We start from the raw sequence: 49,631 nt of genomic DNA, 5'->3' as shown, positions 1-49,631 counted from the left end.
TTTTGTTTCCCCCCCCCCTGTTGGACAAAACCCCCCCCCCACCCCCCCCCACCCACCGAACCCAACCCCCCCCCCCCCCGGCCCCCCCCCTGGGGTCCCCCGGTGCTGTCACGGCATCGGCGGCCGCGCTTCAGGTCAGGTCGAACTCGCCGTCGCGCGCGCCGAGCACGAACGCCCGCCACTCCGCCTCCGTGTAGCGCAGAACCGTCTCCGGGTCCACGGACGACCTCATCGCGACGGCCCCCTCGGGCAGGTACGCGATCTCGACCCGCTCCTCGTGCTCGCTCGTGCCGGGGGCGCTGTGCCACTCGACGCCAGAGATGTCGAGGGCGTACAGCTCTTCCTTCTCCTGTGCGCTCCCCATCAGTCAAACTCCCTTTCGGCAACGGGCAGGACGTCGTCCGGGCATCTTAGGCCGACCCCGGGTGCCGTGCGCACCATCAGCTTGTAGCAACTCACCCGCACGAGGGACGACCGGCGGGTACTTACTGGGTCCAGCCGGGGCCGGGCTGCTGGGGGTTCTGCGGCGGGGCCGGCTGCTGCTGCCAGCCCTGGCCCTGCGGAGGCTGCTGACCCGGCTGCTGCCAGCCCTGGCCGGGCGGGGGAGCGGCGCCGGGGTGCTGCTGGGGCGCGTACCCCTGCGGCGGCTGCTGCTGGTGCGGGACCTGCTGCGGCGGAGCCTGCTGCTGGGCGAAGCCCTGGCCCTGCTGGGTGCGGGCGATGTCCTCGGCGACGAGGGCCGAGAGGTGGAAGTACGCCTCGCGGGTCTTGGGACGCATCATGTTCAGGTCGACTTCGGCGCCCGCAGCCAGGTGTTCGTCGAAGGGCACGACGACGACGCCGCGGCAACGGGTCTCGAAGTGCGCGACGATGTCGTCCACCTTGATCATCTTGCCGGTCTCGCGGACCCCGGAGATCACGGTGAGCGATCGCTGCACCAGGTCGGCGAAGCCGTTCGCGGAGAGCCAGTCGAGCGTCGTCGACGCGCTGCTCGCTCCGTCCACGGACGGCGTGGAGATGATGATGAGCTGGTCGGCCAGGTCGAGTACGCCGCGCATCGCGCTGTAGAGCAGTCCGGTGCCCGAGTCGGTGAGGATGATCGGGTACTGCCTGCCCAGCACTTCGAGGGCGCTGCGGTAGTCCTGGTCGTTGAACGTCGTGGAGACCGCCGGGTCCACGTCGTTGGCGATGATCTCGAGACCGGACGGCGCCTGCGAGGTGAAGCGGCGGATGTCCATGTAGCTGTTCAGCTGCGGGATCGCCTGGACCAGGTCGCGGATGGTCGCGCCGGTCTCGCGCCGCACGCGTCGGCCGAGCGTGCCGGCGTCCGGGTTGGCGTCGATCGCGAGGATCTTGTCCTGGCGCTCGGAGGCGAGCGTCGCGCCGAGCGACATGGTCGTCGTGGTCTTGCCGACGCCGCCCTTGAGGCTGATCACCGCGATCCGGTAGCACGACATCACCGGCGTGCGGATCAGCGCCAGCTTGCGCTGCCGCTCCTCCTCTTCCTTCTTGGCGCCGAGCTTGAAGCGGGACGGACCCGAGTTGTTCTTACGGGCCTTGGGCTGGTTGCGCAGCAGCCGGTCGGAGGAGAGCTCGACGGCGGCGTTGTAACCCAGCGGCGTACCGGGCGCGGCCTGCTGCTGGGGAGCGCCGGCCTGCGGGCCCGTCGGGGCGGTCCAGCCCTGGGAGCCGTAACCGGTGGGCGCGGCCGGGGGCTGCTGCTGGGGCGCCTGCTGCTGCGGGTGCTGCTGGTACTGGGGCTGCTGGGCCTGCGGTTGCTGCGGGGGCGCGGGCTGCGCCGCCTGCGGATAGCCGTAACCCGCCTGCTGCGGCGGGTAGTTGTATCCGGGCTGCTGCGGCGGCTGCGCCTGGGCGGGCTGCGGCTGGGGCTGCGCGGCCTGCGGGTGCCCTTGCTGCGGCTGCGGCTGCGGCTGCTGCACGGGCTGTTGGGCCTGCGGCTGTGCGGCCTGCGGCGCCTGCTGCTGGGGCTGCTGCGGGTAACCCGGTGCGCCCGGCCCGCCCTGCGCGGGGTAGCCCGGGTGCTGCTGCGGCACCGGCTGTTGCTGCGGCAGCGGCTGGGCCGCGCCGAACGTGCCCTGCGGGGGCGTCTGGTACTGCGGATGGGGCTGCTGCTGGGGGAACGGCTGCGGATAGCCGTAACCGGCCGCCTGCGCGGCTGCCGCGGCCTGCTGGTCCGGCTGCTGACCCTGCTGGGGGGCGCCCTGGACCGGCTGCTGGGGGTACCCGTACCCGTCCGGCACCGCCTGCTGCGGCACGCCCGGCACGGGCTGGGCGGGCGGCTGCGCCGCGGGCTGGTAGCCCTGGGGCAGCGGGGGCAGTTCCTGCGAACCCTGCGGCTGCGCCTGCGCCGCCGGCTGCGGCTGGGACACGGGCGGCTGGGCCACGGGCGGCGCCGGCAGCGCGGCCTCGGGTTCGGCGGCGGTCTCACCGGCGCCGTCGCCCGCGGCCCCGGCCCGGGCGGCGGCCTCCTCGTCGGACGGGGCCTCGGCCTCGCCCGCCGGGGTCTCGCCGCCGGGCTCCTCGGCGGCCTCTTCCTCGTCGTCGGGGCTGCCGAAGAGCGCCGCGGCCTCGGCGTCGGCGGCGGCGTAGTTCGGCTCGGGGACCTCCGGGGCGGACTCCGCCTGCTGCTCCTGCTCGGCGGCGGGCGCCTCGGGTGCCGCACCCTGGGGCGCGCTGTCCTGCGCGTCGTCACCGACCGGGCGCAGTACGGGGAAACCGGGCGCCGGGGCCTGCGCCTGGGGCGCGGCGACCGGGGGCTGCTGCTGCGGGTACCCGTAACCGCCGGACGTGTCCTGGCCGGGAACCGGTGCGCCGGGCACGGGCTGCTGGGCGGCCTGCGGGGGCGCGGGCTGCTGCTGAACAGGCTGCGGGGGCGCGGGCTGCTGGGGCGCGGCGGGCGCGGGCTGCTGGGGGTATCCGTACCCGCCCGGCGCGGCCTGCTGCGGGTACCCGTAACCGCCGGCCTGCTGGGGCGCGCCGGGCCCCTGCTGCTGCGGGAAGCCGTATCCACCCGTGCCGTACTGGTCCGCCTGCGGTGCCCCCTGCGCGAACGGCTGCGCGGGCGCCGGGGCCTGCGGGGCGGGCGGCCCCGGCTGGGCGGGGCCCTGACCCAGCGGCGGCCCGGTCGGCGGCGGCGCGGAAACGGGGCCGGCGTTGTCCTGGCCGCCCGGCGCGGAGCCACCCCGCGTGCTCTGGTCGTACCAGGCAGGAGGCTCGTAGACGATTTCGAACTCGCCGGTGAGATCCAGCTCGCGGTCGTCCCCGTCCGAGGACTGGCCGTCGCCGTGGTACTCGGACCGATCCCTGTTCACTGCTTTGCCTCCTGGTCAGCAACTGCTGCTGGCGTCGTCGCGGTCGGGCGGATGGGGTGGCGCGTTCCTACGCGGCTGCGACGTTCACCGCATCACCAGAAGACTAATCTTTCGCCCCACGGTACGGAAAAGCGCCCTTGCGTGCGGACCGGCTCCGCGGTTCCCCCGCCGGCCCGCACGCCCCACGGCCCTCCACGACGCCCGGCGCGTGCCCTCAGTCCAGGCGGCGGGCCATGCCGAGCAGGCCCGTCTCCGCGTCCGTGGGTTCCGTCATGACGTACTTGCGGTGCTTGCGCGTACACCACAGGGCGACGTTGTCGGACAGCGTCGGCAGCATCTCCAGGTGCTCCGCCGGGATCCCGAGTGTTTCCCGTACGACCTCCGTCTCCTGCGGCGAGATGCGCTGGATGCCGACCAGCTGCGCCTGCGCCAGCCAGCGCGGCGCGTGCTCACCGACGAACGGCAGCACGGTCACCACGGCCTGCCACGGAAGCGAGGTCACGCGCCCGCGCGGGGGACGCACACCGCAGTCGCGGATGAGGACCACGGGGCTGGAGACCGAAGGACCCTGCGCGGGCACCCGGCCCACCGGGTAGACAGTCATGCACTGCTGACCGCCGCCCGCCGCCTGGGCGAGCTGCTGCCACGCCTGCGGACGACCGGTCTCGACGGCCACACGGGCCCCCGTCGCCGCCGAGCGCAGCGCCAGTACCTGGGCCATCCACAGACCGCCCACGACGACGACGTCGAACGGGGTGGGCCGGGCCAGGCCGAGCACCGCCGGCTGCGACTGGGTGTCGGTGCCGATGATGACGCCGTCGTCGCCGATCGGCACACTGATCGCCGCGATCTCCTCGGCGGTCACGACATGACGGGTGCGGCGCGGCCCGCGCAGCCCGAATCCCGGGCTGAAGATGCGCCGTTGCTGCTGGGCCGTCTCCGGCCGGATGACCGGGATGAGACCGGTGTCGGTGGGCGAGGCCACGTGCGCCGGGGTGCGGGCGGGCTCCTGGCTCCTGGTCGGCGTGGGGTAGGACATCAGGAGGTACCTCCGAGCGGAAGGGTGGCGAGTGCTCCGGGCACCTGTTCCCGGTCGAGGCGCACGAGGCCGACCTTGGCCGCACTCGCGGCACGCTCCAAGTCCCGGCGCACCTGGTCCAGTTCGTTCTCGCCCCGGCCGGTGATACGTACGTGCCCGGCGACGGAGATCCCGCGGTTGCCCGCCTTGCTCAGGGTCATGCTGAACGTCGTTGCGAGGACGGGCAGCGAGGTGAACTGCGTGACGAGCCGCGGCAGCGCGACACCGCCGTCGCCCAACTGCGGCCAGCGGGAGATCCAGTACGTGGAGTGCCACCGGTCGTCGACCCGCCAGCTGCGCACCGACTCGACCGTACGCCGTTGGGCCGGCCGCCCGTCCTGGCCGCGCTGGGCGTTGGCCCGCGGATTGAGACAGCTCGACGTGGCGAGGGCCTGCACGAGTTCGTTCTCGTCCAGGATGGTCGCCCGGAATCCCGCGCCGGCCAGCCGGCTCGCCAGCTGGTCCGCGACGCGCAGCAGCGCACGCTGGGCGCCGGGGACGCCGTCGCCGCGCGCCTCCACCGCCTCGGGGCACAGCTCCGGGTCGAGCTTGAGCGCGACCCAGGTGAGCCGCAGGGCGGGGGAACCGGCCTGGGCCTGGAGAGGTCCGTACGACCGTGCCGCGACGGACTGCTGGGGCAGGTGCGGCGCGGGCGCCGGCTGGGTGTGCTGCACGACCTGCGCGGAGGCGAGCCTGATGCCGTCGACCTCCAGGGCGTCCTGGACTAGCTGCAGCGGGAGTTGGCGATTGGCGAACCCCGGGCGCAGCGGCTCGTCGGCCGGCTGCACGAAGAGCACGGCCGTCAGGAACGATCCGTCACCGATCATGCCGATCGAACGGTCGTCACGGGAGACGAAGGTGTACGTCCGCAGCGCGGGGTCGCACTCCACGGTCGGGGCCAGCATCGGGTCCGTACCGGGCGGCACGGGCAGCTTGGCCTCGCGCCGGCGGCGCTTGAGGGCGCGCGTCGTCTCGAACCACTCGGGCAGCGGACGGTGGTGCCGGCGCACGATCGCCAGGAGCAGCAGCAGCGCGGCCACCGCGCCGGCCGGGGCGAGCAGCCAGGGCTTCGAAGTGGCCCAGGCGGCCAGCATGACGGCCGCCGCCAGCTCGACCAGGATCAGCTGCTGGAGCCGCAGCGGGCCCAGGCCGCCGGGGTGCGGCAGCGTGCGCGGCGCCGCGGAGTTGCCGGCCGCCGCGGGAGCCGGGGCGGGGGCGGCTCTGCGGCCACGGCCCGGTTGCTGCTGTGCGCGGCGTCCGCGCCGAGTGCTCGTAGCGCTGGTCATCCCCCGGGACATCCCTTTCGCGAAGTGGTGGCCGTCGTCGGTGCGGTTTCCGTCTGCGCGGATCGCGGCGACGGGGCCTGGGGCCACAATTGCCCACGTCAGTTGTGCGAGTGGTCACGGTACCCGTTGATGAACACGGGGCGACACAGGTGCCGGGCTACGAACATGGCACAGGGCTGTGAAGATGCGGCGGGGACGGCGCACCTGGTGGATCACGGTCGCGCGGCGCAGTGCATAGTAGGTGCCCTGTTCGGCTGAAGCAGCCTTCACGCACGACCAGCAGCCTTCACGCACGACCAAACGGGAGAGCCAGGACCATGGCAACGCGTCGGGATGAGCTCGCCGCCTATACGTTCGCTCGCAAGCGCACTGTCGCAGCGTTCCTGGCGCCTTCGCCCGGAGGCTCGGACGAGGGAGCGCCGCGGCCCGTCCGTACGGTGATGCCCAGCTTGGCGGTGGGTGTCGTTCTGGTGATCGGCTTCATCGCCTGGGGCGTCCTCAAGCCGGCGGCGCCCAAGGGCTGGGACACTCCCTACCAGCACATCATCGTCGACAGCGACTCCACCACGCGCTACGTCGTCATCAAGGACAAGGCGGCGAACGGCAAGCAGGTCCCGACGCTGCACCCCGTCCTCAACTACGCCTCCGCCAAGCTCCTTCTGGACAAGGGCAAGGGCACCGTCATCGAGGTCCCCGGCAAGGAGATCGACAAGAGCGGCATCCCGCACGGCGCTACGCTCGGCATCCCGTACGCGCCAGACCGGCTGCCCACCACGGAGGAAGCCGAGAAGGCGAAGACGTGGGCGGTCTGCGAGCAGCCGGCCCCGGGTTCCAACACCGCCATCGACCGCGCGGTGTTCGTCCTCGACGAGGAGGACGCCAAGTCGGTCGGCGGCACGGGGAAGGTCGACGCGCGCGAGGCGCTGTACGTCGTCGACACGAGGACGAGGGCGGAGTACCTCGTCGACGGCAAGGGCAACGCCTTCGTCCTGGGCGGCTCGGCGGGGCTCGACGACACGGAGATGCAGCAACTGCGCGCCTCCGTCATGAGCTCGACGGCCAAGCCGCAGCCGGTGAGCACGGAGTGGCTGAAGACCCTCAACCCCGGCGGTGAGATCTCGTTCCCCACGGTCGAGGGCATCGGGGAGCAGACCACGCTCCAGCAGCTTCCCGCCGAGGCCGCGACGGTCGGTCGGGTGCTCAAGGCGGAGGAGACGCAGGGGCATCAGTACTACGTCGTACTGAAGGACCGGGTCGCGTTGATCTCGCCGTTCGTCGCCGCCCTCCTGCTGGACTCGCCGTCCGCCTCGAAGGCGTACGGAACCGACGAGGTCGCCGCCGTCAAGGCCGACACCACGACCATCATCGCCGCCAACGGCGGGCGCAGCGAAGCCTTCTACGACGACAAGGGCTGGCCGCACGACGTCCCGCGGCAGGCCAACCCGGCGGCGACGGCGACGGAGGCGGCCCGTACCACCTCGTGCAGCGTCTTCAGCGGAGGCATCGGAGCGGACGCGAAGCCGAAGCTCGCCGCCTGGGCGGGCTCCGCGTACCCCAAGAAGGTCATCGCCGACTCGCTGAACGCGTACGTCTCTTCGGGCTCCGGCCTGCTCTTCAAGGAGGTAACGGGTGCGGCAGAGGGCGGTGGCTCGACGTATCTGCTGACCGACACGGGCCTGCGCTACTCGCTGCCGTCGAACAACGACAGCGCGGCAGACAAGAGCGGCACCGGCGACTCGTCCTCCTCGGAGAGCGGGGCGAGCGAGACGGACAAGGCGCGCACCCGCCTCGGATACGAGAAGGTCAGCCCCACCGCCGTGCCCCAGCCGTTCGCCGAGTTCATCCCGAAGGGGCCGTTGCTCGACACCGGCAGCGCCGCGCAGCCGCAGAGTCAGTGACCCCAACGGGCATAGGCGGCACGGCACTTGGCGTTGTCGATCACAAGGCCGTCGCGCATGTGTGTGAACTCTGTAACTGATAACCGCCACATGTGGATGTGTGACGGACGGGCGATAGAGTGTGTGCAGCGCTCACTGATATGACGCTTATCCGGGGAGTGGCACAGGCTTCCCGGACCATCAACGACATGGGGGAAGGTTCACCATGGCCGGGCAGTTTCGGGTAACAGAAGATGAGCTGACCAGGCTCTCGGGCCAGATCGCCACCGTGAATGGTCAGATCCAGGGCGAGATCCGCCGTCTCGACGGCGTGATCAGCCAGATCGCGGGGGGCTGGCAGGGCCAGGCGGCCAAGTCGTACCACGAGCTCCAGAACCGGTGGAACGAGGACGCCAAGAAGATGAGCGACATCCTCAACGACATCAAGGAAGCCGTGGACTCCACGCGGAGCAACTACACCGCGTCGGAAGAGCAGCAGAACGCTGAAGTCAGCAAGATCATGTCCGACTTCGGCTGAGCCGACTCTTCCCGCCTTCTCACGACTTCTTCCTGAAAGGGAGCGACGATGTCGATTCTCGTCAATTACGCCACCATCACCAACGCGTCCACGGACGTGAAGAACACCGCCGGCCGTATCAAGCAGCAGCTGGACGACGTCGAGGCCGCTGTCCGCCGTGTCGCCGCCACCTGGGAGGGTGAGGCGCAGGAGGGTTACCAGCGCAAGCAGCGCGAGTGGGACAAGACCGCGGCCAACCTGCACGCGACGCTGATGAAGATCTCTGCTGCGCTGCAGAGCTCGGCGGAGAACTACCAGGCCACTGAGAAGAGCAACGCCAACACCTGGGGCTGATCCGACCCGAGGCAAGACGAGTTGGGCCGGCCCGGCGACGCCACGGCGTCCGCTGGGCCGACCCACTTCTGCGACAACCAGATCTTCGGCCGATTCCCGGACCGGAGCGAGAAAGCCTGGGGAGCCTGAACATGGGGGTCCTGACACCCCGTCCGCGTACGCGCACGAGTGGAACCCGCGCACTGCAGCGGGCATGTGGCGTTCTCGCGGTCGCGGGGGTGTGCTTCACGGCCGCCCCGCCGGCAGCGGCCACCGCCACTCCGGTCCCCACCCGTCTCGCGGACGCCGACAAGCCGTCCTTCGGGCTGTCCTCCAGCTCCGAGTGCACGTTCGGCGGCAAGACCATAAAGTCCACGCCCTGGTCGCTCCAGCGCGTACTCCTGGACCAACTGCGGGCGCAGGCCACGGGCAAGGGCGTCACGGTCGCCGTGATCGACACCGGCGTCGACGACTCCAACCCGCAGCTGCGCGGCGCGATGGCCCCGGGCGGCAAGGACTACGTCGGCAAGTCGAAGGACGGCACCGACGACATCGAGGGCCACGGCACCAGGGTCGCGGGCATCATCGCGGCCCGGCCGTACCCGGGCACCGGCTTCGCCGGCATCGCACCGGAGGCCAAGATCCTCTCGCTCCGCTACACCGGCGGCGAGGAGAAGCAGGGCGACTCGGGGACGATGTCCGCCGCGATCCGCGACGCGGTGGCCAAGGGCGCGGACATCATCAACATCTCGTCGGACACGGCGAACAAGAAGGACAACGGACCGCTGCGCAACACGGTGGCGGCCGCCGTGGACGCCGGCGCCCTGATCGTCGCGGCATCCGGCAACGACGGCGCCGACGGCAAGTCCGCCGACACCTACCCGGCGTCGTACCCCGGGGTCCTGGCGGTGGCGGCGTCCGACCGCAACGACGAGCGTGCCTCCTTCTCGCAGGCTGGCGACTTCGTCGACATCGGGGCGCCCGGCGTCGGCATGGTCTCGACCGTCCCGAAGGGCGGCCAGTGCACGGCCGACGGCACGAGCTTCGCCGCCCCGTACGTGGCGGGCGTGGCGGCGCTGCTGAAGGAGAAGCACCCGAAGTGGACGGCCGCCCAGATCACCACCCGCATCCAGGAATCCGCCCAGCGCCCCGGCCGCGGCCCGAACCGCTACCTGGGCTGGGGCGTGGTCGACCCGGTCGCCGCCCTCTCGGATGACTCCACCCCGGGCACCCGCCCGAAGCCGGACCCACCGGTGACCGCGGGCGCCGGCGAGGTCATCCCGATGGCGGTGACGATGGGCGAAACAGAAGCGGAACAGGAGCGCCGGGTCGCCATGTACGTGGTGGGCGCGGGCCTACTGCTGGTGCTGCTGGCAAGCGGAAGCGGAATCGCGGTGCGCGACTGGCAGAAGAAGCGCACCGGGCAGTCAGGTTAAGAAACACAGGGGAGAGGACAACGGGGTATGAGCAACGGAGTGCGGGTCGATCTGAGCGCGCTGGATGAGGTCATCCGGAAGCTGCTCGGTCTCCTTGGCGACATGGAGTCGGCCAAGACCAAGGCCAAGTACGAGACGAACATCCCTAGCAGTGCCTTCGGCAGTGACAAGTTCCTGGAGTCGAACGCGCTGCACGCGGCTCACGAGGAAGAGAAGGTCCGGATCGAGAACATCATCCGAGGGCTTCACGACCTCATCGAAAAGTTCGGCACGAGCGCTTCAAAGGTCAAGGACAAGTACGCCGACCAGGAACTCGCGGTCGAGACGAACATGGGTGGCGGATCTCGTGGGTCCAAGGGCTCGGCTTTCTAGAAGGCTTACAGGCATCGGCCACTGACGGAGGGGATGTTCGAAGATGGTGTACGGCGGTTACCACCCCACACCCGAGCAGATCAAGGCACAGCAGGAGGCGCGAGAGCAGCGCATCCAGGACAAGCACGACGAGATTCTTGAGGAGCAGCCCAACGGGGGTAAGGGGGGGCCAGATCGCAGTGAGATCGACACGCCCCTGATGAACCTGGGTATTCCTGCCCTGAAAGACATGATCATGAACGCGGATCCGGACCGGATCTACGAGGTCAGTCAGCACTGGAAGCAGGTCCACAACATCCTCTCCGGAGGAGACGGTGACGGCAAGAGCGGCGGTGTCGACTCGGTTTCGGCCAAGGACAGTGTCGCCGGCATGCTGCAAGCGGCTGTCGACAACGTTTTGGAACACTGGGAAGGCGAGGCGGCCCAGGCGTTCCAGCGTGAAGCGGCGAAGATCTCCCAGAAAGTCAGGAACGGCGCAGCTTGGGCGAACCGCAACGCGCAGATGATGGACGCTGCCCAGAAGGACCTGCGCGCATCCAGGGAGAAGATGCGGGACATCAAGGAACCGTCCGGCTGGGACAGGGCCTGGGACAAAGCTTTCGATGACGAGCGGAATGACGCTCGGCTGCTGGAAGACATCAAGAACGGTGCCAGCACGGAGGCGGCGGCGAAGGCGAACGCGGATTCGCTGTCGCTGGGTAAGCAGAAGCAGCTGGAAGCTGTCGCGGTGATGGAGCAGTTGGCGTACAACTACAAGACTTACGCAAAACCGCCGAAGGTTGGTGGTGACCCCAACGACCCCTACGCCCCCCCGTCTGGCGACGTGCCCATGCCCCCTCCCATCACTGTGCCGAGCCCTTCTGGCAATGCGCGGCCGGGTGCGGTTGGTGCAGCTCCGAAGCCTTGGAGTGCTGGCGGAACTAGCCAGATCGGCACCGCCCCACAGATTCCGCGCGCGAAGGGCATTACCGGTGGTGCCCCGCTGCCACCCACTACCGGAACAAACGTGGACAGCATCAAGCCCGGGCTGACTGGCCCCGGTCTTAGCCCTGGCCCCATCCCCGGTGGTGGCGGAGGTGGTGGTGGCGGCGCCGTGCCGCCCGGCGGTGTTGCTCCGATCGGAGGACCTGGTCTCGGCGCTGGCGGCGGACGCGGCGGCATTGGCGGTCCGCGTGGGATCTCCCCAGTCGGGCGCAGCGGCCTCAGTGCTCCGGGAGGCCGTGCTGGCCTGAGCGGCGGTCCGGGAGGCGCCGGAGCCGCCCGTGGTACAGGAGGTCGAGCCGGCATGGGCGGTATGGGCGGCGGTGCCGGGGCCGGTGCGGCCGGTCGAGGCGGCGCTGCAGCGGGCGGTCGTGGAGCCCTCGCGAAGGCTCGCGGCGGCGTAGTCGGAGCGGCCAAGGCGCCTACCGGTAAGGGCACAGGCACCGGTGCCGGCTTGCACGGAAGCCGCGGCGGATCTCAGCGCGGTGGCATGGCGGGCGGCATGGCCGGAGGCATGGGCCGAGGCAATGGCAGGCGCCCCGAGGACGAGAACAGCAGGGGCGAGCGCCCCGACTACTTGGTCGAGGACGAAGAGACCTGGATCTCGGAGGAGGACCGCAAGCGCAACGTGCCGCGCAACATCGAGTAGGCACACACGCGGCCCGACTGGCAAGCTGCCACCGGGCCGCGTTTGCAGGCTGGCGTAACCAGTCGTAGTTGAGTGAGGAGCAAGGAATGGGTGTCAAGCGAGTCTGGTCCACGACAGGAGTCGTGGCGCTGACAGGAGCCTTGCTCCTCACTTCAGCCCCCATGGCAGCCGGTGATTCGATGCGGGACAAGCAATGGCCGCTGCGGGTGTACGACGCAGAGAGGGTCTGGGAGACATCTCAGGGGGCCGGCGTTATCGTTGCCGTCGTTGACTCAGGAGTTGACGCTAGTCATCCCGATCTGGCAGGGCAGGTCCTGCCCGGAAAAGACTTCAGCGGTGATGATCCCCATCAGGATGACGATGGCCACGGTACGGAAATGGCGAGCCTAATCGCTGGCCGTGGGCATGGGCCCAACAATTCTGCGGGTGTGATGGGTCTTGCACCTAAGTCCAAAATCTTGCCGGTTCGTGCTGACGCTGGCAAGTACATGGACTCCGCGGCCTGGCCAGCCGGAGTTCGATACGCTGTGGATCAGGGTGCCAAGGTCATCAACCTTTCGTTCAACGATGACAATGCCTACCCCGGTTCCAAGGGAGCCAAAGCGATCAAATATGCTCAGGATCGCGATGTCGTGGTGGTTTCCGGTGCAGGTAATGATGGCGGGACGGTGAATTACCCGGCCGCTCTGCCGGGTGTGGTTGCCGTCACTGCGGTTGATGAATCATTCGCTCTCTGGCATCAGTCGAACTCTGGCAAGGGAGTCACTCTTGCTGCTCCGGGCGTCCGAATTTTGGCCGCCGAGCCTAACCTCGCCAGCGGCTATGGAGTGGCGGACGGTACCTCTCATGCCACCGCTTACGTTTCAGCCATCACAGCTCTCGTACGCTCCAAGTACCCAGACCTCACAGCCGGCCAAGTCATCAACCGCCTGATCAAATCGGCGTCATTTCTCAAGAACAAGGTCAGTGAGGTCCCCGACCGTCAGTACGGCTACGGCATCGCCCGCCCCGGTTCCGCGCTGACCATGGACATCCCCAAGGGCCCCAAGGAGGGCCCCCTTGCACAGGCCCCCGCGTCTACGTCCTCGAAGGCCGGTAGCGCGTCCGACGGCGTCGACAGCAGCTCGAACCAAGCAAAGAAGAGCACGAAGTCGTCCCCCGGCACAATCCTCGTCATCGCCGGTATCGCAGGTGTGCTGGTCATCGGCGGCATCGTTTTCGCAGTGATCCGCAGCCGTGGCAACCGAGGCAACGGCGGCCCCGGCGGCGGAGGTCCTCAGGGTGGCGGGTACCCGAACCAACCCGCGTACCCCACCGCACAACAGCCGTACCCCAACCAGTCTTCGGGGCACGCGCCCCAGCAACAGAACCCCTACGGCCAACACCCGCCGTACCAGGGACAGTAGGCCGTACCGCCAGGACTGAGCCCGTCGTGCCCGCCCCCTCCGGGGTGAGCGCGACGGGCTCCGTCGTTCTGTCGAGCCCTGCTCGACTGCGACCCCCGCACGCGGCCGGCCGGCCGTCGGCGAGGTTGCGGCGACACGTCCCGCAGCCCCCGCGCCTCAGCCGATAGGACGAGACCATGTCCAGAACGGTGGCTTGATCGTTGGGCCGGACGAGGGAGCGCGGGCCGGGCGGCACAGGGGTTTCGACAGTCGGTAACACGAGTCACCCACCGGCTGCCAGCCGACATGCGCACTCTCCGGGGCCGGTCTCCCGCCTGCCCCCCTTCACAGCCAACCGAATGAGAGTCGCACGTGGCTGACGACGCGCCGTTCTACGCACAGGACGCAGGCAGGAAACTCGCCCGCGAATTCGAGTCTCGGGCTTACGACTTACGTGCGCATCTGAAGAAGTTCATCGACGAGACGGGAGAGGAAGCCATCTCGGACGGATTCGGCTTCCTGACCGAGTCCGATGAATTGAGAACCGAATACGTCGAGTACTCATCGGACGCCGCCGACGCCTTGAATCTGGTGCACAAGTATTTGGACGCCGTAGCGGATTCCCTGCGAAAGGTGCACCGCAACACAGAGGTCACCGACGAAGGTGTCGCGGTCCTCTTCGGTGCGAAGGGCGACGGTGCCAAGAAGTGAGCGGCAACGAGTCGGTAGGTGAGGAGCTCGTAGAGCTCGGTATCGAGCTCGTCAACCCTGGCGGCAGGCCGGAGGAGCTCAGGCAGGCCGCCAAGGCGTGGCGTCGCCTGCAGAAGGAGGTAGCGGGCGCCGACGGGCTGCTGAAAGCCCTCGACAAGAACGTCGAGAACGTCGTGGGGGACACCTGGCGCGGACCTGCGGCCGAAGCGTTCAGGGACCACTGGCGCGAGATGAAGGCGCAGGTCGAGAAGGCGACGGAGCAGTACGACGAGATCGCCAGGCAGCTCGACGAGGCCGCCGATTCGATCGAGCAGGTGAATTCGGAGATCCACGACATCTACATCGAGATCGGCGTCTCCATCGGTGTCGGCGTTGCCCTGTCCTTCGTCACGCTCGGCCTCGGAAGTGCGGCCGCAGCGGCCAACGTCGCACGGCTCGCCGGGCAGGCCATCAGCCTCTCCGAACGCCTCGGCCGGCTGTTGCGAGGCATCGCCGCAGCGATGCGCGCCTACCAACGGTCGACGAAGCTGGCCAAGCTGCTGGTGGACTTCGGCATCAACTGGGCCGGGAACACCTTCACGGCGGTCGCAAGCGACATGGCGACAGGTGAAGGAGTCGATGCCGAAAGCCTCGGCGAAGCGACTTGGCAGGGCGGTGTCGCGTCGCTCGCGGGTACACCGATGGGGTTGGCCGGGGCGGGAGGGACCAATGCCCTGCTGCGCAACCGTGGCATGAGTCAGTTGGGAATGCGCGCCTCGGAGAACATCGTGGGCGGGGCGGCGGGCAACGTCGCGGGCGGAGTCGCCGTTGACGGAGTGTCCAGGATCACGGGCAGCGGGAAGCCGGAGTGGCTCAAGAACGCCGTGGTCAACGCCGCTGGGGGCGGTGTCGGCGGCGCCGGCGGAGTGGGCATCGGCGCTGTTTCACACCGCCGCTTCCAAGCGGCAGGCAGCCCGCCCGTCCCTCCGGTGGCCCCCGACGCGACGAGCCCGTCCACGAGCGCTCGCCAGGAAGGCGGCCCGCGCCCCGCAGCCAGTGCTCGGCCGGATGGAGCGGGCGGATCGGACGGCGCCGGCGAACCCCCTGCAGCAGGGACGACGTCGCGCCGACGAAGCATCAGGGACGACTTCGGGTGAGCGGCCCGCGCGCACTGCCCCATTGTGCGGGTGCAGCAGCGGGTGCAGCAGTCGTACGTCTCCGTACCTTCGCTGACTGCCGGGTGCACCGTTACGGCGAAGTCCATCACCCAGCCCGCCGGCAGAGTGGCGCCCAGCCTGGGCACAGAACCCGGCCAGCCGGATCCGTTTGCCGCGCCACCTTCCTTCGTCACCGGTAGTGGACGCAGGCACTCAAGACACCAAGCTCCCGGTGGACGCGCAGCGCAGGTCGACGACTCCGCCGGCCCCCCGCCACCGGGGGCTTTCCGTTCCCCGCGTCCACCCGCCACCCGACTCACCGCATCTCGCGTCACACGTCGTACAGCGCCAGCCGCAGTCACAAGTTCTCCACGGAACCCGTCGCGGGCGGCTGCGACCCGGCGATCGCGCAGGTCGTAGGGTGTTGTGTGACTTATGGGGAGGGTGTTACCAGAGGGGCTGAAGTCTGCTTCCTGGTCGCTGAGGGTGAGTGCGGCCCGTCCCGCACCCCTGCGGGACCTGCCCGGGAAGCGTCGGGGAGTCTGCGCCGCCCGGTCCGCTGATCCGGCCGCCGGGTGCGCTTCGGCTGCCATCCTCCGGGGCTGCTCCGAGAGTCGCCTGTCAGTGATGAGTCGGTAGTAGATGAGGGAGAACACCGATCCATGGGGGATCATTTCAAGGCAGACACGGATCAATTGGGGGAGTTTCTCCGGACCCTCGAGGGGTGCGTCCGTGATCTCAATGAGGCGCGCGCCGCTCTCGATCACGTCCGTGCCGACCAGATCGGTACGAAGCGTCTCGACGAGGCGTGCGACGGATTCCAGGAACGCTGGAAGTACGGGTCCGAGCAGACCAAGAAGATGATCGACGCCATCAGTGAGGGCGTGAAGTCGAACAAGAAGGGCTACGAAGAGGTCGAAAAGGCCCTGGAGAAAGCCTTCAACGACATGGCCCAGGAGTCCACCTCAGGTGGAAAGGGCGCGAAGTAATGGCCGTGAACCCTTATCCCAACCTCGGGTGGAACCCGGTTCCCGGCATACCGGCCGAAGTCAACGCGTTGAAGCAGAAGGTCACCACCGCCGCCACCGCACTGCGTACATGCCACACCCAGCTCCAGAAGCTCATCGGTGAGAGCAGCTACTGGGAGGGCGACGCGGCCAAGGCGTTCCGCGAGGCGATAGACGGCGAACTGCCGACGTACATCAAGAACGCCGCGCGGTCGCTGGAGAAGGCGTCCGCCCAGCTGGGGACCTGGGACGGCTATCTGACGGCCAACCGCGACCTGGCGCAGAAGTACGACGCGGCCGCCGCCGAGAAGAAGTCCGCCGCCAACACGGCCAAGGAGCGGCACGACAAGGCCGGACAGCATCCCGACCTCAAACTCGCCGGCCGGCAGTTCGACACCCAGGAGCAGGCCGACGCGGCCACAGCACGCCTGCGGGCGGCCGAGCGCAGCCTCAATGAGGCGACAACCGCGCTGAACCAGGCCAACGGCGCGTACGACGACGTCATCACCAAGGCCAAGACGCTGGAGACCACGCACTCGGACAACGCCGAGACGGTCGCCAAGTCGCTCGACGACGCCACCGACAAGCTGGCGCCCAGGGAACCGGGCTGGCTGAGCAAGGCCGTCGACGCCATCTGGGACGGCATCAAGGCCGTCGGGGCGTTCCTGTACGAACACGCCGGAACGATCGGCGCCATCGCCGGCATGCTGGCGCTCTTCCCGACGCCGCTGGCGCCGCTGTTCGCCGGCATCGCGGTCGTGGCGAGCGCCGCGTCCATGTCCAAGAACCTCTCCGATCCGAAGTTCAGAAGCGACCTGTTCGGCGGCGGCAGCGGCATGGACATGTTCTCCGCATGGGCCTCCATCGCCGGTGACACGGTGGGCATGATTCCGGGCGGCAAGGCCCTCGGCATGGCGGCGAAGGAGGTGGCCGACGGCGTGGGCATGGCCGGCAGGATGGGCGTGGCCGTGTCGAATACCGAGAAGGCCGGCGCGTTCGTCAAGGAGATCGTCCCCGCCTTCTCGAAGTCCGCCTCGGACGAGGTCGCCGATGCATGGCGTGCGGCAGGAGAGACCGCCTCGGGGTCGGCGAAGCTGATGGGCGAGGTCACCGCCAACGGCGTCAACGTGGCAGCGAATGTCGTCTCGTCCCTGGAAAGCCTGGGCGTGGTCGACAAGGAAGGCGGCGAGCACAACGCCGCGGAGAGCACCAAGGCCGCTGCCACCGCGCACAGCATCGCGGGGCTACTGGGATGGCTGTGAGCGAGCGTGTCACGGCGAGTGAGAAGCGGGTTGAAGAGTGACTGAGACGTACACGGATGTGGCGAGCGAGCCGCGACCTGCCTTCTGGTACGTACTGCCGCACGGCTACCTGCAGTTGGACCTGAATCCGCCGTTCGAGCAGGTCGTGGCGCTGATTCAGCAGGTACTCAGCCTGCCCGACGAACTGCGCGACCGTGCGGAGGAGGTCGTGCGGTTCTACACCGGCGTCGTGGGCCTGCTCAACGCCCAGCAGGTGCAGGGCTGCGCAATCGGGCTCCACCCGGACGAGGCGGGCGGAGCCGTGTCCTCCGTACTCACCGTCTCGACCGTCCCGGCCTCCGGGGTCAACGCCAAGCTCGTCCTCGCCAGCATGGCCGGCACCGCCGCCGACAACCCGGACGAAGGCATGCGCCCTCTGGAGCTGCCGTGCGGAACGGGCTTCATCGCCGAGAGGAAGCGGCGTACGGTCGCACCCGGCAGGCCGCCCGAGGGCGCCGGTGTCCCTGCTGAGGACGTCGTCTGGCAGGGTACGGTCGCGGTGACGGGCAGCGGCATGCCCGACATCGTGGTGGTGCAGCTGGTGACGGCCGCTGTCGATCTCGCGGACGACTACCGCAACGTGTTGCTCGGCGTCGCGCACACCCTGTCGTTCACCGACCCGTCACCCCGGCAAGAGACGGGCGCTGACGGCGGCACGGACCACGGCTCGGCCACCACGAACGCCATGAGAAACGATTTCGGATAGCCACGGCAGTGCCCGAGTCGGACAGCAGTGACCGTAACCAGAGGAGAGCCATGCCGGAAGCACCGCACGTCGCACACGCGTCCCCGGCCGCGGACGCGGAGGAGCTGCGCAAACGCTTGACCTCCCATGTGGTCAAGAGGTACCTGGCGTACGGTGTGACCTTCGCGGCCATGGCGGTCGTACCGCCGTTGCTTGTGCAGTCAGGAGCCTTCGACGGCACATGGCACTGGCTCGTGTCCGTCACAGCGCCCTTCACCGGCATCGGCATCATGGGGCTCCTGGTCCTCCTCTTCTACAGGCTCCCGTCCGCCGTCGTCATCACACGTGCGTGCCGGAAAGCGTTGCGCCAGTACTCCTTCGAGGAGTTCTGGCCGCACGTCGTGAAGAAGGACGGGAAACATGCCACCAGGGGGCGTCCCGAGCTCACGCTCAGACTGAAGGACTCCGACGGCACGAGGTCTCCGCTGCTGCGTGTGCTCGAGGTGCCGCGCCGCAGCAGGCGTCGTGATCCATGGCCGGAGGGCATCGATGACGGCGTGTGGGTGGCGGGTGACCTGCCGTTCGGAGGTATCGCGTTCGTGCCGAGCAGCGGCGCGCTGCTGCTCATGCACCCCGAGAAGTGGGACAGGCTGGCCTCGGACCGCGAGTCCGCCGGCCCGGACCGTATCGCCAGGGCTGAGCGGGCCGGGCTTGCACGCAGGGTCTTCTGAGCACCCGTCCGTTCACCCGTCACTCGTCACGCGTGTCAGCCGTCCACTCGCTCCGTAGCTCGCCTGCTTGACCGCCCGTCGGTCCGTCCGTCTGTCCGGCGGCACGTGCGCCGACTTCAGATGGCGGGAGATACTGCGGGGACGAGAGGTGAGGAGAAGCGAGATGGCCCAGCAGCCCCAGAACCCCAAGGGTCCCGATGCCGACCGAGGCGTGTGGGACGAAGCGCTCGACCCGGAGCAGGTTCGCTCATTGAACTCCGCGCTGCGCAAGCTCGCCGACGGTGGCGGCGCCGGCAAGGAGCTCCAGGACACGGCGAAGAACCTGCTGTCGGGCCGCCTCCAACTGCGTGACGCCCTGGACGACCCCACGGCGGTGCGGGCTTTGAGCAGCGGCCCCATGGCGTCGCTGCGCAACCAGTGGGAGTCGCTCTCCGACGAGGAGCAGGAGCAGATCAGGCTGGGCGAAACGCCGGCGAACGACGGGGCGTCTTCGGACCCGAACGCGCCGACGCGCGCCGACGAGCAGCAGCCCCGCAAGCAGAGCCCGGGCCGTCACAGCGGCGGCTTCTCGCTGTACTGAGCTCGCGCACAGCGCCTGCGAAGCCCACGAGAAGCGCGGACCGGGGGACCGTGCCACCTGGCGGCTGCGGTTTCCTTCCTGCTCCGCCCGTACGGTTCAGGCCGTACGCCGGCGCGGCCCTGGCGGCGGCCCGGTCTCGTCGTCGTGCCATTCCAGGCCGAGGGCCTGCCCGGCATCGAGCAGCGCTTCCTGCGTCCGTGCCGCGATCTCGAGCTGGGGGGAGTCCCAGTCGAACTCGCGGTGAGGGCTGCGGCTGTAGTCCACGTACACGATGGCGTCACGGGCGCCGTACAGCGTCGTGTGCTGAGCCATCTCGCGCCAGGGGAGGAAACCCATGGTGGGGAAGACAGCCGCAGCCCGCGCGACGGTGTCGGGGCCGATCGTCGGTTTGCCCGCGACCCGACCCAGCCTGCGCGGCAGGTGCACCGCGCTGAGCTGGAGGGCGAACTCCGCCAGCGAGCAGCTCTGTTGGTACCATCCCGGCCCGTCGCCGTCCGGGTCGTCGTCGACCAGGACCACTGGATCGGGCCGGACGCGTGTGAGGCCCGATAGGCCCAGTAGTTGCAGCCCTGACCTTCCGCCAGGAAGACGTGGAGGAGCGCATCGACCGTTACGCCGTCGGCGTGGACCGGCACCTGCGGTGTCAGCTCTCGCGGCGGCAACAGCCATTGGACGTCGAAGAGTTCCGGATCTCGCGTGACGGCGTTGCACGGCGACTCGAGCCATTCGTGCAACGCGGCGGGCGTGCTCACGATTGCCTCCCTGGATCCGGTCTCCCGCAGCGTTCCCACCGTCTCGGAGTGGCCCCACTCCCGCTGGAACTCCTCCAGGAGACTCCATCGGGTGCGGCACGGACTGTTCAGGCGCCCCGCGAAGGAGCGGTAGTCGACGATCACGGGTGCCTTCTGTCGATACATCTGGCATGGTGCAGGCGCGCAGCACGCAGCTCGCGCCGGGAGGCGTAGGACTCCCGGGAACGACAGCCCCGTCAGAACAGCCCGTGCCACATCTGCTCGACGATCAGCGACCACCAGCCGTCGGGGTTCACCAGCGCCGTGGCGTCGATGGCGACCAGCTGTTCCTGCAGTTCCGCCACCGCCGCGCCCGCTGCTACCGGGTCGAGTCCCTGCATCCGCTCGCGGACCGTGGCGAGCAGGGCGAGGGAGCGGACGTACGCGCCGGCCGAGATGTTCACGTAGCGGGGCGAGGCGGTGACGGGGTCGATCGCCCAGACCGCGCCCAGGCCGTTGGGCTCGCTCGAGCCGGGCAGGCACTGCACGGCGAGCACCGCGACGCCGTCCCAGCCGATACGGGTCAGGTGCTCGAGCGCGCCGATCTTCTCCTCGCCGGCCGGGCTGCGGCGCGCGCGCAGATTCGAGGCCACGTCGGTGAACAGGCCGCCTGCCGGGGGAGCGTCGGGCCGGTCGGCGGTGAAGAAGAGGGGCAGGTCGACGGGGAGGCCGGCCCACGTGAGCAACGACTGGGTGTCCTGCGGCAGTTGTGTGGCCGCGAGGTCGTCGGCGTCGTAGCGGCGTACGCCGTCGGAGCCGAACACGTCGGTGAGGTGGCGGCCGAGGGCCACGTCTCGCAGCGGCTCGGCGGGGGGCACGTTCGTGGGTACGGGGACGCGGTGGGGGCGGGGCGGGGGCTGCTGGCCCGCGACCTGGTGCATCATCTCGACGTGCTGGACCAGCCCGGCGACGCCCTCGGCACGGTCCTCGGGGCGGGCGCCGTACGTCTGGGAGCAGGAGAGGCTGGCGTTCCTATACGTGTTGAGCAGCTCGGCGGTGTAGCCGCCGGGGAGCAGGCTGGGGCGCAGGTCGGTGTGGATCGCGAGGACGTTCTCGTTCGGCACGCCCATATGCCGCAGCTCGGTCGCCACCTGGTGCTCGGACGGCGGGAGACCTGGGCCGGAGTTGCGGAAGAGGGTCGTCTCCTCGCCGGTGGCCGGGTCGGTGTAGGTGAAGACGGAGGTGTTCCCGGGGCCGGTCACCGGACGGGCGTCGGCTCCTGATCCGTCCCCGCCGTGCTTCTGCCGGTACATCCGTACGACCTCGTCGACCGGCACCGAGGGCCAGACCGTCAGCTCGCCGGTACGCCGGTCCACGACCCCGCACGCGTCCCCGATCTCGGCAGGCGGCCGTCGCTCCCCGGTCTCCGGGTCGCGCTCCATCGGCGCGGGCGCGGCCCACACGACCCAGCCCAGGTCGAACTCCCGCATCCTGACCTCGCGGCGGTCCGCCTCGCTGCCGTCAGGGTTGAGCCAACGGTCGGCGATGGCGAGTGCCTGCTCCTGGGTGGTCACGCGGGAGGCTCCTTCAAGATCACTGGGGACGGTTCTGGCTGGCTGAGGCTGGTCCTAGGAGGTTATCGGTGTGGTGGGCGTCAGGATCCGCAGGGCCTTCGCACCGCGCTCGGTGGCGACGAGGAGGATGCCGTCGGGGGAGAGTTCCGCAGCGGTGAAGGGGGTGTCCGTGATCAGCGCCGCCACGACCTCCTCACTCGCCCGGTCCCAGACTCGCAGATAGTCGGCACCGCGACTGAGGCGCAGCGGGGCGGCCGTCCGCTCGTCGTCGGAGGGCCGCACGATCTGGCGGGGGTCGGCTTTGCCGAAATGCGTCGGTTGCGCGAGGCCATGAACGAGCACCGCGGATTGATCCGCTCGGGCGGGTTCACCGAGGCGAAGAGCGCCAGGCGTGTCCGCAGGTACGACGAGCACGGCGACGGGGGTGGCCGGCTCTCCGGGGCGGGGAAGGCTGCCGACAGACACGGCGCTGATGCCGGGGATCGGCAGGCTCCAAAGGGTACGCCAGGGCAGGCCGAACCCGAGCCGGTGCACGGCCTCGGCGTACTCGGGCAGACCGTCCTCGACGAACGCGGTCTCGAGGAGAGCCGCGCGCAGCGCGTCAGGTGCCTCGGTGCGGGTTAGCAGCGGGGCAGTACGCAGGTATGTGTGGGCAGGCGCCCCCAGCGTGTCCAGTGGTACGGCCTCAACGGCTACCCGCAGCGGCATCGGATCGGCATACACGAACAGACCCGGATCCGTGAGTAGTTGCTGGAGCAGCCCGGCCTCGAGCGCATGCCCAGCGATGTGATCACGTACGTACGGGTCGGCCTTGCCCCAGTCCTGCTCCGGCACCGCTTCGAGCAGCGCCATGGCTATCCGCGACTGGGCGGCGCGGACGCTCTGGAGGCCGGCGCGGATCTCGTCGCCGATGGCGGGGTGCAGAAGGGCGAGCAACGTGCGCCCGTCGTCGCCGTCAGCCTCTCTCAGCCGGATGAACGGTGCCGCGAGCGTCATCGCGCCGGCGACCGCCTCGTTCATGTCCCGCCCGGCTACCGCGCCGGTGAGCTGCGGCAGCATCTCCACCGGCAACCCGTCCCCCTCGGCAAGGGCGAGGGGCGCCAGTATCAGCCGCAGCGTCTTCGGGTCGGCGCCGAGCCGACGGGCATGCAGGTCGAGGGCCTCGCCGACGGAGGCGGGCAAATACCGCTCGTCAGTTGGGTCGAAGCCCTCGGGCGCCATGAGGATGCTGCGTACGGCCAGTTGTACGACCAGAGGGCTGGTCCCGGCTCGCCGCCCGATTACCGCAGCCAGTGCGCGGCGGGCCACGGGGTCGACGGTAAACGGCAGCTCAGGCGCCTCGGACCGCGGACTCAGCGCGGCCTCGGCGTGCAGTACGAGCGCCTCGGGGTCGGCCCACTCCGGTTCGTCGAGATCGATGATCTGCACCGCGTCGTACGGCAGACCATCGGCCAACTCGGCCACGAAAGGACGCGGTATGTCGACGAGCAGACGGACGGTCTCGGTGGCGGCGAGCGGCTTGAGTACCTCGTGCACCACTCGGACAGGTTCGCCCGCCGTACGCACTGGTCCAGCCCGGTCGACATCGGGGACGACTACGCTCACCGGTTCTTCGAGCTCCGCCAACTCGGTGTACACAGCCTTAGTACTGGTCGCACTCAGCTTGTAGTAGTCGGCCAGCGACCACAGAATCTGCGAGGCGGTCAGCCCCTCGGCGCTTGGCACGGCAGGAGCGGGCAGCTCGGGCGGTACGGTCGACGGATCCAGCTGATCGACAGGCACCCGCTTGCGGTGTTCCGGCTCGCACAGCATCAGGAAACCGGTGATCAGCCGTGAACGTCCACTGCCGGCGCCCCCGGTGACGACCACGACACGCGGTGCACCGGGCAAACCCATCCGCCACGCGGCCAGGGCGCGCAGGGCAGCGGTGCGGCCGCCTATGTGGGGGTGCGGCGCGTAACCGTAGGTAGAGCTGGTCATGGGTTCCGTCTTCCGCCCTTCGGGCACGTGTTTGTACGTTGCTGGTCGAGCAAGCCCGGAGAGGGCTGGAGGGAACGGGACTGCGTCAGACTGAATTGTGGTCGTCATGCGTCCCTGTCCATTGCCCTCACGGACATATGCGCCTACTCGGTGATCCTATGGTCCGCGCGACGGTGTCGGGCAGACGCGGTGACCGGCGGGGCCGGAGCCTACGGATGTCTACAAGTAGACGAATTCGTCGGAGTCCGTGACCTGCCCCCAGTTCCTGGTGGCCGCCGCCGCAGAATCGATGCCCGCCAACCATGCCTTGAGTTCCGCGACGAGGTCTTCGCTGTCCAGTCCGCCGCTCGTGACGTAGGCCAGCATGTATTTCCACTGCAGGCACATCATCGCCGTGAACTGGGCCAGGGACGAACCCGCCAGGGGGTCGCCGGGCCGATCGTCGTCGACCGCGCCCTCCCTCGACTGGCGCAGTACCCGGCCGGTGGGCCCATCGAGGAGCAGGGCGCCGCCCAGCCAAGTGCCCAGATCGTAGAACGGTCCGTCACCGACAGGCGTTGCAAACTCCTTGGTGCCTTCCCAACTGTGCTCGACGAAGCCGGTTCCGGCCAGATTGCGCGTGGTGAGGCTGTAGAAGTGGGTGACGGTGGGGAAGCCCACCTCAGTAAGAAAGCGGCGGGTTGCCTCATGGGTCAGGCCGGCCGGCAACTGCTCCTCGGTCAGGAGGGGAGCGGTGTCTGCGTCGAATAGGTCGAGCACGAGGGCGCGGGTGGGGCGACAGGCAGCTTCGTCGAAGGGGCGTGGCTTGACCCGAGTCAGGGGGCCGACGGCGGGCAGTGCGGGCAGCGGAGCGGTCTCGCTGTAGTCGGGGTCGGGTTCGATGGCGTAGATGCCGCGGTTCCCGCCGAGAATTACCAGATCGCCTATGCAGACCGCGTCGTTGACCGTGGGCGCCTGGACCACACGGGATACAGATGGATCGTCGACGGACGACAGGCGGACCATGTTCCAGGAGTGCTCGGCCTGCCAGCGCGGCGGCTTTCTTACCGAAGGCAAGGGGGCTTCTGCAATAAAGGGCGCCCTGGCTCCCTGGAATCGGCCCGTTGTCGAAAGCAGCTGACCCGTTAGTACATGCCAGGTCTGCTGGAAGCGGTCCCGGGTGAGACTGGTCAACGTGGCGTGGTCGGGGTGGGCGTGCAGTTCCTCGACGACATCGATCTGGGGCGGACAGGGACGGATCCGGCCGGGTGCCCGCCAGTGCGTCCAGACGGTCCGCCACGGCAGCGGACCGGCCGCATCGGCCAAGGCCCGGGCCCGCCCCTCGTCGCCTTGACTTATCGCCAGGAGATGCAGCAGCGACACCCACTCCGCTTGCGAGGACGGTGCAATGCCGAGAGCGTCGAGGTAGTGCAGATCCGCAGCCAAGGTTCCGGCAGGTACACCATCGGGAAACGCGACGGGCAAGGCCTCAAGCAGCGCAGTGTGGGTGCACTTGACGAGGTTGCGGGGGTCCTCGGCAAGTTCCTGGAAACGACTGGCGACGGCGGCGTGGGCGGGTAGGGCGCGGGACCGATAGTCATGGAGGGGGTCGCCGTCGCCGCAGGCAAAGAGGCGGTCCACGACAGCGTGTTGAAAAGCGCCGAAGGCGTCGGCGGCAAGTGTCTCGCGCAGAGTTCGGGCATCACGTTCGTGGGTGAACCCGACGGGCAGATCGCTGGTCGGGTCGACCGCTACGAGGGGCGACTCGGCGCTGATCGTGCGAAGTTCAGCGACGTCAAAGTCGGTACCTAGAGCAGAGCACAGCGCCTGCCACTCCTCGAAGCGCACTCTGTGGGGCTCAGCCAGGGCCAACGCCGTCACCGCCGTGTGCTGACGTGGCAGCAGTGAATCGAGCGACGGCCGGACGCTTTGAGGGCCGGGGGAAAGCAGGATGGGGTCCCGGTTGCGGGGGCTGAGGTCGTACACCTCGCTGTCGACCTCGACGACGAGTTTGATGCCGATCTTTTTGGATTTGATGCCGAACTCGACCGCGACTCCGGCAGCGACCTTGGCGGGCTCAGCGCTCGACCGCGTCTTGCCGGCCCATTGCGTATTGGCAACGAGGACGGTGTGGCTGAGCTTTTGTTCCTTTATGAGGTCGGTGAGAGCGAAGATGCTCCGGTGATTACCGTACGGAATACCGAGGGCGCGCATTACGCGATCCGTCAGCTCTTGCGCGGAGCAGCCTGTGGCATCGACGAGCGCAGTGCTCGGGGAGCTGTCAGCGAAATCCCTGAGGACCTGACTCTTCCCGGCCCCCGAAGGGCCGTCAAGGTACAGGAAGCCCTTCGTAGGCGAAAGTTGCTCCAGGCGCGAGCGCATCTCGTCTGCGGCTTCCTGCGGGCTGATCTGAAAACTCATAGTGGCTTATTTCCTTTCCTGTCGAGTCCTACTCAGGAGCGGAGCCACCCTTCAAGCCCCCATCCTTCATGGCACGGGTCCAAACCTTACCAAGCTCGTTGAGATTGGTGATCAGGTCACCCTCGAGCTGTGCCTTGAGGGTCTTGTTCTTCGGTAGTTCCTCGGGATCCACGATTTCCGCGTTCTTGCGGTATCCGGTTCCGTAGAACACGTCAACTCCCATCATTCTCTGCGAAAGCAACCTGGCGCAGTTCGCATACCCCGAACCTTTGCCGCACGGCTCCCGGTCCGTGTACATGCTGAGTGGCTCGTAATGTGGCCTTTCCCCGCGGGCCTCGTTGACCGCATCCAGATAGTCGAGGATGTTCTTCTCGGAATGCTTGTTGTCGGTTCCTGGGTAAGAGCTGTCGACCACGTAGCTTATTTTCCTGCTCTCAGGGTCGTAGACCTCGACTGCCGCGTAGTTGCGCCCGGTGAAGTCGGGGCGATGGGGCCCCGCGTTCTTGAGGCTTTCAGCGATTCCGCCCAGCTCTTTACTGAGTGCTTCCGTGATTTCTTCGTCCCTCCGCCCCGGAACCCAGTTTGCGGTGGCGTGTTTTTCGGCTCCTCGCCTTGGATAGCCGTCCAGCGGCTCCGGACTGGCGCCGACGCCGTGGGACTCGTGGAAGTTGTGGCTCAACCGGGCCAGGGACGCGACCACCGCGCCTCGCTCGCCGGGGTGCATGTCATCGAAACCCGGCAAGATGAGACGAAGATCGTCGTGCCGCAGAACAGTCGGCTTGTGGTTGGGATCGTCGGGCCGGGGCGGACTGCACGCCCGCAGGGCGTCGACGAGCGGCACGCGCGAAGTGCCACTGCCGTCCTCGTTCGGAATGGGGGTCAGCCAGTCGTTGAGCTGCTGGTTGACCGGGTCCAGATCGAGCTGTCGGACGTCGTTGGTCTGCCGCAGATTCTGCTGGTCCGGCATGGGGTTCATGCCGTAGTGCGTCGAGTTGATGGTCTCGGGCTCGGTGAGCCGAGAGTGCTCCCGGCGCTGCGGATCGTCCCTGGGGTGCGGGTTCTCGTCGGTGCCTTGTGGGTCCTGCGACGCCCCTGTCGGATCCTCCGGCGGTCGACGATCGGCGCTGCCCGACGTTTCCGGTGTCTGTCGGTCGGAGACTGGTGTGGACTGGCCATTGTCGGCTGTCCCGTCGGGCGGGACCGGCTGCCGATTCGAGTCCAGGGGAATCGCGAAGACGCCGTTGTTCCCGTTGTGCAGCGGGCTGGGGCTCGTTCGTCCCGTCTGCGCGTCGATGTAGGTGATCTTGCCGTTGTGGTTGACAGCGTTCCACGCGTGGGCGCGGCCGTTCGCGTCCTGCGTGATGATCACCGCCTGAGAGCCGTGGCCGCTCTGGCGGAGGGTGTTCTCCAGGCGGTTGAAGGCGTCGCGGCCGTTGCCCATGTCGTTGAAGCGGGCGCCGAGGGCGTTCTCTATTCGGTCGCGGCCGCCCTTCTCGCCGCGGTCCGACGGGTTGCCGTTCGCGTCCAGGTCAGGAGTGCGGGCGCCCGCGGCCGTCGGGTTGCCGGAGTAGGTGTCGACGGTGGACAGGGCGGTGTCGACACAGTTGTTGTTACGGCCGGGGGTGTTGGGACCGTCGCCGTTGATGTTCTGGACCCAGGGGCCGTTCGCCGGGTCCGGCGGGCGGATGGGGTCGCCGTTCTCGTCCCGGGGGACGGAGTTCTCCAGGGCGTCCTGCTCCGCGCGCGTCGGGTCGGTGACGCCGCCCGGGGGTGTGTTGTCGCGGGTGGCCGAGGCCGGCGTGGAGGTGGCTTCGGACTGGTGGGGAGCGCTAGGGGTGCCCGGGGGGCTGCTGTTCGGCGGTGCACTTTCGGGCGTTTGGCTGGGGGTGGTGGCGTCCGGGGCGGCCGGGCTCGGTGCCGCCGTCGGCGTGTGGGCCGGCGACGGGGTTTCCCTGGGGGGTGCGGGCTGCCTCGGGTCCTGGGACGGCGTGGTTGTTTCGGGGCGATTCGAGTTGGACGCCGTCGGCGTCGTCCCCGGGCTGGGCGTACCGCTGTTCGGCGAGTTCGGCGAGTTCGGCGTGCTGGTGTTGGGTGTGTTCGCCTGTGGAGTCGGTGTCCGGCCGGGCGAGGTTTCGGGTGTGGTCGAACTGGCCGGTGTCGTGTTGGGGGCCGACTGGTTGGGATCCGGGGTACGGGTGTCTGGCCCCGGGGCGCGGCCGTCCGGCGAGGCTGTCGGCGTGGTTGACGCCGACGGGCTCGGGGTGGACGAGAGGCCCGTGCTGGTGGGGTTCGGGGTAGAGCTCTGCTCCGAGCGGTTGCTGCCGGTGTCTCCGGCCGAGGGCGTGGCCTGGCCGGCCCGGCTGTCCGGGATGCTGGAGTTGCCGGTCGCGTCACCGGCCTTGGGCTGGCCCTGGGGGCCCGAAGAGTCGTTCTCCGGGGCGCTCTGCCCGTTCTCCGGTGACGGGGATTCGTTGGTTCCTTCGTGCGAGTCGTCCGTCCCCGTTTCGGAGTCGTCGGTCGTCTCGTCCGAGCCGTCCGTCTCGGTCTCCGGCGGGAGGATCGGGTTCCGGTCGGCGTCCAAGGGGATGTGCCAGACGTTTTCTGCGTCGGCGATGTGGAGCGGCTCGTGGCTTACCTCACCGCTCTGGGTGTCGACCCAGACGACGGTGCCATTGTGGTTGACGACATTGAAGGCGTGGCCGCCGCTGCCGTCGGCCCAGTCCACATGCACGATGGCCGCCGCGCCGTGACCGGCCTGCTCCAGGTCCCACGCGATGCCCGCTGCGGTGTTGGGATCGTCGCCGGGTCCCGAGTAGGTGTACGGCGTGCCCGCCCAGCGCATCTGATTCTCGTTCGCGTTGTTCTCCGGCGAGAACGGGTCGGGGTTTCCGTCCTCGTCGGCGTCCGGGGTGCGAGGGGCCGAGACCTGCGGGTTCCCGTACCAGGTCTCCAGGAAGGAGCGTGAGCAGTCGGCGCAGTTGTTGCTGCGCCCGGGCACCTGGTTGCCGCCGTCGTTCTGGAGCTGGCTCCAAGGACCGAACGGGTCGGGGAACCGCTGAGGGGTGCCGTCAGGGTTCTTCGGCACGGCGTTCGCCAGGATCTGCTGGTCCTGCGGGTCGGGCTCCCTCAGCCCTCCTGGGGAGTGGTCCAAGTCGTCGCGGATGTCGTTGAAGCTGTCCGGCTCCGGCTCCGGCTTGTCGGGCGTGCCGGGGTCGGCCTGCGGCGAACCGGGCTCCTTCGGGCCGGACGGAGGGGGGCTCGACGCCTGTCCCGCCGGACTCGGGGTGGGCACCGCGGTGTGAATCGGTACCGCGGTCACCTGAGGTTGCTGTTGCTGCTGGTTAGGGGTGTTCGACGGCGTAACGGGGTTGCCGCTGGCGGGTTGCTGCGGCGTGTTGGGTGTGTCCGGCCTACTCGGCGTGTGGGGAGCGTTGCCCGCCGGCTGCTGCGGCCGTGGCGGGGCGGTGCTCGTACCCGACTGCGACGCGGTCGGCCTGTTGCCGGCCGTCGGAGGCGGTGCGGCGTCGGGTGTACGAGCCGGAGTTCCGTTGCCGGGTGTGTTGGCCGCACCCGGCGTCGCCGCTGGAGTCGCCGTCGGGGTCCTGGGCGGCGTCGTGTTCGTGGGCGGGGCAGGCTGCCGCGGGTCCTGGTTCGGCGTGGTGGAGCCCGGATTCGGGCTCGTGTGGGGGCTGCGGCCCTCTGTCGAGCTCGGCGTGGTGGGCGTAGGGGCGGAAGGCCGTCCGCCGGCCGGGGCCGGTGCGCTCTGGGGCGGCGTGCGGCTGCCGTCCGGGCCTGGGGTGTGCGTGTTCGGGGTGCGGCTGCCGTCAGGGCCTGGGGTGTGCGTGTTCGGCGTACGGCCGCCGGTCGGGGCGGGAGTGTTCGGGTTCGGGGTGCGGCCGTCACTCGTGCCCGGTGTGGTCGGGGGCGTCCCCGGAGTACGGGTGTTCGCCCCGCCAGGGGTGTTTCCGGTGGGGCTCGTCACGGCGCCGGGCGTCGCGCCCGGGGTGCGTACGTCGGCCGAGGGTGTCGGCGTGCGGGGCGGTGTCGACGGTGTCGGGCTCGGGGTGGAGGCGGGGCCCGTTCCGGTGGGGCTGGGGGTGCCCGGGGTGGTGGAGGGGGTCCTGGGCGGACCCTGTGAGGCGTTGGGGCTCGTCGGGCCGGTGGCGGACGGGGAACCGCCCGGGGTGGTGTTCGAGCCTGTACGTGCCCCTGCCGCGCCGTCCCCCGCTGTGGAGGGCGGTGTGGGTGAGGTCGGCATGGGGGAGTTGCCGTCCGGACGCGGACCCGCTGCGGTCGAAGGGTCGGCCGTGGTCGGTGCTGGGGCGGCGTTCGACTGGGTCGGGATGCTGGCGGCCAGGCTGTCGATGGACGTACTGATCGAGCCGCCGCTGCTCGTGGAGGAGGGTGTGCTCCCGCCCGTCGGCGTGGGCGCCGATTGGGGGGTGGGTGAGGTGAGGCCGCCGGCTGAGGGCGAGCCGCCGCGGTTGTCACCCGCGCTGGGGGTGTTGCTGCTGGTGTCCGCAGTCGGAGACGGGGAGGGCGCCGTGTTGCTCGGTGAAGGGTCGTCGAAGTCCGACAGGGTCGGCCGGGCGGGCGAGTTCGAGGAGGAAGGATTCTGCCCGGTGTCCGAGGTGCTGGGTGACGAGTCCGGGGTGCTGCTCCCGGTGTCGGTGTTCGGCAAGCTCCCGAGGTCGGGGGCGTTGTAGGCCGCCGGACCGTCGCCGTCGGCGGATATGCCGCCACCGATGTTCGTGTTGCCCGTGTTGGTGCTCGACCGTGAGGTCGTCGACGAATCCGAGCTGGAGGAGTCCGGGGAACTGGACGGGCCGGACGAGTTGGAGGAGCCGGACGGGCCCGACGAGTTGGATGCGCCCGACGAGTTGGAAGTGCCCGATGAACTGGACGAGGAGGAGTTCGAGCCCGACGCACCCGAAGCCGACGAGTTCGAGCCGTCGGAGGAGGAGCCGCCACTCCGCGAACCGCCACTCCCCGAGCCGTCGGCGTTGCCCCCGTCACCGCTGCCCGCACTGGGATTGTTGCGGTTGGCATAGGCGTCCATGCTGCTGTTGTAGCCACTGTCGATGCCGTCGCGGATGCTGCTGCCGGCCTTCTTGCCGAGGCCGTCGCGCACACCTTCGGCAAACGTCTGCGGGCTCTGCTTGATGGCTTCCCAGCCGCCCTGGGCACCGGCTTTGACGGTCTTGCCGAGGTCGAAGCCTTCCTGCGTGCCGAAGCCGACGTTGACGGACTGCCTCACGAGGTCGGTGACCATGGCCTGGACGGCGGAGACCGCTGGTTCCTTCATCATTTCGATGACGGCCTGTATCAGCGCGTCCTTGAGTGCGTCGAGGATGCGTCGTACGGCGAGGCGTGTGATCTGGGTGGCGGCCATTCCGGCGGCTGCGGAGAGGCCGAACGTGACGATCGATGCGGCGGCTGCGGCGGCGATCTGGATGGCCAGTGCGATCAGCTGGACGATGATGGCGTACTTGGCGAACTCGACGATGTAGGCGGCGGCTTCGAAGGCGTTCGCGATGATGTAGGCGGCTTCGGAGGCATTGGCGAGGTAGCCGTCCGAGCCGTCGGAGAACTTCTTGTAGTGGGTCGTGAACTTGTCGATGGACTCGCCCGCGTTGTGCGCGACCACCGTCCGTGCACTCGTGTCCGCCCGTATTCGAAGCTTCTGGGCGTCGTCACCGAACTTCCGCCACAGCGCGGCGGAGTCTCTGAGCAGGTCTTCGTTCGCTGTCGGCCAGTTGTAGCCGAGCATCTTCAGGACCCACTCGAGCTCATCCGGCAACATCATCGCCACAGCGCGCCACACCCCCGATAGGCAACCGCCGCACAACGTCCCCCAACGACAGGAGAATCACACGAAGTACGGCTGTGGCTAGAGCTTACTAACCATCACCGCCGTTGCTGGAGCCCGCTCCTGTCACAACCGTGCTGCGAACAGGGCGGATCCGGTGAACAAGGTGTGCGTGCCGCGGCGGCTGTCGTGGCGGCGGTCCCTACGCGCCCGCCTCGCGCTGCCGGCGGTACAGCGCGACGGCCTTCTCCGTCGGGTAGTTGGGTACGGTCACGGATTCGCCGGTGTCCTTGGCCACCACGATCTTGCTGCCGCCGGGCTGTGCCGGCCGAGGCCGGCCGGCCGCGTCGGTGGTCGGCGGGAAGGTCGCGTACACCAGGTAGCCGATGTCGAACTCGTGGACGTGCATCGGGGCCGGTGTACCGTCCGCCAGCTTGGGCTGGGCGTAACGACTGCGGACGATCTCCAGAGCCTGCTCCGGAGTGGTGGGCGGGACCTGGGGCTCGGGGGCGGGTGTCTCCGGGGTCATGGGTGGTGTCCTTGCCTGACTCGCGTTGCCTTGGGTGGGAACTCGCCGACACAATCGTCGGCAAGAGGTCCTGGGGCCGTGTGTGCTGACTCGACGTCGATCGTAGACGTGCTCGGGCGGTCCGGCAGGAGGCCCATGCGCTGTACGGACGCCCGTACGCCGGCCGCCGTTCGCTGACCGCCGACCTCATCCGCCGGTAGGACTCAGCACATCAGCAGCACCGCAGACGCACCGGCGCCTCACACCGACCTGAAGTTGTTCACCTTCGCGCCGCCGTCGGCCTCGTGCTGCGACGTCAGCGCCGCGTACTTCGCGTCCTCTTCCGCCTCGTGCTTCTCGTGGTTCACACCCATCGTCGTGAACTTCAGACCCATGCCCGCGATCCGCTTCGCCAGGCTGGGCATCGAGTCCTTCATGCCGTCGCGCAGGCCCTCGTAGACGACGCCGAAGTGCTCGCCCATCTCCTCGTCGCCCCACGGCGGCGTCTTGCCCGAGTCCTCCTCAATGGCGTTCAGCCCCTCGAAGAGCGCCTTCGCGGCCAGGGCGAAGTCCTGCCCCACCTCGAACATGTGGAAGCCCTCACCCTTGAGAACCGACGCATCGACCCTCACCCCGTCCCCCGCCACAACTGCCCCCCATGTCCGCCACACCGCACGTCTGTCGCAGCGTCAGCCTAACGCCCGAGCCGCGCCCCCTCCAAGGGATACGGGGGAGGGGCGGCGCCCACCGGCCGCCGCCCCTCTCGTCACACTCCGCCCCTCCCGTCACACGCGCACAGCCGCAGCCGTTCAGAACCGCGAAGGCAGCCACCCCACCTGCACCATCTGTCCGCTCCTGCGCCGCGTGTGGAAGTACCCGCGCCCCGGGGGCAGCTGCGACGGCGTGATGCTGCCGAGCAGCGCGCCCTCCGACCGGTCGCCGGACATCACCAGACCCTGCGCCCCGAGCTCCCGCAGCCGCTGCATCACCGGCTCGTACAGCGACCGGCTGGCGCCGCCCGCCGAGCGCGCGATGATGACGTGCAGGCCCACGTCACGGGCGTACGGCAGGTACTCCACCAGCGGCGACAGCGGGTTCATCCCGGTCGCCACCAGGTCGTAGTCGTCGATGATGACGTACGCGTCCGGGCTGTTGTACCAGCTCCGGTTGCGCAGCTGCTCCGGCGTCACGTCCGGCCCCGGCATGCGGCGGCTGAGCGAGCCCGCCAGGCCCTCCAGCGTCTCCGTGAGCGCCGGGGCGGACGCGCAGTAGCGCGACAGGTGCGAGTCCGGTACGGCCTCCAGGTGCGCACGCCGGTAGTCACCCATGACGATCTTCGCCTGCTCGGGCGTGTAGCGCTCGGTGATCTGCTTGATGAGCAGCCGCAGCACGGAGGACTTACCGGACTCGCTCTCACCGAACACGATGAAGTGCGGGTCCGTCTCGAAGTCGATGAACACCGGCGCGAGCGCCGACTCGTCGATGCCGAACGCGACACCGCGGTCCGGGTGCTCGAACCCCTTCGGCAGCCGCTCCGCCTCCAGGATCCTCGGCAGCAGCCGCACCGCCGGAGCCGGGTTGCCCTGCCAGTTCTCGTTGATGCCCCGGATGAGCACGGCCGTGGCCTCCGCCAGGTCCTCCGTCTCCGAGGAGCCGTCGACCCGCGGCAGCGCCGTCATGAAGTGCAGCTTGTCCGGGCTCAGACCGCGGCCCGGTACGGACGCGGGCACGTTCTGCGCCACCTTGCGGTCGATCTCCGACTCCGTCGGGTCGCCGAGCCGCAGCTCGATGCGGTTCTGCAGCATGTCCTTGAGAGCCGGCCGCACCTCGGTGTAGCGGCTCGCGGTCAGGATCACGTGGACACCGAAGCCGAGACCGCGCATCGCCATGTCCGTGATGCTCGCTTCGAGCATCTCGTAGTCCGTCTTGAACGTCGCCCAGCCGTCGATGACGAGGAAGACGTCACCCCACGGCTGGTCGGGCAGCTGACCCGCCGCCCGGCGCTGCCGGTACGTCTGGATCGAGTCCACGTTGTTCGCGCGGAAGTACTCCTCACGCGCGTTGAGGATGCCCTCGACCTCGCTGACCGTGCGCCGGACCTTCTCGCCGTCGAGCCGGTTCGCGACCCCGCCGACGTGCGCCAGATCCTCCATCGCGATCAGACCGCCACCACCGAAGTCCAGGCAGTAGAACTGCACTTCGCTCGGCGTGTGCGTGAAGGCGAACGACGAGATGAGCGTACGCAGCAGAGTCGACTTGCCGGACTGCGGACCGCCCACGAACAGACCGTGGCCAGCACCGCCGGAGAAGTCCCGGTACAGCACGTCGCGCCGCTGCTCGAACGGCTTGTCCACCAGACCGACCGGCACGTTGAGCCGCCCGAGCGCCGTGTACTCCGGCGCGGTCAGACCGCGCTCCGCAGTGACGGCCAGCGCGGGCAGCAGCTGCTCCAGCGACGGCGCCTCCTCCAGCGGCGGCAGCCACACCTGGTGCGCCGGCGGCCCCTGGTTCTCCATCTTGGCGACGATCACGTCGAGCACGGTGTCCGCGAGCGCGTCGTCGACCCGGTTCCCGGCCTCCGGCTCCTCGACCACCGGCTGCGGCGGCAGCGCCACGTGCTGCGCCGTGAACAGCGCGGGCCGCAGCTGGGTGGAGCGGTGCACACGCGACGGACCCTCGCCGTGGTACGGACCCGACACGTACGCCGCCTTGAAGCGGACCATGGTGTCGGTGTCGTACCGCAGATAACCGGAGCCCGGAATCGACGGCAGGTGGTACGCGTCCGGGACGCCGATCGCCGTGCGCGACTCGGCGGCGGAGAAGGTGCGCAGACCGATCCGGTACGACAGGTACGTGTCCAGACCCCGCAGCTTGCCCTCCTCCAGACGCTGCGAGGCGAGCAGCAGGTGCACACCCAGCGAACGGCCGATGCGGCCGATCTGGATGAACATGTCGATGAAGTCGGGCTTGGCGGTGAGGAGTTCGGAGAACTCGTCGAGCACGATGACCAGAGAGGCCAGCGGCTCGAGCGCGGCGCCGGCCGCCCGCGCCTTCTCGTAGTCGTGGATGTTCGCGTAGTTGCCGGCCGTACGCAGCAGCTCCTGGCGGCGCTGCATCTCACCCATGATCGAGTCGCGCATGCGGTCGACGAGCGTCAGGTCGTCCGCCAGGTTGGTGATGACGGCCGCGGTGTGCGGCATGTCGACCATGCCCGCGAAGGTCGCGCCGCCCTTGAAGTCCGCGAGGATGAAGTTCAGCGTCTCCGAGGAGTGCGTCACCGCGAGACCGAGCACCAGCGTGCGCAGCACCTCGGACTTGCCGGAGCCGGTAGCGCCGACGCACAGGCCGTGCGGGCCCATGCCCTCCTGCGACGCCTCCTTGAGGTCGAGCATGACCGGCTCGCCGTTCTCGCCGACACCGATCGGCACCCGCAGCCGCTCGTGCAGCGTGCGCGGACGCCAGGTGCGCGAGACGTCGACCGAACCCGCGTCGCCGATCCCCATCAGATCGGTGAAGTCCAGGTTGGACAGGAGGGGTTCGCCCTCCTCGGCGGTGCCGACACGGAAGGCCGCGAGCTGGCGGGCCAGCGACTCGGCCTGCTCCTGGCTCAGCACGTCGGGCTTGCCGCTGTACGCCGACTCGTGGCCCACGTACAGCTTCATGCGGTCCGGCTTCACGTGCGCCGTAAGACCGCCGCGCAGCTCGTCCTCCAGCTCACCGGGCGCTATCTCCAGGAACGTGACGCCCTGCAGTCCCTCGGCGCCGGCCAGCCCCGAGTCGGGCGGAACGGTGCCGCCGTCGAGCACCACGATCAGGTGCGGCTGGTCGTACACGGGGTTCGCGTCCCGGTTCCAGCGCGGCCGGTCGGCGAGCTGGTCCTCCAGCGCCTCCTCCAGCTCACCGAGGTCGTCGAACAGCAGCCGGGCCGAGCCCGCGCCGTCCTTGGCCTTCGGGTGCTGGCTGTGCGGCAGCCACTTGATCCAGTCCCAGTCCGCGGCGGCCGAGGGGTGCGCCACCACGGCGATCATCAGGTCTTCGGGGGAGTGCAGCGTCGCCAGCTGCGCGATCGCCGCACGGGCGTTGCCGTAGACGGTCTCGGTGTCCCCGGCCACCGCCACGTGGTAGAAGGCGCGCAGCGAGACGGACACCGGCAGATCGGCCAGGCTGCCGTGCGCGTCGAGGAAGGCCTTCATGGCCGCCGCCGTCAGCGGCTCCAGCTCCTCCTTCGGGGCGGTCTCCGGCGCGGCCAGGGGAGTTGCCAGCTGCTGGCTGCCGAGCCCCATGCGTACGGACGCGAAGTCGGCGTCGGTCGGGCGGCGTTCCCACAGGCGCTTGCCGTCCGCCGCCACCGCCCACAGCTGGTCCGGGTCCGGGTGCTGGAAGAGCTGCGTACGGCGCTGGAGTTCGGCCGTCTTGTGCACGTCCTTGCGGACCTGCTCCAGGTATCGGAAGTAGTCGCGCCGGTCCTGCGCCATCCCCGCGCCGCCGCCCTGCCGGGACTTGACGAACTGGGCGATGCCCATGGCGAGGGTCGAGGCCAGCATGAGCCCGCCGACCACCCGCATGTAAGAGGGAAGGTTGGGCATGAAGAAGAAGCCGACAGAACCCAGCATGCCCATCATCGGCAGCAGGTTCATCAGCACACTGTCGTCGCCCTCCCGCGGAATCTCTGGCGGCGACTCCAGCTTGACCTCGCCGTCCGGGACAGCAGGCGGCTGGATCCGCGGCTGCCGTTTGATGATGACGACGCTCACCGATGCACTCATCCTTCGCGATTGCTGTGTTTTCTTCCCGGGTGCAACCCCCGGACCCCCGGCCCGAAAAGCAGGCACGCGTAGCCGCTGATCCTACTGTCACGCCCGCGACCGCAGAGAGGCAGGAGCGTGGAGATGCGGGGGAGTGCGAGGAGGAATGAGGGAGGCGGGCCCTGTACCCCCGTGAGTGGACGATAAGGTGGCGCTCCGCGTCGTACGAGCGGCGCAGAGAAGCTTGTCTAGCAGGGGGAACTACCAGGTGAGCACGGGCACATCGACGGGTTTCTGCCGAGTCACCGTCGCAGCGCCGGACAGCCGAATCGATGTGGCGCTGCCGGAGGACCTGCCGATCCAGGACATCTACCCGGAGATCGTCAGGCTCTCGGGAATGGCCCAGCCGGACGGCAGCCTCGCCGGCTACCACCTCGTTCGCCGCGACGGTCATGTCCTCGACGCGAGCCGTTCGTTGCTGGAACACCGCGTCAGGGACGGTGAGGTGCTGCTGCTGCGCACGTTCGCCGACTCGCTGCCGCCGGCCGTCCACGACGACGTCGTCGACGCGGTCGCCACCGCCGTCAAGCAGGACCTGCGCGGCTGGAACGACAACCTGATGCGGGTCGCCGGCCTCGTCTCCGGCGTGCTGCTGCTGGCGATGCTCGGCTTCGTCTTCTGGTTCGCCGACCCGATCCGGCACGACATGCACGGCCTCCAGGGCATCGTCGCCGGCGTCGTCGCCCTGACTCTGACCGCCCTCGCCGGCGTGCGCGGCCGGGTGTACGACGACAGGGCCTCCGCCGTCGCCCTGGGCATCGCCGCTCTGCCGCACGCGCTCATCGCGGGCTCCGGCGTCATCCCGCAGGACGCGGGCGAGGGCCCCGGCCGGCTGCAGTTCCTCGTCGGCTGCGTCGCCGTGCTCATCTTCTCCGTCGTGCTGATCATGCTGCTGCCGCAGGGCGACGCCCCGTTCGTCGCCGCGGCACTGGCCGCCGCGATCGGCACCCTCGCCGCTTTCGGCGGAGTGCTCACCGAGGCGCAGCCCCGCGAGATCGCCGCCGCCACCTCGGTCGTCGCCCTGGCCGTCGTCGGCTTCCTGCCGGGCTGGTCGGCCCGCTTCGCCAAGCTGCCGATCGGCTTCCGCAACCCCGAGGACCTGGCCAGGGCCCGCCGCGAGGGCCAGGAGGGCAGCCTGGAGGCCGTCGACGTACAGCGCATCGTCGCCCAGACCAGCCGCGGCCACGAGCTGCTGCTCGGCCTCGTCGGCGGCTGCGCCGTCGTCATCCTCGGCGCCGGCGGAGCGGTGCTCGGCTTCAGCGACAGCGGCTGGGCCCAGCTCATGGCCCTGGTCACCGCGCTGGCCGCGATGCTGCGTGCGCGCCTGTTCCGCTACACCGCACAGGTCACCTGCCTGCTCGTGGCCGGCGTCCTCACCATGGGCCTGCTGATCCTCGGCCTCGCGATCTCACCCCCCATGGAGATCCTCGTCGAGCTCGCCCGGGGCGACTCCTCGGCCGTCGACGTACGGACCCTGTGGCTGGGCGCCTCGGTCGCCGCCGGTGCGATGCTCCTGATCGCGATCGCGCTGATCGTTCCCCAGAAGGGGCTGTCGCCCTTCTGGGGCCGCATGCTCGACCTGGCCGACTCGCTGGTCCTGCTCTCCCTGATCCCGATCTGCCTGGCGGTGCTCGACGTGTACGCCGAGGTCCGCGGCGGTTTCTGACCCGCACGGACCGCCGTCGCCCGCTGTCAAGGGGCGCTCGCACTTGCTGGTAAGCTGCATGACGGCCGCTTGTGTATGCGCCCCCGGACCTCCGGAGGCTGCGCCCAGCGGATCCCCGCCTCCCGAGTAACGGAAGCTCCCCAGAGAATTCGACCTGGGGCACTCGATGGCAATACGAAGACCAAGAGGAGTACGCGTGCCGCTCGACGCCGCTACGAAGAAGCAGATCATGACCGAGTTCGCTCAGAAGGAAGGCGACACCGGCTCCCCCGAGGTCCAGGTCGCCATGCTTTCGCGCCGGATCTCGGACCTCACCGAGCACCTGAAGACGCACAAGCACGACCACCACTCGCGTCGCGGTCTGCTGATCCTGGTCGGCCAGCGCCGCCGCCTGCTGCAGTACCTGGCCAAGAAGGACATCCAGCGCTTCCGTGCCCTGGTCGACCGCCTCGGTATCCGCCGTGGCGCGGCCGGCGGCGCCAAGTAAGACGGACGTCGTGAAGGGAGCGGTACCCCACTTCCAGGGGACCGCTCCCTTTGCTGTACGTGCATGACGTACCGGACGCTCAGTAGTCTGGTCGTACAACGGAACACAGAACGAGCGAGAAGCGGCTTCCACGCCGCCGGTCCTCGGTAGTGGCCCCCGGAGCACATCGACACCGGGGTCTTCGATCGAAGACCGGCCCGCAGCTGAAGCGCTTCTCCGCCACTGTCCCCCCGCCACACGGGCGACGGGGACGAAAGACGAAAAGTATCGGAGATAACGCTAGTGGAGAACGAGACCCACTACGCCGAGGCCGTCATTGACAACGGTTCCTTCGGCACCCGCACCATCCGCTTCGAGACGGGCCGCCTCGCCAAGCAGGCCGCCGGCTCCGCCGTGGCGTACCTGGACGACGACACCATGGTGCTGTCGGCCACCACCGCTTCCAAGAAGCCCAAGGACCAGCTCGACTTCTTCCCCCTCACGGTGGACGTCGAGGAGCGGATGTACGCAGCCGGAAAGATCCCCGGCTCCTTCTTCCGTCGTGAGGGCCGGCCCTCCGAGGACGCCGTCCTCACCTGCCGCCTGATCGACCGCCCGCTGCGCCCCTCCTTCAAGAAGGGCCTGCGCAACGAGATCCAGATCGTCGAGACGATCATGGCGCTCAACCCCGACCACCTGTACGACGTGGTCGCGATCAACGCCGCCTCCTGCTCCACGCAGTTGGCCGGCCTGCCCTTCTCCGGCCCGATCGGCGGCACCCGTGTCGCGCTGATCAAGGGCCAGTGGGTCGCCTTCCCGACGCACACCGAGCTCGAGGACGCCGTCTTCGACATGGTCGTCGCCGGTCGCGTCCTGGAGGACGGCGACGTCGCGATCATGATGGTCGAGGCCGAGGCCACCGAGAAGACGATCCAGCTCGTCAAGGACGGCGCCGACGCCCCGACCGAGGAGATCGTCGCCGCCGGTCTCGAGGCCGCGAAGCCGTTCATCAAGGTCCTCTGCAAGGCCCAGTCGGACCTCGCCGCCAAGGCCGCCAAGCCCACCGGCGACTTCCCGGTCTTCCTCGAGTACCAGGACGACGTGCTGGAGGCGCTCACCGCCGCCGTCAAGTCCGAGCTCGCCCAGGCGCTCACCATCGCCGGCAAGCAGGACCGCGAGGCCGAGCTGGACCGCATCAAGGAGATCGCCGCCGAGAAGCTGCTCCCGCAGTTCGAGGGTCGCGAGAAGGAGATCTCCGGTGCGTACCGCGCGCTGACCAAGCACCTGGTCCGCGAGCGCGTCATCAAGGACAAGGTCCGCATCGACGGCCGCGGCGTCACGGACATCCGTACGCTGGCCGCCGAGGTCGAGGCCATCCCGCGCGTGCACGGCTCGGCGCTGTTCGAGCGTGGCGAGACCCAGATCCTGGGCGTCACCACCCTCAACATGCTCCGTATGGAGCAGCAGCTGGACACCCTTTCCCCGGTGACCCGCAAGCGCTACATGCACAACTACAACTTCCCGCCGTACTCCGTCGGTGAGACCGGCCGCGTGGGCTCGCCCAAGCGCCGCGAGATCGGCCACGGCGCGCTCGCCGAGCGCGCCATCGTGCCGGTGCTGCCGACGCGCGAGGAGTTCCCCTACGCGATCCGCCAGGTGTCCGAGGCTCTCGGCTCCAACGGCTCGACGTCCATGGGCTCGGTCTGCGCCTCCACCATGTCGCTGCTGAACGCCGGTGTGCCCCTCAAGGCCCCCGTCGCCGGTATCGCCATGGGCCTGATCTCGCAGGAGATCGACGGCAAGACGCACTACGTCGCCCTCACGGACATCCTCGGCGCCGAGGACGCGTTCGGCGACATGGACTTCAAGGTCGCCGGTACGAAGGAATTCGTCACCGCCCTCCAGCTCGACACCAAGCTGGACGGCATCCCGGCCTCCGTCCTGGCCGCGGCCCTCAAGCAGGCCCGCGACGCCCGCCTCCACATCCTCGACGTGATGATGGAAGCGATCGACACGCCGGACGAGATGTCCCCCAACGCCCCGCGGATCATCACCGTCAAGATCCCCGTGGACAAGATCGGCGAGGTCATCGGCCCCAAGGGCAAGATGATCAACCAGATCCAGGAGGACACCGGCGCGGACATCACGATCGAGGACGACGGCACCATCTACATCGGTGCCCAGGTCGGCTCGCAGGCCGAGGCGGCCCGCGCGACGATCAACGCGATCGCGAACCCGACCATGCCGGAGGTCGGCGAGCGCTACCTGGGTACGGTCGTCAAGACCACCACCTTCGGTGCCTTCGTCTCCCTGATGCCCGGCAAGGACGGTCTGCTGCACATCTCGCAGATCCGCAAGCTCGCCGGCGGCAAGCGTGTGGAGAACGTCGAGGACGTGCTCGGTGTGGGCCAGAAGGTCCAGGTCGAGATCGCCGAGATCGACTCCCGCGGCAAGCTCTCCCTCGTCCCCGTGATCGAGGGCGAAGAGGGCACGGACGCCGACCAGAAGGCCGACGCCGACCAGTGACATCCCGTAGTTCCGTGACGACGGCCCGCACCTCCTCGGAGGGGCGGGCCGTCGCCCGTACCCAAACGCTGCTCAAGGGCCGCAACGGCATCGGCACCGTCCGCAGGACCACCCTCCCCGGTGGTCTGCGCGTCGTCACCGAGACCCTGCCCTCCGTACGATCCGCCACCTTCGGCATCTGGGCGCACGTCGGCTCCCGCGACGAGACGCCCTCGCTGAACGGCGCCACGCACTACCTCGAGCACCTGCTCTTCAAGGGGACCGAGAAGCGCAGCGCCCTCGACATCTCCTCCGCGATCGACGCGGTCGGCGGCGAGATGAACGCCTTCACGGCGAAGGAGTACACGTGCTACTACGCCCGTGTACTGGACACCGATCTCCCCCTCGCCATCGACATCGTCTGCGACATGCTGACGGGGTCCCTGATCAGGGCCGAGGACGTGGACGCCGAGCGCGGCGTCATCCTCGAAGAGATCGCGATGACCGAGGACGACCCGGGCGACGTGGTCCACGACCTGTTCGCGAAGACCATGTTCGGCGACACCCCGCTGGGCCGTCCGGTCCTCGGCACCGTCGACACCGTCGAGGGGCTGTCCGCGGACCGCATCCGCCGCTTCTACAAGAAGCACTACGACCCGACGCACCTCGTCGTCGCGGCCGCGGGCAACGTCGACCACGCCACTGTCGTACGCCAGGTCCGCAGGGCCTTCGAACGGGCCGGCGCCCTGTCCCGCACGGACGCGGTCCCGCTCGACCCGCGCGACGGCTCCCGCGTGATCCGCACCGCCGGCCGCGTCGAGCACCTGAACCGCAGGACCGAGCAGGCGCACGTCGTCCTCGGCATGCCGGGCCTGTCCCGCACCGACGACCGCCGCTGGGCGCTCGGCGTACTGAACACGGCCCTCGGCGGCGGCATGTCGTCCCGCCTCTTCCAGGAGGTGCGGGAGAAGCGCGGCCTGGCCTACAGCGTGTACTCGTACACGTCGAGCTTCGCCGACTGCGGACTCTTCGGCGTGTACGCGGGCTGCCGGCCCGCCCAGGTCCACGATGTCCTGAAGATCTGCCGCGACGAGCTCGAGAAGGTCGCCGCGGACGGTCTGCCCGACGAGGAGATCGACCGCGCCGTCGGCCAGCTCTCCGGCTCCACGGTCCTCGGCCTGGAGGACACCGGCGCCCTCATGAACCGCATCGGCAAGAGCGAGCTGGCCTGGGGCGACCACATCTCCGTCGACGACATGCTCGCCCGGATGGCGGCAGTGACGCCCGACGAGGTACGGGAGGTGGCCGCCGACGTCCTGGGCCACCGGCCGTCGCTGTCGGTCATCGGTCCGCTCAAGGACAAACAGGCGGACCGCCTGCACGAATCAGTCGCCTAGAGCCCTCCAGAAAGAAGCAAGCAATGAGCAAGCTGCGCGTGGCCGTTCTCGGTGCCAGGGGCCGTATCGGCTCCGAGGCCGTACGGGCCGTCGAGGCCGCGGAAGACATGGAACTGGTGGCGGCGCTGAGCCGGGGCGACAAGCTGGAAGCCCTCGTCGAGGCCGACGCCCAGGTCGTCGTCGAGCTCACCACCCCCGCGTCGGTGATGGGCAACCTCGACTTCTGCGTACGCCACGGCATCCACGCCGTCGTCGGCACCACCGGCTGGACCGACGAACGTCTCGCGCAGCTCCGCTCCTGGCTGGCGACCTTCCCGGAGACCGGCGTGCTCATCGCGCCGAACTTCTCCATCGGCGCGGTCCTGACTATGAAGTTCGCCCAGCAGGCGGCCCCGTACTTCGAATCCGTCGAGGTCGTCGAGCTGCACCACCCGAACAAGGCCGACGCCCCCTCGGGCACCGCCACCCGCACCGCCCAGCTCATCGCGGCGGCGCGCGCCGAGGCCGGCAGCGCCCCCCAGCCGGACGCCACGACCACGGCGCTCGACGGCGCCCGCGGCGCGGACGTGGACGGCGTGCCCGTGCACGCGATCCGCCTGCGCGGTCTCCTCGCCCACCAGGAAGTGCTCCTCGGCGGCGAGGGCGAGACCCTGACGATCCGGCACGACTCCCTGCACCACAGCAGCTTCATGCCGGGCATCCTGCTCGGCGCGCGCCGCGTGGTGACCACTCCCGGCCTCACCTTCGGCCTGGAAAACTTCCTCGACCTGAGCTGACGGCAGCGAGAACCATGCGCGCAAAGATCACGTACTTCGTCCTCGCCGCCGTCCTGGTCGTCTACTTCGTCCTGGCCGGCAGCCGCGGGTACTTCCTCATCCGGGAAGGCACCGTCCTCACCGTCACCTTCGGCGTCGCGGTGCTGATCCTCCCCGCGATCGGCATGTGGTTCCTCTGGCACACCACGCGGTTCGCCCGCAAGGCGGACGCGCTGGCCGCCGAGCTGGACGCCGAGGGCGGCCTGCCCGTCGACGAGCTCGTACGTACGCCCAGTGGCCGCATCGACCGCGACTCGGCCGACGAGGTCTTCGCCCGCCGCCGCGCGGAGACCGAGGACGCCCCCGACGACTGGCGGTCCTGGTTCCGTCTGGCCATCGCCTACCACGACGCCCGGGACACCCCGCGCGCCCGCAAGGCGATGCAGCGGGCGATCGCCCTCCACGAGGGCAGGTAGGCGCACGCGAAAGGGGGCGTCCGGCCGGACGCCCCCTTTTCACATGCCTGCCGTGGTTCAGACCGGCCGGTACTCGGCCCCCCAGGCCTCGACCGTGTCGGCCGCCCGGTCGAAGGCCTCCACGCGCGACAGGAAGTCCGCGTTGTGGTCGGTGAGCAGCTGAAGCCGCTCACCGTCCCGCCCGACCAGTACGAGGGCCTGCCCCTGCACCGTGCGCGGCAGGCCGAGCCACCGCACCGGCTGCTGGACCGTACGCACGTCCGTCGCCCGGCTCCACGGCACCGTGGTCGTCGAGAGGAACCGCACGCGCCGCAGTCCGTGCCGGCTGACCCAGGCGCCCACGCGCAGCAACCGCAGCGCGCAGGCGATCACGACGACCGCCAGACCCATGCAGACCGCTGCGCCCGGTACCGCCCCGGTGAAGGCGATGACCATCGCGGCCAGCAGGACGAAGGACGCGAGGAGCAGCAGCAGGGCTGCCGCCGCCACCCGCCAGGGGCCGGGGCGGTACGGCCGGCGCCATTGATCGTGATCGTCGAAGGGCAGCGCGACGTCGTCGGACGCCTCACCGGGCGCTTCGAAAGCACGGTCGGCCGTCAGAAAGGGCAGGGGCACGACTGATCCTCACTCACCAGCACGCTCGATTGGGCTGTGCCCGGTGAGGCTATACAGCGGGTCTTCGCCCGGCCACCCCAGGGGGCCCGGACGAGTCACCGTCCGTCGGCCGCCTCGGATTTCTGTGTCACGCCCGGACCCTGCGCGGGGTCGAGGGCGGGAAGCCCGAAGAGCAGCGATCCCACCAGTCCGGCGACGACGGTGAGACCGATGAGCGTACGTCCGACGACCTCGGAGACGCTCGGACGTTCGGGGGGCGGAGGGGTGACATTACTGCGGAATCGGTCGGCCTCCGCAACGAATGCGAAGGGGACGGACTCTCGCCGGCGCAACATGGGGCGCACTCCTTTGCTCTTTTTGATCTGGTACTGGGGCTTCTACAGGGACAGACGTACAAAGCTGTCGCTTGGTGCCCGATTTCCCTGAATCGGCCGAACAATGTCCCCCGGCCGCCGACGGGCCCGGACCGGCCGTCGCTGTCGGTGGCGGCCCGTAGAGTGTGGGTCGCCCGAGCGATGTACATGGAAGGACCCGCCGGTGACTGTTACCCCTGATGGCACCCCCACCGAGACCGCCAAGCCCGACTTCCGAAGCGACGTCACGGTGGATCTGGTCAAGCACACCGCCAGCGACTCCGACGTGCTGTGGGCCGCCCGGGTCTCGACCGCCGGCGAGCAGTCCCTGGAGGAGCTGAGCAAGGACCCGGAGCGCTCCAAGGGCCTCATCAACTACCTCATGCGCGACCGTCACGGCAGCCCCTTCGAGCACAACTCGATGACGTTCTTCATCAGCGCCCCGATCTTCGTCTTCCGCGAGTTCATGCGGCACCGCGTCGGATGGTCGTACAACGAGGAATCCGGCCGCTACAGGGAGCTGGAGCCGGTTTTCTACGTCCCCGGAGAGTCCCGCAAGCTCGTCCAGCAGGGCCGTCCCGGCAAGTACGAGTTCGTCGCGGGCACCCCGGAGCAGCAGAAGCTCACGACCCGCGCGATGGAGGACTCCTACCGCCAGGCGTACGAGGCGTACCAGCAGATGCTGGCTGCCGGAGTCGCCCGCGAGGTCGCCCGCGCGGTGCTCCCCGTCGGCCTGTACTCCTCCATGTACGCCACCTGCAACGCGCGCTCGCTCATGCACTTCCTCGGCCTGCGCACCCAGCACGAGCTGGCTAAGGTGCCCTCCTTCCCGCAGCGCGAGATCGAGATGGTGGGAGAGCAGATGGAGGCCCAGTGGGCCAAGCTCATGCCCCTCACCTACGCGGCCTTCAACGCCAACGGCCGCGTCGCCCCGTAGGGCCTGCGGACGGGCCCGAGGACAGATGTACGGATCCACCGTCCGAAGTGTCCGTATTGCCGCAGTTCGAGAATTTCATCTAGGCTGATCAAACGGACCCGGTACTGCTTGAACCCCCGAGCAGGCAGTGCCGGGTCCCACTCTTCCCGTACGTCCGACCTCCCCCGAGGGGACACCACGCGTTGAGCAGCGAGTAGCGTGTTACCCATGGCTCCGATCTCCACTTCGCAGACCCCCTTCGGGCGGGTCCTCACCGCCATGGTCACGCCCTTCACGGCGGACGGCGCACTCGACCTCGACGGCGCCCAGCGCCTTGCCGCCCACCTCGTGGACGCCGGCAACGACGGGCTGATCGTCAACGGCACCACCGGCGAGTCGCCGACCACCAGCGACGCGGAGAAAAACGACCTCGTACGGGCCGTGCTGGAAGCAGTCGGACACCGGGCCCACGTCGTCGCCGGAGTCGGCACCAACGACACCCGGCACAGCCTCGAGCTGGCCCGCGCCGCCGAGCGCACCGGCGCGCACGGCCTGCTCGCCGTGACGCCGTACTACAACAAGCCCCCGCAAGAGGGACTGCTCCGCCACTTCACGGCCATCGCCGACGCCACCGAGCTCCCCGTGATGCTCTACGACATCCCGGGCCGCAGCGGCGTGCCGATCAACACCGAGACGCTCGTCCGGCTGGCCGAGCACCCGCGCATCGTCGCCAACAAGGACGCCAAGGGCGACCTCGGCCGCGCCAGCTGGGCCATCGCCCAGAGCGGCCTCGCCTGGTACTCCGGCGACGACATGCTGAACCTCCCCCTCCTGTCCGTCGGCGCCGTCGGCTTCGTCTCGGTCGTCGGCCACGTGGTCACCCCCGAGCTGCGCGCCCTCCTCGAGGCCCACCTCGCCGGCGACGTACGCAAGGCGACGGAGATCCACCAGCGGCTGCTCCCGGTCTACACCGGCATGTTCCGCACCCAGGGCGTCATGACCACCAAGGCCGCCCTCGCCCTCCAGGGCCTGCCCGCAGGCCCGCTGCGCCTTCCCATGGTGGAGCTGACGCCCGACGAAGAGGCACAGCTCAAGCGGGATCTCGCGGCCGGCGGAGTGGCCCTCTGACCAGACTTCACAACTGAATACGCAGGAATCCCACACACAACAGCAAGTGCACGAATGTCATGCGCGCCACGTGCCCTCAGCGGTACGTGGCGTGTGTGGTGAGGAGAGTCTTTTGAGTCATCCGCATCCCGAACTCGGTACCCCGCCGAAGCTCCCCAAGGGCGGTCTGCGCGTCACCCCGCTCGGCGGTCTCGGCGAGATCGGCCGGAACATGACCGTCTTCGAGTACGGCGGCCGCCTGCTCGTCGTCGACTGCGGCGTGCTCTTCCCCGAGGAGGAGCAGCCGGGCATCGACCTGATCCTGCCGGACTTCACGTCCATCAAGGACCGCCTCGACGACATCGAAGGCATCGTGCTCACGCACGGCCACGAGGACCACATCGGCGGCGTCCCCTTCCTGCTCCGCCTGAAGCCGGACATCCCGCTGATCGGCTCCAAGCTGACCCTCGCGCTGATCGAGGCGAAGCTCCAGGAGCACCGCATCCGCCCGTACACCCTCGAGGTCACCGAGGGCCACCGCGAGCGCGTCGGCCCCTTCGACTGCGAGTTCGTGGCGGTCAACCACTCCATCCCGGACGCGCTGGCCGTCGCCATCCGCACCCCGGCGGGCATGGTCGTCCACACCGGCGACTTCAAGATGGACCAGCTCCCGCTGGACCGCCGCCTCACCGACCTCCCGACGTTCGCCAAGCTCGGCGAGGAGGGCATCGACCTCCTCCTCTCCGACTCGACGAACGCCGAGGTCCCCGGCTTCGTCCCGCCCGAGCGGGACATCTCGAACGTCCTGCGCACGGTCTTCGCGAACGCCCAGAAGCGCATCATCGTGGCCAGCTTCGCCAGCCACGTGCACCGCATCCAGCAGATCCTCGACGCCGCCCACGAATACGGCCGCCGCGTGGCCTTCGTCGGGCGCTCGATGGTCAGGAACATGGGCATCGCCCGGGACCTGGGCTACCTGAAGGTCCCGGCCGGCCTGGTGGTCGACGTCAAGACCCTCGACGACCTCCCCGACCACGAGGTCGTACTGGTCTGCACGGGCTCGCAGGGCGAACCGATGGCCGCCCTGTCCCGCATGGCCAATCGCGACCACCAGATCCGCATCGTCCAGGGCGACACCGTCATCCTGGCCTCGTCGCTCATCCCGGGCAACGAGAACGCGGTCTACCGGGTGATCAACGGCCTGACCCGCTGGGGCGCCAACGTCATCCACAAGGGCAACGCCAAGGTGCACGTCTCGGGCCACGCGTCGGCCGGCGAGCTGCTGTACTTCTACAACATCTGCAAGCCGAAGAACCTGATGCCGGTCCACGGCGAATGGCGGCACCTGCGCGCCAACGCCGAGCTGGGAGCCCTGACGGGCGTCCCCAAGGACCACATCGTGATCGCCGAGGACGGCGTGGTGGTCGACCTGGTCGACGGCCGCGCGAGAATCGTCGGCAAGGTCCAGGCCGGTTACGTGTACGTCGACGGCCTCTCGGTCGGCGACGTCACCGAGACGCACCTGAAGGACCGCCGGATCCTGGGCGAGGAGGGCTTCATCTCGGTCTTCGTCGTCGTCGACACCGCCACCGGCAAGGTGGTGGGCGGTCCGAACATCCACGCCCGCGGCTCCGGCATCGACGACTCGGCCTTCGCCGCGGTCGTCCCGCGGATGGAAGAGGTCATCGCCAAGTCGGCCCAGGACGGCGTCCTGGAGACGCACCAGATCCAGCAGCTCATCCGCCGCACGGTGGGCAAGTGGGTCTCCGACACCTACCGCCGGCGTCCGATGATCGTGCCGGTCGTCGTCGAGGTCTGATGGCCCAACTGGGAGCGGAGCTCCTCGATTTGCATCGAGGCGCTCCGCTCCAGTACGTTTGCGACTCCTCCTGAACGGGAAGCCCGGCGCACTGGTGCGTCCGGGGGCCACCCGGTCGGGGCGGGAATTCCGACTCAGAACCTCTGATAAAGTCGGAACCGCCGGAAAGGGAAACGCGAAAGCGAAGAACTGGAAAGCGCCGAGGAAGTCGGACACGAAAGCGTCTGATAGAGTCGGAAACACGAAATACCGAACGAAAGCCCGGAGGAAAGCCCGAGAGGGTGAGTACAAAGGAAGCGTCCGTTCCTTGAGAACTCAACAGCGTGCCAAAAGTCAACGCCAGATATGTTGA

General features: G+C 69.2%; 37 protein-coding genes. 23 read left to right on the top strand and 14 right to left on the bottom strand.

The window, feature by feature from the left end; translation table 11 throughout:
• Positions 1–130: 130 nt before the first annotated feature.
• The 4 genes from AC07FK_RS00185 to eccE form a co-directional block, all read right to left on the bottom strand.
• Positions 131–364 (bottom strand): DUF397 domain-containing protein, encoded by a 234-nt coding sequence (locus AC07FK_RS00185; RefSeq protein WP_138899087.1) that lies wholly within the window; start codon positions 362–364, stop codon positions 131–133.
• 121 nt (positions 365–485) lie between these two features.
• Positions 486–3,332 (bottom strand): SCO5717 family growth-regulating ATPase, encoded by a 2,847-nt coding sequence (locus AC07FK_RS00180; protein ID WP_479101175.1) that lies wholly within the window; start codon positions 3,330–3,332, stop codon positions 486–488.
• Positions 3,333–3,546: 214 nt separating this feature from the next.
• A complete protein-coding gene (locus AC07FK_RS00175; RefSeq protein WP_479101173.1) occupies positions 3,547–4,371 on the bottom strand; it encodes a hypothetical protein in 825 nt (274 codons plus the stop codon).
• Positions 4,371–5,696, bottom strand: coding sequence for a type VII secretion protein EccE (gene eccE / locus AC07FK_RS00170; RefSeq protein WP_479101172.1), 1,326 nt, complete (start codon positions 5,694–5,696; stop codon positions 4,371–4,373). The genes AC07FK_RS00175 and eccE overlap by 1 nt, the downstream gene beginning before the upstream one ends.
• Before the next feature lie 317 nt (positions 5,697–6,013).
• On the opposite strand from eccE, the gene eccB reads away from it, so the two are divergent.
• The 14 genes from eccB to AC07FK_RS00100 all read left to right on the top strand — a co-directional run bounded on the left by eccB (position 6,014) and on the right by AC07FK_RS00100 (position 19,397).
• Positions 6,014–7,594 (top strand): type VII secretion protein EccB, encoded by a 1,581-nt coding sequence (gene eccB / locus AC07FK_RS00165; protein WP_479101170.1) that lies wholly within the window; start codon positions 6,014–6,016, stop codon positions 7,592–7,594.
• Between the two features lie 205 nt (positions 7,595–7,799).
• Positions 7,800–8,111, top strand: a complete 312-nt coding sequence (locus tag AC07FK_RS00160) for a WXG100 family type VII secretion target (protein WP_069926597.1) — start codon at positions 7,800–7,802, stop codon at positions 8,109–8,111.
• 48 nt (positions 8,112–8,159) lie between these two features.
• Entirely contained in the window at positions 8,160–8,444 is a 285-nt protein-coding gene (locus AC07FK_RS00155) for a WXG100 family type VII secretion target (RefSeq protein WP_479101168.1), read from the top strand.
• Positions 8,445–8,575: 131 nt separating this feature from the next.
• The gene (gene mycP, locus AC07FK_RS00150) at positions 8,576–9,859 is read left to right on the top strand and encodes a type VII secretion-associated serine protease mycosin (RefSeq protein WP_479101166.1); all 1,284 of its coding nucleotides are present in this window, start codon (positions 8,576–8,578) and stop codon (positions 9,857–9,859) included.
• A 27-nt stretch (positions 9,860–9,886) separates the two neighbouring features.
• The gene (locus tag AC07FK_RS00145) at positions 9,887–10,231 is read left to right on the top strand and encodes a hypothetical protein (RefSeq protein ID WP_479101164.1); all 345 of its coding nucleotides are present in this window, start codon (positions 9,887–9,889) and stop codon (positions 10,229–10,231) included.
• Between the two features lie 43 nt (positions 10,232–10,274).
• Positions 10,275–11,861: a WXG100 family type VII secretion target gene (locus AC07FK_RS00140; RefSeq protein ID WP_479101162.1), complete on the top strand. Its 1,587-nt coding sequence runs from the start codon at positions 10,275–10,277 to the stop codon at positions 11,859–11,861.
• 122 nt (positions 11,862–11,983) lie between these two features.
• Positions 11,984–13,267: a S8 family serine peptidase gene (locus tag AC07FK_RS00135; protein WP_479101160.1), complete on the top strand. Its 1,284-nt coding sequence runs from the start codon at positions 11,984–11,986 to the stop codon at positions 13,265–13,267.
• A 351-nt stretch (positions 13,268–13,618) separates the two neighbouring features.
• Positions 13,619–13,957, top strand: a complete 339-nt coding sequence (locus AC07FK_RS00130) for a hypothetical protein (RefSeq protein ID WP_479101158.1) — start codon at positions 13,619–13,621, stop codon at positions 13,955–13,957.
• On the top strand, positions 13,954–15,093 hold the full coding sequence (locus AC07FK_RS00125) for a WXG100 family type VII secretion target (protein ID WP_479101156.1): 1,140 nt from the start codon (positions 13,954–13,956) through the stop codon (positions 15,091–15,093). The genes AC07FK_RS00130 and AC07FK_RS00125 overlap by 4 nt, the downstream gene beginning before the upstream one ends.
• Positions 15,094–15,788: 695 nt before the next feature.
• Positions 15,789–16,082, top strand: coding sequence for a hypothetical protein (locus tag AC07FK_RS00120; RefSeq protein WP_479101154.1), 294 nt, complete (start codon positions 15,789–15,791; stop codon positions 16,080–16,082).
• Positions 16,082–17,362 carry a putative T7SS-secreted protein gene (locus AC07FK_RS00115; protein WP_479101152.1) on the top strand — a complete coding sequence of 427 codons (1,281 nt, stop codon included), beginning with the start codon at positions 16,082–16,084 and terminating at the stop codon, positions 17,360–17,362. The genes AC07FK_RS00120 and AC07FK_RS00115 overlap by 1 nt, the downstream gene beginning before the upstream one ends.
• A gap of 37 nt (positions 17,363–17,399) precedes the next feature.
• Positions 17,400–18,107 carry a hypothetical protein gene (locus tag AC07FK_RS00110; RefSeq protein ID WP_479101150.1) on the top strand — a complete coding sequence of 236 codons (708 nt, stop codon included), beginning with the start codon at positions 17,400–17,402 and terminating at the stop codon, positions 18,105–18,107.
• Between the two features lie 50 nt (positions 18,108–18,157).
• Entirely contained in the window at positions 18,158–18,817 is a 660-nt protein-coding gene (locus tag AC07FK_RS00105; protein ID WP_479101148.1) for a hypothetical protein, read from the top strand.
• Between the two features lie 163 nt (positions 18,818–18,980).
• Positions 18,981–19,397, top strand: a complete 417-nt coding sequence (locus tag AC07FK_RS00100; RefSeq protein ID WP_479101147.1) for a hypothetical protein — start codon at positions 18,981–18,983, stop codon at positions 19,395–19,397.
• A gap of 96 nt (positions 19,398–19,493) precedes the next feature.
• Here the strand turns inward: AC07FK_RS00100 and AC07FK_RS00095 are convergent, their stop codons facing one another.
• The 8 genes from AC07FK_RS00095 to eccCa form a co-directional block, all read right to left on the bottom strand.
• Entirely contained in the window at positions 19,494–19,916 is a 423-nt protein-coding gene (locus AC07FK_RS00095) for a hypothetical protein (protein ID WP_479101145.1), read from the bottom strand.
• Positions 19,917–20,385: 469 nt separating this feature from the next.
• Entirely contained in the window at positions 20,386–21,702 is a 1,317-nt protein-coding gene (locus tag AC07FK_RS00090; RefSeq protein ID WP_479101143.1) for an SUKH-4 family immunity protein, read from the bottom strand.
• 54 nt (positions 21,703–21,756) lie between these two features.
• A complete protein-coding gene (locus tag AC07FK_RS00085) occupies positions 21,757–23,571 on the bottom strand; it encodes an ATP-binding protein (RefSeq protein WP_479101142.1) in 1,815 nt (604 codons plus the stop codon).
• Between the two features lie 330 nt (positions 23,572–23,901).
• Complete coding sequence (locus tag AC07FK_RS00080) at positions 23,902–26,082, bottom strand: SUKH-4 family immunity protein (RefSeq protein WP_479101140.1); 2,181 nt, start codon at positions 26,080–26,082, stop codon at positions 23,902–23,904.
• A gap of 28 nt (positions 26,083–26,110) precedes the next feature.
• A complete protein-coding gene (locus AC07FK_RS00075; protein WP_479101138.1) occupies positions 26,111–31,888 on the bottom strand; it encodes a toxin glutamine deamidase domain-containing protein in 5,778 nt (1,925 codons plus the stop codon).
• Positions 31,889–32,093: 205 nt separating this feature from the next.
• Complete coding sequence (locus AC07FK_RS00070; protein ID WP_479101137.1) at positions 32,094–32,420, bottom strand: hypothetical protein; 327 nt, start codon at positions 32,418–32,420, stop codon at positions 32,094–32,096.
• Between the two features lie 239 nt (positions 32,421–32,659).
• The gene (locus AC07FK_RS00065) at positions 32,660–33,031 is read right to left on the bottom strand and encodes a hypothetical protein (RefSeq protein ID WP_138909827.1); all 372 of its coding nucleotides are present in this window, start codon (positions 33,029–33,031) and stop codon (positions 32,660–32,662) included.
• 177 nt (positions 33,032–33,208) lie between these two features.
• Positions 33,209–37,153: a type VII secretion protein EccCa gene (gene eccCa / locus AC07FK_RS00060; RefSeq protein WP_479101135.1), complete on the bottom strand. Its 3,945-nt coding sequence runs from the start codon at positions 37,151–37,153 to the stop codon at positions 33,209–33,211.
• A 259-nt stretch (positions 37,154–37,412) separates the two neighbouring features.
• Between eccCa and eccD the strand changes: the two genes are divergently transcribed.
• From eccD to AC07FK_RS00030, 6 genes are all read left to right on the top strand, one after another.
• Positions 37,413–38,870: a type VII secretion integral membrane protein EccD gene (eccD, locus tag AC07FK_RS00055; RefSeq protein ID WP_479101133.1), complete on the top strand. Its 1,458-nt coding sequence runs from the start codon at positions 37,413–37,415 to the stop codon at positions 38,868–38,870.
• Between the two features lie 196 nt (positions 38,871–39,066).
• Positions 39,067–39,357, top strand: a complete 291-nt coding sequence (gene rpsO / locus AC07FK_RS00050; RefSeq protein ID WP_018551846.1) for a 30S ribosomal protein S15 — start codon at positions 39,067–39,069, stop codon at positions 39,355–39,357.
• 282 nt (positions 39,358–39,639) lie between these two features.
• Positions 39,640–41,862: a polyribonucleotide nucleotidyltransferase gene (locus AC07FK_RS00045; RefSeq protein WP_479101131.1), complete on the top strand. Its 2,223-nt coding sequence runs from the start codon at positions 39,640–39,642 to the stop codon at positions 41,860–41,862.
• Entirely contained in the window at positions 41,859–43,238 is a 1,380-nt protein-coding gene (locus AC07FK_RS00040) for a M16 family metallopeptidase (RefSeq protein ID WP_479101129.1), read from the top strand. Before AC07FK_RS00045 ends, AC07FK_RS00040 begins: the two co-directional genes overlap by 4 nt.
• Before the next feature lie 23 nt (positions 43,239–43,261).
• Complete coding sequence (gene dapB / locus AC07FK_RS00035) at positions 43,262–44,014, top strand: 4-hydroxy-tetrahydrodipicolinate reductase (protein WP_479101128.1); 753 nt, start codon at positions 43,262–43,264, stop codon at positions 44,012–44,014.
• Between the two features lie 14 nt (positions 44,015–44,028).
• Complete coding sequence (locus tag AC07FK_RS00030) at positions 44,029–44,469, top strand: hypothetical protein (RefSeq protein WP_479101126.1); 441 nt, start codon at positions 44,029–44,031, stop codon at positions 44,467–44,469.
• Positions 44,470–44,526: 57 nt separating this feature from the next.
• Here AC07FK_RS00030 and AC07FK_RS00025 read toward each other — a convergent pair whose 3' ends face one another.
• Positions 44,527–45,084: a hypothetical protein gene (locus tag AC07FK_RS00025; RefSeq protein WP_479101123.1), complete on the bottom strand. Its 558-nt coding sequence runs from the start codon at positions 45,082–45,084 to the stop codon at positions 44,527–44,529.
• A gap of 95 nt (positions 45,085–45,179) precedes the next feature.
• Positions 45,180–45,419 (bottom strand): hypothetical protein, encoded by a 240-nt coding sequence (locus AC07FK_RS00020; RefSeq protein ID WP_138895371.1) that lies wholly within the window; start codon positions 45,417–45,419, stop codon positions 45,180–45,182.
• Between the two features lie 202 nt (positions 45,420–45,621).
• Here AC07FK_RS00020 and thyX point away from each other — a divergent pair, with 202 nt between their 5' ends.
• The 3 genes from thyX to AC07FK_RS00005 all read left to right on the top strand — a co-directional run bounded on the left by thyX (position 45,622) and on the right by AC07FK_RS00005 (position 49,279).
• Positions 45,622–46,374, top strand: coding sequence for an FAD-dependent thymidylate synthase (gene thyX, locus AC07FK_RS00015; RefSeq protein ID WP_479101121.1), 753 nt, complete (start codon positions 45,622–45,624; stop codon positions 46,372–46,374).
• A 207-nt stretch (positions 46,375–46,581) separates the two neighbouring features.
• Positions 46,582–47,481: a 4-hydroxy-tetrahydrodipicolinate synthase gene (dapA, locus tag AC07FK_RS00010; RefSeq protein ID WP_453406270.1), complete on the top strand. Its 900-nt coding sequence runs from the start codon at positions 46,582–46,584 to the stop codon at positions 47,479–47,481.
• Positions 47,482–47,593: 112 nt separating this feature from the next.
• Positions 47,594–49,279 (top strand): ribonuclease J, encoded by a 1,686-nt coding sequence (locus tag AC07FK_RS00005; protein WP_479101119.1) that lies wholly within the window; start codon positions 47,594–47,596, stop codon positions 49,277–49,279.
• Positions 49,280–49,631 lie beyond the last annotated feature (352 nt).

The organism is Streptomyces sp. NPDC046122 (assembly GCF_056429965.1).
Note: the sequence above shows the minus strand (reverse complement) of the source record. Positions and strands in the feature narration are given on the sequence as shown.

Bases quoted from the DNA above. Each gene is read 5' to 3' on its own strand.
- AC07FK_RS00185 (WP_138899087.1), bottom strand. From the start codon at position 364: ATGGGGAGCGCACAGGAGAAGGAAGAGCTGTACGCCCTCGACATCTCT.
- AC07FK_RS00175 (WP_479101173.1), bottom strand. From the start codon at position 4,371: ATGTCCTACCCCACGCCGACCAGGAGCCAGGAGCCCGCCCGCACCCCG.
- eccE (WP_479101172.1), bottom strand. From the start codon at position 5,696: ATGACCAGCGCTACGAGCACTCGGCGCGGACGCCGCGCACAGCAGCAA.
- eccB (WP_479101170.1), top strand. From the start codon at position 6,014: ATGGCAACGCGTCGGGATGAGCTCGCCGCCTATACGTTCGCTCGCAAG.
- AC07FK_RS00160 (WP_069926597.1), top strand. From the start codon at position 7,800: ATGGCCGGGCAGTTTCGGGTAACAGAAGATGAGCTGACCAGGCTCTCG.
- AC07FK_RS00155 (WP_479101168.1), top strand. From the start codon at position 8,160: ATGTCGATTCTCGTCAATTACGCCACCATCACCAACGCGTCCACGGAC.
- mycP (WP_479101166.1), top strand. From the start codon at position 8,576: ATGGGGGTCCTGACACCCCGTCCGCGTACGCGCACGAGTGGAACCCGC.
- AC07FK_RS00145 (WP_479101164.1), top strand. From the start codon at position 9,887: ATGAGCAACGGAGTGCGGGTCGATCTGAGCGCGCTGGATGAGGTCATC.
- AC07FK_RS00140 (WP_479101162.1), top strand. From the start codon at position 10,275: ATGGTGTACGGCGGTTACCACCCCACACCCGAGCAGATCAAGGCACAG.
- AC07FK_RS00115 (WP_479101152.1), top strand. From the start codon at position 16,082: ATGGCCGTGAACCCTTATCCCAACCTCGGGTGGAACCCGGTTCCCGGC.
- AC07FK_RS00105 (WP_479101148.1), top strand. From the start codon at position 18,158: ATGCCGGAAGCACCGCACGTCGCACACGCGTCCCCGGCCGCGGACGCG.
- AC07FK_RS00100 (WP_479101147.1), top strand. From the start codon at position 18,981: ATGGCCCAGCAGCCCCAGAACCCCAAGGGTCCCGATGCCGACCGAGGC.
- AC07FK_RS00080 (WP_479101140.1), bottom strand. From the start codon at position 26,082: ATGAGTTTTCAGATCAGCCCGCAGGAAGCCGCAGACGAGATGCGCTCG.
- AC07FK_RS00075 (WP_479101138.1), bottom strand. From the start codon at position 31,888: ATGATGTTGCCGGATGAGCTCGAGTGGGTCCTGAAGATGCTCGGCTAC.
- AC07FK_RS00070 (WP_479101137.1), bottom strand. From the start codon at position 32,420: ATGACCCCGGAGACACCCGCCCCCGAGCCCCAGGTCCCGCCCACCACT.
- dapB (WP_479101128.1), top strand. From the start codon at position 43,262: ATGAGCAAGCTGCGCGTGGCCGTTCTCGGTGCCAGGGGCCGTATCGGC.
- AC07FK_RS00030 (WP_479101126.1), top strand. From the start codon at position 44,029: ATGCGCGCAAAGATCACGTACTTCGTCCTCGCCGCCGTCCTGGTCGTC.
- AC07FK_RS00020 (WP_138895371.1), bottom strand. From the start codon at position 45,419: ATGTTGCGCCGGCGAGAGTCCGTCCCCTTCGCATTCGTTGCGGAGGCC.
- dapA (WP_453406270.1), top strand. From the start codon at position 46,582: ATGGCTCCGATCTCCACTTCGCAGACCCCCTTCGGGCGGGTCCTCACC.